The organism is Brevibacillus sp. SKDU10 (genome assembly GCF_001645205.1).
Lineage (GTDB): Bacteria > Bacillota > Bacilli > Brevibacillales > Brevibacillaceae > Brevibacillus_B > Brevibacillus_B halotolerans.
In genome coordinates this window covers 1-55847 of sequence record NZ_LSSO01000212.1, presented here as the reverse complement: position 1 = coordinate 55847, position 55847 = coordinate 1, and the positions used below count along the sequence as shown (strand labels likewise).

Below are 55847 nucleotides of genomic sequence, written 5' to 3'. Positions count from 1 at the left end.
GTTCGCCATAAAAACAACCATAGCAAATACGATAATAAATAAAAATTTACTTCTCGGATCCAGGCGGTGTACAAAGGAAGCACCGGGTATATATTGGCCGATAGCAAAATTTTGTAGCATGCTCATTGAACATCCTCCTTGCCTTGCTTGAGTAAATCAAGCAGATAGGAGGATAAATCCTCTTCTTTGTATAAAGAGAGCGGCAATCGCTTATTGTGTGGAAGCTTTTCATTTAATCGATGAAGAAAAGAGACTGTTTCAGGTACATCTAAAGCTAATTCTTGCAAAGCAGCTTGCTCTTTAAAAATGTCTGCAGGTGTACCCTCCATCGCAATCCTTCCTTTAGCCAATACCAGAAGATAATCAGCATACCGAGCAGCTTCCTCCATACTGTGGGTAACCAGTAAAGTAGTGAGCTTTTGCTCTCGATGAATCTGATAAATCCCTTCTAAGATGGCTTTCCTCCCAGCAGGATCGAGTCCTGCGGTCGGTTCATCTAGAACAAGTACTTTTGGTTGCATTGCCAATACCCCTGCAATTGCAACACGGCGCATCTGTCCCCCACTTAAATGGAAAGGAGAGCGATCTTTAACCTCATCGAAGGAAAGTCCCACAATTTCAAGCGCTTCTTTTGCCCTTTGATAAGCCATTTGTTCGGGTAATTCATAATTTAGTGGACCGTACATTACATCTTTAAGTACAGTTTCTTCAAAAAGTTGATGTTCCGGATATTGGAACACGAGCCCCACCTGGCGGCGTAAATTACGCGTTTTTTTCGTTGTCGGTGTAACAACCATCTCGCCGACCCGCACAGTACCCTCTGTCGGCTTAATTAAACCGTTCAGATGCTGTATCAAAGTCGATTTTCCGGAGCCGGTTTGACCAATAATACCTACAAACGAACCCGATGGGATAGTAAAGGAGATGTGCGAAAGTGCCTCTTTTTCAAACGGAGTCCCTTTTCCATACAAATAGGTCACATTTTCAAAAGATATTTGCATAATTCGTCAACCAACTCCTCTTGATCCAGTACAGTCTGAAGTTTTATACCTTGTTGCCTTAAAGTGTGACGAAGCCTTCCTGCAAAGGGAACATCCAGACCAATAGCCTTCAGACCCTCTACGTCAGCATACACTTCAACAGGAGTACCATCCGCATAAATCTTCCCCTGATCCATCACAATAATACGATCAGACTCTAATGTCTCTTCTGGAAAATGCGTAATGTTAACGATTGTGAGCCCTTCTTCTCGGTTCAACCGGTGAACCAATTGAATAACTTCTTTCCTTCCTTGTGGGTCAAGCATAGCAGTGGCTTCATCCAAAATAATAATGGACGGGCGCATTGCCAGAATTCCAGCAATCGCAACACGCTGCTTCTGCCCACCAGACAGCCGTTGAGGCTGGCTTTTCAGGTAGGCTGTCATCTTAACCGATTCTAAGGATTCGTCAATACGCTTACGCATCTCAGTTGCTTCAATACCGAGGTTCTCAAGCCCAAAGGCTACGTCATCCTCGACGATCGTACCGACGATTTGATTATCTGGATTCTGAAACACCATACCTACCTGCTGTCTGATGTCCCATAATCGTTCCTCATCGTCAGTAGAAAATCCTGTGACCGTCAGTACCCCTGCAGTCGGTACCAACAAAGCGTTCATAAGCTTTGCTAACGTCGATTTGCCAGAGCCGTTATGTCCAATGATTGAAACAAAAGAACCTTCCTGAATAGAAAAGTCTATACCTTTTACCACGGGGGATGCTTCTGCTAGCTCCGAGTGATATTGAAAGGTAAGCCCACTAGCTTGAATCATGTTAGATTGTTCTTTCAAAGTCCTCACATCCCTCGTCACAGGCCAAATTACAAGATGTTTTTGGAACTATATCTGGATAAAAGAAAAAAGGGTTGAATCAGAACCCGGCAAAACCAGACCCTGTCCTCACCCTTTCTCTAGCAACCAGTTACTATTCAACTAATTCGATATAAGCCATTGGTGCAGCATCGCCACGGCGAGGACCAACTTTAAGGATACGAGTGTATCCACCATTACGCTCAGCGAAACGTGGTGCGATATCATCGAAAAGTTTTTGAACAGCTGTTTTGCCTTCCTCAGTAGCAACTTCGTTACGAACGAAAGCAGCTACTTGACGACGTGCATGAAGATCACCGCGTTTTGCAAGAGTGACCATTTTATCAGCGATAGAACGTAGTTCTTTCGCTTTCATTTCAGTCGTTTCGATGCGCTCGTTGATGATAAGATCTGTTACCAAATCGCGGAACAGAGCTTTACGAGCCGCAGAACGACGTCCAAGTTTACGGTATGCCATGTTCTAACCTCCTTCTTTCTGGTATGTTGTGACTTAATATGCATCAGCATTTCACACCAGATTTGACCCTCTCCCAAGACAAGGAGTGGATAGTAACATCTGTATAGATAACTATGCTAAAAGCTCTTAGTCGTCGTTACGTAGTCCTAGACCAAGCTCTTGAAGTTTTTCTTGAACTTCTTCTAAAGATTTACGTCCCAAGTTACGAACTTTCATCATATCTTCTTCAGACTTCTGAGTTAACTCTTGAACCGTGTTGATACCAGCGCGTTTCAAGCAGTTGTAAGAACGAACAGAAAGATCAAGCTCTTCGATAGTCATCTCTAAGACTTTTTCTTTCTTATCTTCTTCTTTTTCGACCATGATTTCAGCATCTTTCGCTTCGTCAGTCAAACCAACAAACAAGTTAAGATGCTCCGTCATGATTTTGGCTCCAAGGCTAACAGCTTCCTCAGGGCGGATGCTTCCATTTGTCCAAACTTCCAATGTTAATTTATCATAGTTAGTCATTTGCCCTACGCGGGTATTCTCAACCTGATAGTTAACACGTTTGATTGGAGTGTAAATGGAGTCAATTGGAATAACACCAATTGGTTGATCCTCAGATTTATTGCCATCTGCTTGAACATACCCACGACCGCGCCCTGCTGTCATGCGAATATGCAGACGACCGCCATTTGCTAACGTTGCGATATGCAGATCAGGGTTTAAAATCTCCACATCACTATCAGCACGAATATCTCCTGCTTTCACAACGCCTTCGCCTTCAGCATCAATCTCAAGAATTTTTTCTTCATCAGAATGGATCTTAAGCGCAAGACCCTTGATGTTGAGGATGATTTCAGTTACGTCCTCCACTACTCCCTCGACAGTCGAGAATTCGTGTAGTACACCGTCAATTTGAACAGAAGTAACCGCCGCGCCTGGCAAAGAAGACAGTAGAATCCGTCTAAGTGAATTGCCAAGGGTTGTACCGTAACCACGCTCAAGGGGCTCAACGACGAATTTGCCGTACAAGTTGTCGTCGTCTAACTCCACAACCTCAATTCTAGGTTTTTCTATTTCTATCATTCTTAACAAACCCTCCTTCAAAACGTCGAAATTCAAGGGTGGGCCTAGGGACCCACTCAGGAATTTCTTTCGGCGGTTTACCGTTTGCATGCATGTCAAGCCAAAAAAGCAGAATCTACCATTCTATTATGGACAAGTTCTGAGCTTTATAAACCCGACTACACGCGGCGACGTTTTGGTGGACGGCAGCCGTTGTGTGGGATTGGGGTAACATCTTTAATCATGTTAACTTCCAAACCAGCAGCTTGCAATGAACGGATAGCAGCCTCACGACCAGCACCAGGACCTTTAACTAGTACTTCCAAAGAACGCATTCCATGATCCATTGCAGTTTTTGCTGCAGTTTCAGCAGCCATTTGCGCTGCGAATGGAGTGCTCTTACGGGAACCTCTGAAGCCGAGGGCACCAGCACTGGACCAAGAGATTGCGTTGCCATGAGGGTCTGTGATCGTAACGATAGTGTTGTTGAATGTAGAACGGATATGTGCTACGCCAACTTCAACATTTTTACGATCGCGACGACGTGTACGAGTCGCAACTTGTTTTCTTTTAGCCATGTTAATTTACCCTCCTTTACTTCTTCTTGTTCGCTACTGTACGACGAGGACCTTTACGTGTACGAGCATTTGTTTTAGAACGTTGACCACGAACTGGTAAACCACGACGATGGCGGATACCACGGAAGCAACCAATTTCCATCAAGCGTTTAATGTTAAGAGAGATTTCACGACGAAGGTCCCCCTCAACTTTGATGTTCTTGTCGATGAATTCACGAAGTTTGTTAACTTCATCTTCAGTCAAATCACGAACACGAGCATTAGCATCTACGCCAGCTTCCGCAAGAATGCGTTGGGAAGTAGAGCGACCGATACCGAAGATATAGGTAAGTGCGATTTCCACTCGTTTTTCACGAGGCAAGTCGACGCCTGCAATACGTGCCATTCTTCTAAAGCACCTCCTTGATTTTATCCTTGTTTTTGCTTATGTTTTGGATTTTCACAAATAACCATAACGTTACCTTTGCGACGGATAACTTTGCACTTTTCGCAAATCGGTTTTACCGACGGTCTTACTTTCATGGTTCTTGCCTCCCTTTTCTAGGGGTTAAAATTATTTGTAACGGTACGTAATACGCCCGCGAGTTAAGTCGTAAGGCGATAGTTCGACAGTTACCTTGTCTCCAGGAAGAATACGAATGAAGTGCATTCGAATTTTTCCTGATACATGTGCCAATACTTTATGTCCATTTTCCAGCTCAACACGGAACATTGCATTTGGCAATGGTTCGATGACGGTACCTTCTACTTCAATTACGTCGTCTTTGGCCATTGGCTAGTCTCCTTTCAACTGTTTATACAGTCAGACCATGAGTTTGGCATCATCATAATGCCTCGAGAAACTTCTCGGCTACTTGAACAAACTTATCGTCAACACGTTGAACGACAATCTTCCAGTTCACCTTCGTTTAGGGTCTAGTCAAGATCTCATAGCCATCTTCCGTAATCGCGATGGTGTGTTCATAGTGCGCACACTTTTTCCCATCCACTGTTACGACCGTCCAATTGTCCTCCAATGTGCGGACATAACGTTCGCCAGCATTCACCATCGGCTCGATTGCTAAAACCATTCCTGGCTTTAATCTTGGCCCTCTGTTAGGAGAACCATAATTAGGAATTTGTGGATCTTCATGCAAACTTTGACCGATTCCATGTCCCACGTACTCGCGGACGATTGAATAACCAGCAGCTTCCGCATGTAGTTGAATCTCATGAGAGATATCAGAAAGGCGTCCATCAGGAATTGCTTTCGCTAGACCTTTATATAAGGACTCTTCCGTGACTTGCATCAGACGCTGATCATCCACAGAGATGTTACCAACAGCATAGGTCCAGGCTGAGTCACCATGATAACCTTGGAACTTAGCACCAATATCTATGCTGATGATATCCCCTTCTTGCAATGTCCGTTTTCCTGGAATTCCATGTACGAGTTCCTCATTGACTGAGGCACAGATACTGCCTGTAAACCCACCGTAGCCCTTAAACGACGGAATCGCATTATGACTGCGAATAAAAGTTTCGGCCAGCTCATCAAGTTCCTTTGTAGTAACACCCGGCTTTATGAAGTTTGCCAGTTGTTGATGAGTTAAAGCGACAATTCGGCCAGCTTCCCTCATTATCTCAAGTTCAGCTTTAGACTTTATATTAATCATTATCGCTTACCCTCGCAATAACGTGGCAATATTTTCAAACACCTTGTCGATATCCTGTTCCCCATTGATTGTACGCAAGATACCCTCTTTGGAGTAGTAATCAACTAAAAGATTAGCTTGAGAAATATTAACATCTAAACGTTGTGTTACTACTTCTGCTTTGTCATCATCTCGTTGGAATAGCTTGCTGCCATCTTTATCACAGATTCCATCCACTTGAGGTGGGTTAAACACTGTGTGGTAGCTCGCAGCGCAAGTTGGGCAGATCCAGCGACCAGTAAGACGTTCAATTAACAACTCGCGGCGAACCTCGATGTTAATCACGTGGTCAAGTTCACGTCCCAGTTCTTTTAGCATGGAGCTTAATGCTTCAGCTTGTGGAACTGTGCGCGGAAAACCATCGAGAAGAAATCCTTTTGCACAATCATCTTTACTTAAACGTTCCCGCACAATGCCGATCGTAATCTCATCTGGTACCAAGTTACCTTTATCCATGTAGGACTTTGCTTCCAAGCCTAATGGAGTCTGGTTCTTAATAGCAGCCCGGAACATATCTCCGGTAGAGATGTGCGGGAAGTTAAAGGTTTCTACGATACGCTCTGCCTGTGTGCCTTTACCGGCTCCAGGAAGACCCATCAAAATTATATTCATGTCAATCCCCCGTCCACTTACGAAAGACCCTATAAGGAAATCCTTAAAGAATGCTTTCTGCACCAGATCCTCTCCCATTAGGAGGTTCAGAGGTGATTATTATACTCGTTATTTAATGAAGCCTTTGTAATGACGCTGTATAAGCTGGCTCTCGATTTGTTTCATGGTGTCGAGAACAACCCCAATCATAATCAAGATGGAAGTACCACCGATATAAATCGAGTTAGGTAATCCAAACATCTTACTAAATGCGAAAGGCAATAGTGAGATGATAGTCAGGAATATAGCACCGGCGAACGTTAGGCGAGTTAATGTACGAGTAATATATACCTCGGTGTTAGTACCAGGGCGAATTCCAGGAATGTAACCGCCATTCTTTCTCATATTTTCTGCCATTTGAGCAGGATTCATCTGAACAAATGTATAGAAGAACGTAAAGCCAATGATTAACACCGCATAAAGCGTCATGCCAAGCGGAGCGCTAACTTGGAAGTTGTTATAAATCCAGTTAGCAATTCCTTCACCAGTCGGTTTAACCCAGAAACTAGCGATTGTTGACGGAAACACTACTAGCGACACAGCGAAGATTACCGGAATAACCCCTGCTGAGTTGACTTTTAGTGGAATATGAGAAGACTGTCCACCATACATCTTACGTCCTACAACACGTTTCGCATACTGAACAGGAATCTTACGCAAGCCTTGTTGCATGAAGATAATCCCTACAACCAGCAATAGAACCGCAAGTAGAATCAATAAGATTTTAATAACTCCAAAGAAAACTTGCGAGTTGGGATTGTTAAACTGCATCTCATAGATTGTATGAATCCCACCAGGTATATTGGCGACGATACCCGCCATGATGATAATGGAAATACCATTACCAATGCCCTTTTCGGTAATTTGCTCACCTAACCACAGCAAAAAAGCAGTTCCTGCTGTTAGAGTCAAAGCAATTAACAAAAAGCTGCTCCAAGATGTATCAGTAACTAATCCGTTCATCATTCGGTTAAAACCATAGGTCATACCAAGTGATTGGATAAATCCAAGAACAATCGTACCGTAGCGTGTTACCTGCGCAATTTTGCGACGTCCCACTTCTCCTTCCTTCGACCATTGCGTAAACTTCGGAACCACATCCATGGAAAGAAGCTGCATAATGATCGAAGCAGTGATGTATGGCATAATTCCCATCGCGAAGATAGAGAATTTTTTCAATGCACCACCAGAGAATGTATCCAGAAGACCTACAAAATTGTTGGTATTACCTTGAAGTAAATCAACATTGATGTTAGGCACAGGAACGTGGGTTCCAATTCGGAAGACGACAAGCATCAAAAGAGTGAAAAACACCTTTCGACGCAGGTCGCCTATCTTAAAGATGTTAGAAAAAGATCCTAACATTAGATCACCTCAGTGGTTCCACCGACTTGAGCAATCTTTTCAGCAGCAGCACCAGAGAATTTGTGAGCTTTTACTGTTAGCTTCACTGTTAATTCACCGTTAGCCAAAACTTTCACGCCATCACGAAGAGCACTGATAACTCCTGTTTCTTTAAGCAACTCAGGTGTAACCACTGTACCTTCAGCAAAGCGGTTCAATGCATCTAGAGATACGATTGCAAACTCTTTGCGGTTGATGTTGTGGAAGCCACGTTTAGGTAAACGACGGAATAGTGGGTTTTGACCACCCTCAAATCCTGGGCGTACGCCACCACCAGAACGAGCATTTTGACCTTTGTGACCTTTACCAGCTGTTTTACCAGTTCCGCTACCGATACCACGTCCTAGACGTTTACGCTCATGACGGGAACCTTCTGCTGGTTTAAGTTCATGCAATTTCATAGGTTGCACCTCCTCACTATCAATCTGTAGCTTATTCTCCGATTTCCTTTACATCTACAAGATGTTTAACTTTGAAAATCATACCACGCATTGCTACGTTATCTTCTTTTTCTACTGTTTGACGGATTTTGCGAAGGCCAAGGGCTTTCACCGTTTCCTTCTGGTCAGCCGGACGACCGATGAGGCTACGTTTTAGCGTGATTTGTAATGATTTCGCCATGTCCCTTTCCCTCCTTCTATCCTAAAAGTTCTGCGACAGTTTTTCCGCGAAGTTTAGCTACGTCCTCAGCAGTTTTCAGACGGCTAAGACCTTCAAGAGTAGCGCTAACCATGTTGATTGGGTTGTTAGAACCCAAAGATTTACTCAACACGTCACCTACACCTGCAAGTTCAAGTACCGCACGAACTGGGCCACCCGCGATAACTCCTGTACCTTCAGAAGCTGGCTTGATCAATACGCGGCCAGAACCGAAATGGCACAAAACTTCGTGAGGGATGGTAGTTCCTTTTAAAGGTACGCGAATCATGTTTTTCTTCGCGTCATCAATTGCTTTACGAATAGCGTCCGGTACTTCTTGGGCTTTACCCATACCAGAGCCAACATGGCCGTTCTTATCGCCTACTACTACTAGTGCGCTAAAGCTGAAGCGACGACCACCCTTAACCACTTTCGCTACGCGGTTAACAGCGACGACTCTTTCTTCTAGCTCTAATTTGCTAGCGTCGATACGCATTCTTTTCCCTCCTTGTATCTTATTGTCTCCTAGAATTGCAGACCAGCTTCACGTGCTGCATCAGCTAGTGCTTTAACACGTCCATGGTACAAGTAACCACCACGGTCAAAGACGATTTCAGTGAGACCTTTTTCTTGAGCGCGTGCTGCGATCAAGTTACCAACAGCAGTTGCTGCTTCAATATTAGAACCGTTATTTAAGTTAAGCTCTTTATCAAGTGAAGATGCAGCTGCAAGAGTTGTACCTGCTACATCATCGATTAACTGAGCATAGATATGCTTAGAAGAACGGAAAACGTTCAAACGTGGACGAGCAGCAGAACCCATTACACGCTTACGAATACGCAGTTGACGTTTTTTCCGTGCTTTGTTTTTATCGTTTTTCGTAAACATTAAGCGGCCTCCTTTCTGATGAAACTATGCGGCTTATTTACCTTTTTTACCTTCTTTACGACGAACAACTTCATTGCTGTAACGAATACCTTTACCTTTGTAAGGCTCAGGTTTACGTAGAGAACGGATTTCAGCAGCCACTTGGCCTACACGCTCTTTATCGATACCTTTAACAACAAGTGTTGTTTGGTTAGTTAATTCTAATTCGATTCCTTTTTCAGGAGTTACCTCAACTGGGTGAGAGAAACCTAAAGAAAGAGTTACACCGTTAGCAGACTTAGCTCCACGATAACCTACACCTACTAGTTCAAGTGTACGAGTGAAACCTTCAGATACACCTACAACCATGTTCGAAACCAAGGCACGAGTAGTACCATGGAGAGAACGATGAAGTTTATTGTCAGACGGACGCTCAACGTTTACTTCAGATTCAGAAATGTTGATTTTGATGTCCGGATGAAAGTTACGAACGAGAGTACCCTTAGGGCCTTTTACTGTCAACTCTGTACCGTTCAGAGTTAAAGTAACGCCTGCAGGAACCGTAATCGGTTTTTTACCGACACGTGACATGACTTGCACCTCCTGTGCGTAAATCTAAGATTACCAAATATAAGCTAGTACTTCTCCACCAACATGTGCTTGACGAGCTTGTTTGTCAGTCAAAACACCTTTGGAAGTAGAGATCAAAGCGACACCTAGTCCGCCTAATACACGAGGAATTTCATTGTTGTTAGCATAAACACGGTGTCCTGGCTTACTGATACGTTTTAGGCCAGTGATTACACGTTCGTTGTTAACCCCGTATTTAAGGAACAAACGAATGATTCCTTGCTTGTTGTCTTCAATAAATTCCGCATCACGGATAAAGCCCTCTTCTTTCAAAATACGAGCAATTTCCTTCTTTAGGTTAGATGCAGGAATTTCAACTTTCTCGTGACGAACCATGTTCGCATTGCGGACACGAGTTAGCATATCAGCAACTGGATCAGTCATTACCATGAGAGAAAAACCTCCTTCCCGTCTATATTACCAGCTGGCTTTCTTTACACCTGGAATTTGGCCTTTGTAAGCCAATTCACGGAAGCAAATACGGCACAGTTTAAATTTGCGAAGCACAGAGTGCGGACGACCGCAACGTTCGCAACGAGTATACGCACGAACTTTGAACTTTGGATCACGCTGTTGCTTCACGATCATAGATTTCTTTGCCACAATTGTCCCTCCTTACGATAGGGTTTATTTACGGAATGGCATACCCATCTGAGTTAGAAGTTCACGAGCTTCTTCGTCAGTTTTCGCAGATGTTACCACTACGATGTCCATACCGCGAACCTTATCAATTTTATCGTATTCGATCTCTGGAAAAATCAATTGCTCTTTAAGACCAAGAGTATAATTTCCACGACCGTCAAAAGCTTTGGATGAAATACCACGGAAGTCACGAACACGTGGTAGAGATACGTTCATCAATTTATCGAGGAATTGGTACATACGCTCACCACGAAGTGTTACCTTCGCACCGATTGGCATACCTTCACGCAATTTGAAACCAGCGATAGACTTCTTCGCACGAGTAACAATTGGTTTTTGACCAGCGATTAATTGCAAATCTTCAATGGCTGTATCGATAGCTTTTGCGTTAGCAACTGCTTCACCAACACCAATGTTGATTACGATTTTCTCTACTTTAGGAACTTGCATGACAGTTTTGTAGTTAAACTTAGTCATCAAGCTAGGAACGATTTCCTGCAAGTACTTATCTTTCAATCTTGCTGCCATTTAAGACAACCTCCTTTCCGACCTGACTACTTATCGATTACTTCGCCAGATTTTTTCGCAACCCGAACTTTTTTACCGTTCTCTAATACTTTGTAACCTACGCGGGTAGGTTTTCCTGTTTTAGGGTCAATTAGAGAGACATTAGAAACGTGAATGGCAGCTTCTTGTGTTACGATTCCGCCTTGAGGATTCGCTTGAGAAGGACGAGCATGCTTCTTCACAAGATTAATACCTTCTACCAACACACGGTCTTTTTTAGGTAAAGCAGCCAATACTTGACCTTTTTTACCTTTGTCTTTGCCCGCAGTAACGATAACCATATCGCCTTTTTTTACGTGCATCGCTGGGTGCACCTCCTATCGAACAAAATACAAATTTGTTACGTTAATTTAGATAACCTCAGGAGCCAGAGAGATGATCTTCATGAAGTCTTTTTCACGAAGCTCACGAGCAACCGGTCCAAAGATACGAGTACCACGTGGAGAGTTATCATCTTTGATAACTACAGCTGCATTCTGGTCGAAGCGGATGTAAGAACCATCATTACGACGTACGCCACTAACGGTACGAACGATAACAGCCTTAACTACTTGACCTTTCTTGACAACTCCTCCGGGTGTAGCAGCTTTGACAGAGCAAACGATAATGTCGCCTACGTTAGCAGTCTTGCGGCCAGATCCACCAAGAACCTTAATGCACATTAATTCTTTAGCACCAGAGTTGTCAGCAACTGCTAGTCTGGATTGAGTTTGGATCATTCTGAGTCACTCCCTTCGGATGTGATGTTTTATCCGAGTCTATCATATAGTAAGCTATCTTATACAATGACAGCTTCTTGTACTACTTTTACAAGACGGAATCTCTTGTCCTTAGAAAGCGGACGAGTTTCCATAATTTCTACGATATCACCGATTTTAGCTGTATTGTTTTCATCGTGTGCTTTGAACTTTTTAGAGTACTTCACACGCTTACCATACAACGTATGTTTTTTGTAGGTTTCAACCAGAACAACAACAGTTTTATCCATTTTGTCTGATACTACACGACCTACCAGCGTTCTACGCAAATTGCGTTGTGCGGTCATCGTTGGAACCTCCTTCCTTATATTAGCCGATTCCTAATTCACGTTGGCGTAGGATAGTTTTCGCGCATGCGATATCCTTACGCACTTGCTTAATACGAGCCGTGTTTTCCAATTGGCCAGTAGCTAATTGAAAACGAAGGTTGAACAATTCTTCTTTCAAAGAAGAAACGTTTTGTTCGATCTCGGCAGTGGTTAGATTGCGGTATTCATTAGCCTTCATGTGCGTCACCACCCACTTCTTCGCGCTTAACAAACTTACACTTAACAGGTAGTTTGTGCATAGCAAGACGCATAGCTTCACGCGCTACTTCTTCAGATACACCAGCAAGTTCAAACATAACTTTACCTGGTTTAACTACAGCAACCCATTTTTCAACGGAACCTTTACCAGAACCCATGCGGACTTCTAAAGGTTTTTGTGTAATCGGTCTGTCTGGGAAAACTTTAATCCAAACTTTACCGCCACGACGGATATAACGTGTCATCGCAATACGTGCTGCCTCGATTTGACGATTCGTTACCCAAGCTGGTTCAAGAGCTTGGAGGCCATATTCACCGAAAGCAACAGTTGTACCGCCTTTAGCGTTACCGGACAACTTCGGACGATGTTGTTTACGATGCTTCACGCGTTTAGGCATCAACATGTTTACTTGCCTCCTTCCACTCGTGCAACGTTCTTCTTAGTTGGAAGAACTTCACCACGGTAGATCCATACTTTTACACCGATGCGGCCATAAGTAGTGTGAGCTTCAGCTGTACCATAGTCGATGTCAGCACGCAATGTATGAAGAGGTACAGTACCTTCGCTGTAACCTTCAGAACGAGCGATATCAGCTCCACCTAGACGACCACTAACAAGTGTTTTGATACCTTTCGCACCTGCACGCAAAGAACGAGTGATTGTTTGCTTTTGTGCACGACGGAAAGAAATACGGTTTTCTAATTGACGAGCAATGTTTTCAGCTACTAAAGTAGCGTCAAGATCAGGTTTCTTGATCTCGTTGATATTGATGTGTACACGCTTGCTAGTAAGTTGGGAAAGAGCTTTACGAAGTGTTTCAACTTCAGAGCCACCTTTACCGATAACCATACCAGGCTTAGCAGTGTGAATTGTTACGTTTACGCGGTTTGCAGCGCGTTCGATTTCAACTGTAGATACAGCAGCGTCTTTAAGACGACCTTTGATGTATTTACGAATGTGAAGGTCTTCATGCAACAAAGTTGCGAAGTCCTTATCAGCATACCATCTGGATTCCCAGTCACGAATTACGCCAACTCGCAGACCGACCGGACTTACCTTTTGTCCCACTCAATTTCCCTCCTTATTTTTCGTTTAGTACCACTGTAATGTGGCTAGTGCGCTTATGAATACGGCTAGCACGACCCATTGCACGTGGGCGGAATCGTTTCAAGGTAGGACCTTGATCTACGAAAATTTGACTCACAACAAGATTCTCAACGTCCATGTTGTGGTTATGCTCAGCATTAGCAATCGCAGAGTTTAAAAGCTTCTCTACTACTGGAGAACCTGCTTTAGGAGTGTGTTTCAAAATACCTAGAGCTTCTCCAATTTTCTTGCCTCTGATTAGATCGATAACTAGACGCACTTTACGAGGCGCGATTCGAATATTACGAGCAACTGCTTTAGATTCCATGATTGTACCTCCCCTCTATGAAGAGAATAATTAGCGCTTCTTGGATTTTTTGTCGTTGTCGACGTGACCCCTGAAGGTACGAGTAGGTGCGAATTCACCTAATTTGTGTCCGACCATATCTTCAGTCACGTATACAGGAACATGTTTACGACCATCGTATACAGCGAATGTATGACCGATAAAATCAGGGAAGATAGTAGAACGGCGAGACCAAGTTTTGACAACTTTCTTCTCGTTTTTCTCGTTCAAAGCATCAACCTTTTTCATCAAGTGGTCGTCCACGAAAGGACCTTTCTTCAAGCTACGACCCATAGTTCAGAAACCTCCCTTCGCCAAAGGCGTTCGGTTTATTGTATTATCCGATCTTACTTCTTACGGCGACGGATAATGTATTTATCGTTCTTGTTTTTCTTCTTACGAGTCTTAAGACCCAATGCAGGTTTACCCCAAGGAGTAACTGGTGCTTTACGACCGATAGGAGCGCGACCTTCACCACCACCGTGTGGGTGATCGTTAGGGTTCATTACGCTACCGCGAACAGTAGGACGTACGCCCAACCAACGTTTACGACCAGCTTTACCGATGTTGATCAACTCATGATCCAAGTTACCAACTTGACCGATAGTAGCACGGCATACGTTGTGGATACGACGAGTTTCACCAGAACCTAGACGCACGATTACGAATTCGCCATCGCGACCTAGCAATTGAGCAGAAGTACCAGCTGCACGAACCAACTGAGCACCTTTACCTGGTTTCAACTCAATGTTGTGGATTGTTGTACCAACAGGAATGTTTACAAGTGGTAAGCAGTTACCTGTTTTGATGTCTGCATCTGCGCCAGATACAATCTCATCTCCAACTTTCAAACCATGTGGAGCGATGATGTAACGCTTTTCACCATCAACGTAGTTAATTAACGCGATGTTTGCAGAACGGTTTGGATCGTATTCGATAGTAGCTACGCGACCTACGATACCATCTTTGTTACGTTTGAAATCGATAACACGATATTTACGCTTATGGCCGCCACCTTGATGACGAACAGTAATCTTACCTTGGTTATTACGTCCAGCTTTTTTGTTAAGCGGTTGTAGAAGAGATTTCTCCGGAGTGGAGGTTGTGATCTCTTCGAAGGTAGAAACCGTCATATGGCGACGACTCGGAGAAGTCGGTTTAAACTTCTTGATACCCATTCCTTATTCCCTCCTTATAGAAAGTCGTCGAGCTTAAATACCTTCGTAGAATTCTAGCTCTTTGCTATCAGCAGTCAATTTAACGATTGCTTTTTTCCACTCAGAAGTGTATCCAGCATATTTACCATAGCGTTTAGGTTTTGCAGCAACGCGAATTGTGTTAACTGCTTCAACTTTTACGCCGAAAACTTTCTCAATAGCTTGTTTGATTTCCGTTTTGTTGGCTTTCATAGGTACTTCGAAAACGTACTTCTTGTCAGCCATCATATCGGTGGTGCGCTCAGTAATGATAGGGCGCTTGATAACATCGTGAAGGCTCTTCATTATGCGAGCACCTCCTCTACTTTAGCAATCGCTTCTTTAGTTACGATTACTTTATCATGAGCAACTAGGTCAAGAACGTTAACGCCAACAGCATCAATGCACTTAGCACCTGGGATGTTGCGAGAAGAAAGAGCAACGTTTTGATCATAATCTGCTGTTACGATAAGAACTTTACGATCAACTTTCAAGTTAGAAAGAATACCAGCAAATTCCTTAGTTTTAGGAGCAGACATAGTCAATGCATCTAGTACCAACAATTCATTGTTTTGTACTTTTGTAGATAGAGCGGATTTAAGAGCCAAACGACGAACTTTACGGTTTAGCTTATATCCATATTTGCGAGGTGTAGGTCCGAATACTACGCCGCCGCCTTTCCATTGAGGAGAGCGAATAGATCCTTGGCGTGCACGACCAGTACCTTTTTGACGCCATGGTTTGCGTCCGCCACCACGTACTTCAGAACGATTTTTAACATCGTGAGTACCTTGGCGTTGAGAAGCTTGTTGCATAACGATTGCATCAAACAGTACAGCGTTGTTTGGTTCGATACCGAATACAGCTTCAGCCAATTCGATGTCGCCTACTTGCGCACCTGTTTGGTTATAAAGAGCTACTTTTGGCATGTCAGTTCCTCCTTTCCTTATTTCTTGACAGCCGTACGCACGACTACGTAGCTGTTTTTAGGTCCAGGTATGGAACCTTTAACAAGAATCAAGTTACGGTCTGTATCAACTTTAACAACCTCAAGATTTTGGATTGTTACTTTTTCGCCACCCATTTGACCAGGCAATTTCATACCTTTGAATACACGGTTAGCTGCGATAGAACCCATGGAACCTGGTCCACGATGGTAACGAGAACCGTGAGCCATTGGACCACGAGCGTGGTTGTGGCGTTTGATAGAACCTGCAAAACCTTTACCTTTTGTCTCGCCGGACACGTCTACAAACTCTCCTGCGGCAAAAATATCGGCTTTAAGTTCTTGACCTACCTCATAATCAGCGAGGTTAATTCCGTTGATTTCACGGATGAAGCGCTTAGGTGCAGTGTTAGCTTTAGCTGCATGCCCTTTTTCAGGTTTGTTCGTACGATTTTCTTTCTTATCGTCGTAACCGATCTGAATTGCCTCATATCCATCAGTCGCTTGATCCTTCTTTTGAAGAACCACGCAAGGACCTGCTTGGATTACAGTTACAGCAGTCGCTGTACCATTTTCAGCGAAAACTTGAGTCATTCCAAGTTTTTTTCCTAAGATTCCTTTGGTCATTTGTGCCACCTCCTACATTAACATTTTCATAAAATGACCTTTGTTGTATCAAGTCCCTACTGACGAGCAGGGGAGCTATATGGTGAATCCTTTAACTTCCGTACTCATCAAGACAACGCTAGCTAGCGTGTCGCGCTCTAGGTAGAGATTAAAGCTTAATCTCAATATCAACACCAGATGGTAGATCCAAACGCATTAGTGCATCAACCGTTTGTGGTGTTGGATTCAAGATATCAATTAGACGCTTATGCGTACGCATTTCGAATTGCTCACGAGAATCTTTATACTTATGAACCGCACGAAGAATTGTGTACACAGCTTTCTCAGTAGGAAGCGGAATCGGACCAGATACATTTGCACCGGAACGTTTCGCAGTTTCTACGATTTTTTCTGCTGATTGATCTAGAATCTTATGATCATATGCTTTCAATCGGATACGAATCTTTTGTTTTGCCATTGTAGTCCCTCCTTTTTCGCCCATATTATAACGGACATTTCTCCGCGAAAATATCCTGCACCCCAGCAATGGCAAAGGAGCCGGGTGTGTCAGCAACCTCCCGCATCATCGCAAGTCCATGACCAACATTCACTATTTTACTAAAGAAATATAGGCATTGCAAGTTTTTTTTGTAATTCCTATGAATTTCTAATCAAACAAGTATAATAGAGTTATGCGAGCTACGACTTTTGCTATTATACAATAGAAAGGAGCCTTCATGTGATTGAAAAGTCTGGAAGCCTTTATGACCAAATTGGAGGAGCTCCCACCCTTAGGAAACTAGTAAATCACTTCTATGATTTGGTTGCCAAGCATGAAGACTTAATTCCTATTTTTCCATCTGATCTTACAGAAGTAAAAGCAAAGCAATATTTGTTTCTTACTCAATTTCTTGGTGGACCTTCTCTCTATTCTGAAAAACATGGACACCCCATGCTTCGCGCGCGTCACTTGCCTTTTGAAATTACTCCAAAACGAGCAGGAGCTTGGCTTCATTGTATGGAACAGGCTCTAGATCATACTGAGATTGAGGAACCGATGAAATCTCAGATTTTTGAACGACTTACTTTGACAGCACACCATATGATTAATCATTGGAATCAACAAGAAGGAACGCCATCCTAGGCGTCCCTTCTTCTATATAATATAGGTTTTTCACTCTTGGAACTTCATTTAAACTCCTCTACCTTTGATAGATAGTGGAATTTTCACAGGGCGCGGCTTTGTAGAACCTAGATAAACTCCCGCAACTGTGCATAGCAGAGCAATTATAGCCAAATAAGTAAACGGCTCATCAATAAGCAAAGCAGCAAAAAGCAAACTCGCTATTGGCATGCCATTGAGAAAAATAGATGTTTGACTAGCCCCTATCTTTTGAATACCATAATTCCAGCCTAATGATCCGAGACCACTGGATATGCCACCCGAGCAAAAAATTACAAACCAGGTGAACCAACTGGTATTCATCTCCTGATAAATATATGTAGGATACATCCCCACGCTCAAAATCCCTAACATGATAGCACCTATCCACTGAGAATACGCCGTCAGCTCCCATACCGGCAAACCAGTTGACTTAGCCCCTCTTACCAATAAACCACCTGCTACATACATCAGCATAGATCCAAAGATAATGATCTCGCCCAATCCAAAGGAGATTTGTCCATTCCCTTTTGATGTAACTGCAATAATTACACCAGTAAAACCAAGTAAAATACCTAAGCCCTTGCGGAAACTTAGCTTTTCTCCAAAAAACATAGCGGCTGATAAGCTAGTGGCTAAAGGATTTAATGCCAAAATCAATGAGGTGCTTCCAGCCGTACTATGTTGAAGCCCCCAAGCTAAAAGAATCTGATGCAAAGCAATTGACGTAGAGCCGATTGCTACTATAAACAGCCATTGCTTTACTGATATCTTACATTTTTCTTTCTTAATAAATAGGATTGGCGTTAATACAATTGCCGCAATCAACATACGAATTGCCGCAATGACCACTGGAGGAAAAAAAGACAGATATTTTATCATTACTACATTAAGTCCCCAGAAGCATACTACAGATGTTAATATGACATAGATGTATGAATCTTTCTTTCCCACTTCTGTTCCACTCCTCAATCAAATATGAAAGGTATTGTAACAGGTTGATAATGATTTGACTATAGGGTGGCTGAAAAGTAACGTTTACAAAGGCATACAAAAAACCCGAGGAATATATCCTCGGGTTTTTATATCAAGTAAAAATTACTCAACGATAGTAGATACTACGCCAGCGCCTACTGTACGGCCACCTTCGCGGATCGCGAAACGAGTACCTTGTTCCATTGCAACTGGAGCGATAAGTTCAACAGTGAACTCAGTGTTATCGCCAGGCATGATCATTTCAACGCCTTCTGGCAATTGAACGATACCTGTTACGTCAGTTGTACGGAAGTAGAACTGTGGACGGTAGTTAGCGAAGAATGGAGTATGACGTCCACCTTCTTCTTTAGATAGAACGTAAACTTCACATTTGAATTTAGTGTAAGGTTTAACGGAACCTGGTTTAGCTAGACATTGTCCACGCTCGATGTCTTTACGCTCAACACCACGTAGAAGAGCACCAATGTTATCCCCAGCTTCAGCTTGATCAAGAAGCTTACGGAACATCTCAACACCTGTTACAGTGGAGTTGCGAGTTTCTTCTTGAAGACCGATGATTTCGATAGCGTCACCAACTTTGATAACACCGCGCTCAACGCGACCAGTAGCAACTGTACCACGACCAGTGATTGTGAATACGTCCTCTACAGGCATCAAGAATGGTTTGTCAGTAGCACGTTCTGGAGTTGGGATGTAAGAATCAACAGCTTCCATCAACTCAAGGATTTTCTTAGCCCATTCGCCATTTGGATTATCCAAAGCTTCTTTAGCAGAACCTTTGATTACTGGAGTGTCGTCACCTGGGAACTCGTATTGAGACAATAGGTCACGGATTTCCATTTCAACTAGTTCTAGCAACTCTTCATCGTCAACCATGTCGCATTTGTTCATGAATACTACGATGTAAGGTACACCTACTTGTTTAGAAAGAAGGATGTGCTCACGAGTTTGCGGCATTGGACCGTCAGCAGCAGATACTACTAGGATCGCTCCGTCCATTTGTGCAGCACCAGTGATCATGTTTTTAACATAGTCAGCATGGCCTGGGCAGTCAACGTGTGCATAGTGACGAGTTTCAGTTTCGTACTCAACGTGTGCAGTGTTGATTGTGATACCACGCTCGCGCTCTTCAGGAGCAGCGTCGATGCTACCGTAGTCCATAGCAGTTGCTCCACCAGTTACTGAAAGAACAGTAGTGATAGCAGCAGTTAGAGTTGTTTTACCATGGTCAACGTGACCGATAGTACCAATGTTAACGTGGGGTTTATTCCGCTCAAATTTAGCTTTTGCCATGAGAATTTGTGCCTCCTTAAAGATTAAAGGTTTTTTATAATAAGTATAGAGAGAAAGGTTTACATGCAGTTGGTTGTAACCAAACAATATTGTAAACCTTTCTTCTTTGAAGATAAAGAGAGAAATCTACACTGGAAGTAAATTCCCAAAAAATAGATACTGATTATTCACCTTTAGACTTCTTGATGATTTCATCAGAAATATTTCTTGGTACTTCTTCGTAGTGGTCGATTTGCATAGAGTACTGACCGCGACCTTGTGTACGGGAACGTAGTACTGTAGAGTAACCAAACATCTCAGAAAGTGGAACCATTGCACGGATAACTTGTGCGTTTGCACGAGCATCCATACCTTCAATGCGTCCACGACGAGAGTTAAGGTCACCCATTACGTCACCCATGTAGTCCTCAGGTACAGTAACTTCTACTTTCATAACTGGCTCAAGAAGAACAGCTCCACACTTCTTAGCTGCTTCTTTAAGTGCCAAGGAACCTGCAACTTTAAACGCCATCTCAGAGGAGTCTACATCATGGTAGCTACCGTCTACAAGAACAGCTTTAATGTCTACAAGTGGGAATCCTGCAAGAACACCATTTTTCATAGATTCTTCGATACCCGCTTGAGCTGCTGGGATGTATTCACGAGGAACCGCACCACCAACAATTTTGTTCTCAAACATGAAGCCTTGACCTGGCTCAAGTGGAGAGAACTCAACCACAACGTGACCGTATTGACCACGACCACCGGATTGGCGTACGAATTTACCATCAACCTTAGCAGATCCGCGGAATGTTTCACGGTAAGCTACTTGTGGAGCACCCACGTTAGCTTCTACCTTGAATTCGCGTCTCATACGGTCAACGATGATATCTAGGTGAAGCTCACCCATACCACCGATGATGGTTTGTCCAGTCTCTTCATCAGTGTGCGTACGGAACGTTGGATCCTCTTCAGAAAGTTTAGAAAGGGCGATACCCATCTTATCTTGGTCTGCTTTGGATTTTGGTTCAATAGCAACGTGGATAACTGGCTCAGGGAATACCATAGACTCAAGGATAACTGGCGACTTCTCATCGCACAAGGTATCCCCAGTTGTAGTATCCTTCAAACCTACAGCCGCTGCGATGTCACCGGAGTAAACCATAGGGATTTCTTCACGGTGGTTAGCGTGCATTTGTAGGATACGTCCGATACGCTCGCGTTTACCCTTAGTAGAGTTCAGCAAGTAAGAACCGGAAGCTAGTGTACCAGAGTATACACGGAAGAATGTAAGTTTACCAACGTAAGGGTCAGTCATGATCTTAAATGCAAGAGCAGAGAACGGACCATTGTCATCGGATTCACGAACTACTTCTTCTTCACTATCAGGAAGAGTACCTTTGATAGCTGGTACGTCAATTGGAGCTGGCAAGTAGTCAACTACTGCATCCAACATCAATTGAACACCTTTGTTCTTATAGGAAGAACCACAAAGAACAGGAACTAGATTAACTGCGATAGTACCTTTACGCAGAGCAACTTTGATTTCTTCAATCGTTAACTCTTCGCCTTCAAGGTATTTCATCATTAATTCTTCGTCTTGTTCTGCAGCTGCTTCAACAAGATGCATGCGAAGTTCTTCGCATCTTTCTTTCAATTCAGCAGGAATCTCTGTAGTTTCAGAAGTTTTGCCCAAGTCATCTACATAGATGTGAGCTTTCATTTCAACAAGGTCAACGATACCTGTGAAATTATCTTCAGCACCAATTGGGTATTGGATAGCTACAGGGTTAGCGCCTAGACGCTCTTTAATTTGTTCCAAACACATATCATAGTTTGCACCCATGATATCCATTTTGTTTACGTAACAAATACGTGGTACACCATAACGGTCTGCTTGGCGCCATACAGTCTCAGACTGAGGTTCTACGCCGCCCTTCGCGTCAAAAACCGCAACAGTACCATCAAGTACACGCAGAGAACGTTCAACCTCAACTGTGAAGTCTACGTGACCAGGTGTATCGATGATGTTGATGCGGTGACCATTCCATTGAGCAGTCGTAGCAGCAGAAGTGATTGTGATACCGCGCTCTTGTTCTTGTTCCATCCAGTCCATCGTTGCGGCACCTTCGTGTGTCTCACCGATTTTGTGAACGCGACCGGTATAAAAAAGAATACGCTCGGTTGTTGTCGTTTTACCGGCATCGATGTGTGCCATGATACCGATATTACGCGTATTCGCTAGAGAGAATTCGCGAGCCATTTAGGAATTGCTCCTTCCATACTCATATGTGAGAATATGCGGGTATCAAAAGGATACCCGCCTTTGCATTCTACCAGCGATAGTGTGCAAACGCTTTGTTTGCTTCAGCCATTTTGTGAGTGTCCTCACGTTTCTTAACAGCTGCACCAGTACTGTTTGCTGCATCCATAATTTCGCTAGCCAAACGCTGCTCCATAGTTTTTTCACCACGAAGACGAGCGTAGTTAACTAACCAACGAAGACCAAGAGTCGTACGACGCTCAGGTTTAACCTCGATAGGTACTTGGTAGTTAGCACCACCTACACGGCGAGCTTTTACCTCAAGTACAGGCATGATGTTTTTAAGAGCTTCTTCGAACACTTCCATAGGGTTGCGTCCTGTACGTTCTTGAATGATGTCAAACGAGTTATATAGGATATTTTGCGCAACTCCACGCTTACCGTCCAACATCAAACGGTTGATTAAACGAGTAACCAACTTGCTGTTATGAATTGGATCTGGCAATACGTCGCGTCGAGCAACTGGACCTTTACGCGGCATCAAGTTTCCCTCCTTTTCCTAGAGTTAATATAATGTAATCACGCAACGTGATTATTTTTTTGCAGCCTTCGGACGTTTTGTACCATATTTGGAGCGAGATTGCATACGGTTGTTAACACCCGCAGTATCAAGCGCACCACGTACGATATGATAACGTACCCCTGGTAAGTCTTTTACACGACCACCACGAACTAGTACAACACTATGTTCTTGAAGGTTGTGACCGATACCTCCGATGTAAGCTGTAACCTCGATTCCGTTAGTTAAACGTACACGAGCATACTTACGAAGCGCGGAGTTCGGTTTTTTAGGTGTCATTGTACCTACACGAGTACATACACCACGTTTTTGAGGCGAGCTTTGGTTCGTTTGAGATTTCTTAAAGCTGTTGTACCCTTTTTGTAGAGCTGGGGACTTAGACTTTACTACTTTATCTTTACGACCTTTGCGCACTAATTGGTTAATTGTAGGCATGATCTTTTTCCTCCTTCCTCATTCTTTATTGTAAGACCACAGATCCAGGTGAATCACATATGGGCAAAATAAGATGCCTTTGCCAGAAAAACGCACTGTTCTTCAACAAAAACATGACTTAACCACTCTTTTTTATTGCACAAGCGGCTGCCCCAACCTGTATTCCGCACGCTTTACCTAAGCGCTTCATGGAATCAACAAAGTTGACGGGAACACCCTTTTCTTTACATAGAAGTGCGATCTTTTGTATTAAACGTCTATCTGCATCCTTAGCCAGAAACACTTCCTCAATAAGTCCGTGTTCGATCGCTTTGGTGGTCTGATTAATACCGATCGTTAACTCCTTTGCCCACTCTACTTTTTCATAAGACATGATGATCATATCCTCCAAAGTAATTGAGTATCAGGCACACTCAAGTATCATACCAGCTATTTTTATAGAAGTCAACCTATTATTCTATAAAAAATTACTTTCTATTAAATTGATAAGGAGGCGGTTTCCCCAGAGAGGAAACGCCTCTTTATCAATATAGCAAACTAAGATTCTACTGATACTGTTTCTAGTACATCTGTGTTACCTTCTGCTTGTTCACGATTTAAGAGTCTTGAGTTGCGATAACGGTTCATACCGGTACCAGCCGGGATCAGCTTACCAATAATTACGTTCTCCTTCAATCCAAGTAGCTTATCTACTTTACCCTTAATCGCTGCATCTGTAAGAACACGTGTTGTTTCTTGGAAGGATGCTGCAGACAAGAAGGAATCTGTCTCCAAGGATGCTTTTGTGATACCAAGCAACACTGGACGTCCAACTGCTGGGCTCTTACCAGACATAAGCACTTTCGCATTGGCTTGCTCAAATTCATGAACTTCTACGAAAGAACCTGGCAACAGATCAGTTTCTCCACTATCAATGACACGCAATTTACGAAGCATTTGACGAATCATTACCTCAACGTGCTTGTCGTTGATTTCTACCCCTTGCATACGGTAAACTTTCTGAACCTCTTGCAGGATGTAGTTGGATACACCGCGCTGACCGCGTACTTTCAGCATTTCTTTCGGGTCTACAGAACCCTCTGTTAACTCATCACCGGCATTTAGTTTTTGGCCAACAGATACCTTGATACGTGCACCGTATGGCGCTGCGTATTCTTTGTTTTCTGCTTCACCGCGAACCTCGATGATGCGTTTATCTTTATCTTCACGGATGCTAACCACTTCTGAGTCGATTTCGGTGATAACCGCTTGACCTTTCGGGTTACGAGCTTCAAACAACTCTTGGATACGCGGCAAACCTTGCGTGATATCGTCCCCTGCTACCCCACCGGTATGGAACGTACGCATTGTTAACTGTGTACCTGGTTCACCGATAGATTGTGCAGCAATAATACCTACTGCTTCACCGATTTCTACCTCTGCTCCTGTTGCTAGGTTACGGCCATAGCAACGTTTGCAGACCCCGTGACTTGTGCGGCAAGCAAGTACGTTACGAATGTATACATCTTGAATGCCAAGCTTAACGATTAATTCAGCCATCTCCTCGGTAATTTCCTCATTGCGATGAACAAGGATCTCGCCTGTTTCAGGATGACGAACAGTTTCAAAGCAGGTACGACCTTCCAATCGGTCAGACAGCTTTTCGATTTCTTCTTTACCATCTTTAATAGCACTTACGCGAATACCTTTATCTGTTCCGCAATCTTCTTCGCGAACGATAACGTCTTGCGCTACGTCTACCAGACGACGAGTTAAGTAACCTGAGTCAGCAGTACGCAGGGCTGTATCGGCCAAACCTTTACGCGCACCATGCGTAGAGATGAAGTATTCCAATACCGTCAAACCTTCACGGAAGTTGGATTTGATCGGTAACTCGATGATTCGACCTGACGGGTTTGCCATCAGACCACGCATACCAGCTAGCTGAGTAATCTGGGACACGTTACCACGGGCTCCGGAGTTAGCCATCATGTAAATCGCATTGAATTGATCCATGGATTTCATGAGAACGTCAGTAACTTCATCTTTAGCTTTTGACCAGATGGAGATAACACGGTCATAACGCTCATCTTCGGTAATTAAACCACGACGGAATTGCGTCATTACCGCATTTACTTTCTCATCAGCACTGCTAAGAATGGATTGTTTTTCAGATGGAACTACGATATCGGCAACGGCAATCGTAATACCAGCTTTTGTTGAGTATTTAAATGCCAATTCTTTTATTTTATCAAGAATTTCAGAGGTCATGGTTGTTCCAAAGCGACGGAAGCATTCAGCAATGATTGTTCCCAAGAAGCCTTTTTTAACAGCACCCGGATCCTTCAAGCTCTTAATAAAAGCAGTAGTATCCTGACCTTTTTCAAACATAAAGTACTCATCAGAAACTTGGTTCTGAAGGTTGTCTCTTGTAGGAGCATTAATGTATGGCAGCTCTGGAGGGAAAATTTCATTAAAGATTACTTTACCTACCGTAGTTGCTAGCAATGCATCCTGCTGTTTTTCCGTAAATGAAGTTTTGCTCAAGCTCTTAGCCGGAATAAGGATGCGTGTTTGCAGCGTGATATATGCATTCTCATAAGCTGCAATCGCATCAGCAGGGTCACGGAAGATAGAACCTTCACCCACATCTCCTCTGCGCTCCAGCGTCAGATAGTAAGAACCAAGCACCATATCCTGAGAAGGTGTAACAACTGGTTTACCATCTTTCGGGTTCAAGATGTTTTGAGCAGCAAGCATTAGGATACGAGCTTCAGCTTGTGCTTCCGCAGACAATGGTACGTGAACCGCCATTTGGTCACCGTCAAAGTCAGCGTTATAAGCTGTACATACGAGCGGATGCAGACGAATCGCACGTCCCTCAACCAATACCGGCTCAAATGCTTGAATACCCAAACGGTGCAAGGTAGGAGCGCGGTTTAGTAATACAGGATGTTCCTTGATTACCTCTTCCAATACGTCCCATACCTCAGGCTGTATACGTTCAACTTTACGTTTTGCACTCTTAATGTTATGAGCTAGGCCTTTTGCTACAAGCTCCTTCATTACGAAAGGCTTGAACAGTTCCAACGCCATTTCCTTAGGCAGACCGCATTGGTACATGCGAAGGTTCGGTCCTACTACGATAACGGAACGACCAGAGTAGTCAACACGTTTACCCAAAAGATTTTGACGGAAACGACCTTGCTTACCTTTAAGCATATGACTCAAAGATTTCAATGGACGGTTACCAGGACCAGTAACAGGACGTCCGCGACGACCGTTATCAATCAACGCATCCACTGCTTCTTGTAGCATACGTTTTTCGTTTTGTACGATAATGTCTGGCGCGCCAAGTTCAAGGAGGCGTTTTAGACGGTTGTTGCGGTTGATCACACGACGATACAAGTCATTTAGGTCAGATGTCGCAAAACGCCCACCATCCAACTGTACCATCGGGCGCAATTCTGGAGGAATTACAGGCAATACGTCAAGTACCATCCAATCAGGACGATTACCAGAGTTACGGAATGCTTCCAGCACCTCTAGACGTTTAATCGCACGAGTACGGCGTTGACCCTGTACAGTTTTTAAATCTTCCTTCAGAGTGCTTACTTCTTTTTCAAGATCAATTTCAGCTAGCAAACGGCGAATTGCTTCAGCACCCATCGCTGCTTGGAAGGATTGACCATATTTCTCGCGGTAGTTACGGTATTCTTTTTCAGACAAAAGTTGTTTTTTGTCCAAAGGAGTATCCCCGGCATCTACTACTACATAAGAAGCGAAGTAGATAACTTCCTCAAGGGAACGTGGAGACATATCCAGCACCAGACCCATGCGGCTTGGGATACCTTTGAAATACCAGATGTGGGAAACAGGAGCAGCAAGCTCAATGTGTCCCATACGTTCACGACGCACTTTTGCACGAGTTACCTCAACGCCGCATCGATCACAGACTACACCTTTATAACGAACGCGCTTGTATTTACCGCAATGACATTCCCAATCCTTGGTTGGTCCGAAAATACGCTCACAGAACAAACCATCTTTCTCAGGCTTCAGGGTACGGTAGTTAATTGTTTCAGGTTTTTTAACTTCCCCGAAAGACCACGAACGGATCTTATCGGGAGAAGCTAAACCAATCTTCATATATTCAAAATTATTGACGTCAATCACAGGGCGTTACCTCCCTCTTGTACCGGAATCTTACTCATCTTGTGCGCCTATGCTTTCAGGTAAGAGATTTAACTTTTCTCCAGTTCCTTCATCCTCATCATCGGTTTCGCGCATTTCAATTTCCTGCTCGTCTCCAGAGAGGATTTTTACGTCCATACCTAAGCTTTGAAGTTCTTTAATCAATACTTTGAATGATTCTGGAACGCCCGGTTCTGGTACGTTTTCACCTTTAACGATCGCTTCGTACGTTTTAACACGACCAACAACATCGTCAGATTTAACGGTGAGGATCTCTTGCAGAGTATATGCGGCACCGTATGCTTCAAGCGCCCATACCTCCATCTCCCCGAAGCGCTGACCACCAAATTGGGCTTTACCACCCAATGGTTGTTGCGTAACAAGAGAGTATGGTCCAGTTGAACGAGCATGAATCTTATCGTCAACCAAGTGAGCCAGTTTCAGCATGTACACGCAACCTACTGTTACACGGCGATCGAATGATTCACCTGTACGGCCATCGTATAGAAGGGTTTTACCGTCACGGTCTAATCCAGCTTCTTCAAGTGTATCAAGAACATCGTCTTGACGTGCACCATCGAAAACAGGAGTCGCTACGTGAATACCCAACAATTTAGCAGCCATACCTAAATGTGTTTCAAGTACCTGACCGATGTTCATACGCGATGGTACGCCCAGTGGATTCAAGACGATCTCAACTGGTGAACCATCCGGTAGGAACGGCATATCTTCTTCCGGCATGATACGGGCAATAACCCCTTTGTTACCATGTCGACCGGCCATTTTATCCCCAACGGAAATCTTACGTTTCTGAGCAATGTATACACGCACTAGTTGATTAACACCTGGAGGCAATTCATCGCCATTGTCGCGAGTAAATACTTTTACATCAACAACAATACCGGAGCCACCGTGTGGTACACGCAGTGATGTATCACGAACTTCGCGTGCCTTTTCACCGAAGATCGCGTGCAATAGGCGCTCTTCCGCTGTTAGCTCTGTTACACCTTTAGGCGTTACTTTACCAACAAGGATATCGCCATCGCGGATCTCGGCACCAACGCGAATGATACCACGTTCATCAAGATTCTTCAGCGCCTCTTCCCCTACGTTCGGAATATCGCGTGTAATCTCTTCTGGTCCTAGCTTCGTATCACGCGCTTCGGATTCATATTCTTCAATATGAATGGACGTGTAGACGTCATCTTTAACCAGTTTTTCACTTAGCAAGATCGCATCCTCGTAGTTATAACCTTCCCAAGTCATAAACGCTACGATAACGTTGCGACCAAGCGCCAATTCGCCCTTCTCAGTGGACGGACCATCACCGATGATATCGCCTTTTTCGATAATATCGCCAGGTTTTACAATCGGACGTTGGTTAATGCAAGTCCCTTGGTTAGAACGGATAAATTTGTGCATTTTATATTTATCTAGGTCTCCGAGAACTTGTTTGCCGTCAACCTCTATATAACGTCGAACAGTTACTTCGCGAGCTGTTACACGCTCTACTTTTCCAGGCCATTTTGCAACAACCGCAACACCGGAGTCTTGCGCTGCTTTATGTTCCATACCAGTTCCTACAAATGGAGCTTGAGGAATTAGCAAAGGAACGGCCTGACGTTGCATGTTTGATCCCATTAGGGCACGGTTGGCGTCATCGTTCTCAAGGAACGGAATCAACGCTGTCGCAACTGACACAACCTGCTTAGGAGAGATGTCCATAAAGTCTACCTTATCGCGAGGAACGTTAAGGATTTCACCTTTGCGGCGGCAAATAACCATCTCGTTAGCAAATCTGCCATCTTCAGCTAGTGGCTGATTCGACTGAGCTACGTTATATACATCCTCTTCATCAGCAGTCAGGTATTCAATCTCAGACAATACAACGCCTGTTTCAGGATTAATTTTACGGCGAGGTGTTTCAATAAAGCCGTAATCATTAATACGAGCAAACGTAGACAAGGAGTTGATCAAACCGATGTTTGGTCCCTCTGGAGTCTCGATCGGACACATACGTCCATAGTGAGAGTGATGCACGTCCCGCACTTCGAAACCAGCGCGTTCACGCGTCAAACCACCAGGTCCTAATGCGGACAAACGGCGTTTATGTGTTAACTCAGCAAGCGGATTCGTTTGATCCATGAACTGCGAAAGCTGGGAGCTACCAAAGAACTCTTTGATTGCCGCGATCACAGGACGGATGTTAATCAAAGCCTGCGGTGTAATTTGATTTTGATCTTGAATGGACATGCGTTCACGAACCACGCGTTCCATACGAGAAAGACCGATACGGAATTGATTCTGTAACAATTCACCTACAGAACGCAGACGACGGTTACCCAAATGGTCGATATCGTCTGTAGTACCTACACGATGCAGTAGGTTAATAAAATAGTTAATTGCCGAAACGATGTCTGCTGGAGTAATATGCTTTACAGACATATCAATATTCGCATTACCGATAACCTTAACTACTTTACCTTCTTCATCAAAGATATCTATAGATTGAAGAGTAATCGTTTCATTTTCTAGAACTCCACCATGTGTACGTACGTCCACATAGTTTACGCCACCCTCCAACATCGGAAGAATCTTTTCCATAACACGACGGTCAATAATTTGACCCGCTTCTGCAATGATTTCACCTGTTGTTTTATCAATCAGCGTCTCAGCAAGACGTTGGTTGAATAGGCGGTTTTTAATATGGAGCTTTTTGTTCATTTTATAGCGACCTACTGATGCTAAATCATAGCGCTTTGGATCAAAGAAGCGAGAGATCAATAAGCTCTTCGCGTTCTCAACTGTAGGTGGTTCACCTGGACGCAAACGCTCATAGATTTCGATCAAAGCTTTCTCAGTAGAATCGGTGTTATCTTTTTCAAGCGTGTTGTTAACGAATTTCTCGTCATGACCAAGCAGGTCTAGAATATCTTTATCAGTTCCAAAACCTAAAGCACGAAGTAATACTGTAACTGGAATTTTACGAGTACGATCGATACGCACATAAATAATATCTTTCGCATCGGTTTCAAGTTCAAGCCATGCTCCACGGTTCGGAATAACAGTAGCGCTAAAAGTCTGTTTACCGTTCTTATCAATTTTAGTGTTATAGTAAACACTAGGGGAACGAACGAGCTGACTGACAATAACGCGCTCCGCTCCATTTATAATGAAGGTACCCGTTTCTGTCATCAGTGGGAAATCTCCCATAAAGACTTCTTGCTCCTTCACTTCGCCCGTCTCTTTGTTTAGAAGACGTACTTTAACACGCAATGGAGCAGCATACGTTACATCACGTTCCTTCGACTCGTCTACGCCGTATTTAGGCTCACCAAGACTATAATCAATAAACTCCAGCACTAAATTACCAGTAAAGTCTTGGATTGGCGAAATGTCTTGGAACATTTCTCTTAAACCAGTATCCAAAAACCATTGGTAGGATTTTTGCTGAATTTCGATTAGGTTAGGTAGTCCCAGTACTTCGTTGATTCGAGAATACGTGCGACGCTGGCGGTGCTTACCGCTCTGGACCAGTTTACCTGCCAACTCATTCACCCCTCACTATTTGTTGCAACATCCTTTATTAGATGTTGACCGCAACATGTCTTCCCTCTTAATATTTAGGAAAACGGAAAGCATCTAGCAATATAACACCAGACGCTGAAGACACAAAAATAAAAATGGGTTAACCATTTAACCTCATTTTTGATAAAAAACTCTATTCTAAAAGAATTCCCAACCTTTTACAGCTTTAACCCTCTACGCTAAAAAATCAGCATAAAAAGGTGTTGACAAATCAGGAATCGCTCAGTTTAGACATTTAACCCATATTGACATTTTATAATGTTAACATAAGGAAAATGCCTCGTCAAGGAGATTTGGTCATTTTATTGCTCGAATTATAAAATAACCCTTGCTTTTTTCGACAGTTTCTACCTCTCGAAAATATTCTTCTAATTTTTTAATAGCAGATGGTGCGCCTTGCTTTTTTTGAATAACAACCCACATCTCACCATCAGGCGCCAAAAGCTTATAGCCTTCCGTGAAAATGTGATGCACCGTCTCTTTTCCAGCTCGGATGGGAGGATTGGTTAAGATAACATCAAACTCTCTACCCTCTACTTGTTCGTAAAGGTCACTGACCATAATCTCCACATTGGAAATACCATTTCGCTCTGCATTCCGTTTCGCAAGCGCTACTGCTCGTTCATTTATATCAATCATGGTAACGAGACCCTTGTTAGCTATCGATGCAGCCGCAAACCCTATCGGACCGTAGCCACAGCCTACATCAAGAACGCGTGCACGTTCCGAAAACTGCATGGTTTCTATTAAGAGCACGCTCCCAAAATCAATTCGTTCCCGAGAAAAAACACCACTATCGGTAGTAAAGTGATAGGTTTTTCCACGCAGCTCAAAATCAAATTCAGCTTCCTCATGTGCCGATTGTGGTCGGTTTGTGTAATAATGATCACTCATCCTCTTGCCTCCTTTCCCAAGCAATTCATTAAAATGAAATAAGCCTAGATAGCAGAAATCCCCCAACCTTTATAGGTAAGGGGGATTTCTCTATAGACAGTAGAAGAATTACTTAACTTCTACAGTTGCACCTGCTTCTTCAAGCTTAGCTTTCATGCCTTCAGCTTCGTCTTTAGAAACGCCTTCTTTAAGAGCTTTAGGAGCGTTATCTACCAAGTCTTTAGCTTCTTTCAAGCCAAGACCAGTGATTTCGCGAACAACTTTGATTACGTTGATTTTGGAAGCTCCACCGCTAACTAGGTTAACAGTGAACTCAGTTTGCTCAGCAGCTGCTTCAGCGCCACCAGCCATAACAGCTACAGGAGCTGCAGCAGTTACACCAAACTCTTCTTCGATTGCTTTTACTAGATCGTTCAATTCAAGAACGGACATACCTTTGATAGCTTCTAAAATTTGCTCATGATTCATTTTATTGTCCTCCAATCTTTCTTATAACGAATTAGGCACCTTGGCCTTCTTTTTGTTCGGAAACAGCTTTAACCGCAAGCGCGAAGTTGCGAACTGGTGCTTGTAGTACGCTGAGAAGCATAGACAACAAACCTTCGCGAGATGGTAGTGCAGCAAGTGCTTTGATTTCAGCAGCGCCTACTACTTTACCTTCAATAACTCCACCTTTGATTTCAAGTGCTTCATTTTTCTTTGCGAAGTCAGCGATGATCTTCGCAGGAGCAATTACGTCATCTTTGGAGAAAGCAATTACGTTTGGTCCCAAAAGGTATTGGTCCAAATCGCTCAAGTTTTCTTGAGCTGTAGCTAAACGAGCCAAAGTATTTTTGTATACTTTAAATTCAACGCCAGCTTCACGCAATTGTTTACGAAGTTCAGTTACCTGAGCAACTGTAAGACCACGATAGTCAGCTACTACAGTTGTTTGACTTTCGCGTAACTTAGTAGCGATTTCGCTGATAACTTGTGCTTTCTCTTCACGGATAACAGTTGGACGAATTTCTGCCATTTGTTACACCTCCCGTGCAATCAATCCTAATGTAAATTGAAAATGCCCTCGCAGACGTTCGCGAGGGCACATATCAACAGAGCTAATCTATTAACAGTACACACCTCGGAAGGGAATTAAGCAACTTGCCATTCGGTTCATTGCACCTTCTGTCTGCGGCATGACAATATTCTCTTTAACAACAGGTTATATATTATCAACTTCTCTAGTAGAAGTCAACTGTAATTATTTTACATCAACACGTACACCAGGACCCATAGTGGAGCTGATAGATACGCTCTTCATGTAAATACCTTTAGCTGCTGCTGGTTTTGCACGGTTAAGCGCATCTGTCAGAGCTGCAAGGTTTTCAGTTAGTTTTTGAACATCAAAGGATACTTTACCGATAGGAGCGTGGATGATACCACCTTTTTCTACACGGTATTCGATCTTACCAGCTTTGATTTCATTAACTGCTTTTGTAACATCGAATGTTACAGTTCCAGTTTTAGGGTTTGGCATTAGACCTTTAGGACCTAATACGCGACCCAATTTACCTACTTCACCCATCATGTCTGGAGTAGCAACGATAACGTCGAACTCAAACCATCCACCTTGGATTTTAGCAAGCATGTCTGCATCGCCTACGTAATCTGCTCCAGCTGCTTCAGCTTCTTTCGCTTTTTCACCTCTAGCAAATACAAGAACACGTTGTACTTTACCAGTACCGTGTGGCAATACAACAGCACCACGAATTTGTTGATCAGCACGTTTTGGATCTACACCCAAACGGAACGCTGCTTCAACTGTTTCATCAAATTTAGCAGAAGCTACATTTTTCACTAGCTCGATCGCTTCAGCTACAGGATAAACTTTAGTCTTATCGATCTGCTTTGTAGCTTCTAGATATTTTTTACCATGCTTAGGCATTTGCAAATCTCCCTTCAATGTGGTCGTAGCGGTTTAATCCTCCCACAGGATGAGGTCCAAAGCTTGTAACTCACCCTTAACAAGCAATCAAAGACAAATTAGTCTTCGATTACGATACCCATGGAACGGGCAGTACCTTCAACCATACGCATAGCTGCTTCAACAGAAGCTGCGTTTAGATCCGGTTGTTTCAAAATCGCGATATCACGAACTTTATCACGTTTCAAAGTAGCAACTTTTGTTTTGTTAGGCACGCCAGAACCAGACTCGATTCCTGCTGCTTTTTTCAATAAAATTGCTGCCGGTGGAGTTTTTGTAATGAATGTGAAAGAACGATCTTCAAATACAGTAATTTCTACTGGAATGATCATTCCTGCTTCACTCTCTGTACGAGCGTTAAATTCTTTACAGAAGCCCATGATATTAACCCCAGCTTGACCGAGTGCCGGACCTACTGGAGGTGCAGGGTTTGCCTTACCTGCTGGAATTTGTAGTTTAATTACGCGGATTACCTTCTTAGCCACGTAATACACCTCCTTCTTCGTGTGTGGTAATGCGGGGTACTCGCCCCTCCCACTCTACCAAAAAACCACATAAGTTAATCAGTAGTGAGATTGAGAACCGCATTCGTCTGCAGATTCTAGAATCATCAAGAACTGTATCATATGAAACGATACTTTTCAAGATGAGTTCTTAATCCATTTTTTCAACTTGTGTATAATCTAATTCAACTGGTGTCTCGCGACCGAAAATATCCAATAGCACGCGAATTTTTTGTTTGTCGGCCAGAATTTCAATGATTTCTCCATCGCGACCTGTGAAAGGACCATCCTTTACAGTAACCATGTCGCGAAGCTCAAAATCGATCCTAACTTTCGGCGCTTCAAATCCCATTGTTTTGAGAATTGTATCCGCTTCTTCAGGAAGCAACGCTGTTGGTTTGGAACCAGCTCCAGTGGATCCGACAAAACCCGTGACCCCTGGGGTATTCCGCACGACATACCATGAATCGTCCGTCATAACCATTTCAACAAGCACGTATCCAGGAAATACCTTTTTGGTAACTGTGCGTTTTTTACCGTCTTTATTCTCTACTTCTTCCTCAGTAGGAACAAGCACCCGAAAGATTTTGTCTTCCATGCCCATAGACTCAACACGTTTTTCCAGATTCGCTTTAACCTTGTTTTCATACCCAGAGTAAGTATGAACGACATACCACGCTTTTTCCATATCCACGAGGACGTTAGACGTCCGTCCCTCCTAAGACCCGAATATTACCTACTTCTTAATAATAAGACCGATTAGCTCTGAAATTCCAAAGTCCACCACAAACATAAATACCGCTAAGAACGTAATCGCAAGCACAACGACTGTTGTATAGCTAACCAGCTCTTTGCGATTCGGCCAGCGGACTTTTTTCAATTCAGAGACAACATCTTTTAAAAACGAACCTGTTCTGGAAAAGATATTCATATTGCTACCTCCAGACTTCTCGTTCATCATTATTTAGTTTCACGATGAACTGTGTGCTTTTTATCACGGGAGCAATACTTCTTCTTTTCGATGCGCTCAGGGTTCGTACGCTTGTTCTTCGTGCTGATATAGTTACGATCACCGCAATCGGTGCACGCTAATGTAATGTTTACTCGCATCATTGCCACCTCCATCTTTTCTGTTACCTAAAGACTATAACTACAACCCAAATAAACTCGGGAAAAACCGCTACTTTTTTCCGTATGTTCATAGAAGTAACCATAGAATCAACTCTATGGCTACCAAACAAATTTATCACATCAGCTAGCTTAATGTCAACGAAATGCCTTGACAATTTTATACACTATCGTTCTAACTAATTTTTCCTTGAATATAATTCGACAAAAAACAGGATTTTTTTGTTTATAGCCGAATACATGCTATAGACAATTTTGTAAAACTCCAAATTACAGTTGCACTTCTCTACCTTCTAAATATCGTTCCAATTTTCGTTTCACTCGTTGCAATGCATTGTCGATAGACTTTACATGGCGATCCAACTCGACTGCAATCTGTTGATAGGAACGTCCATCCAGATAAAGCATCAGTACCTGACGTTCCAAATCGCTAAGAATTTCACTCATTTTCCCTTCAATGTCGTCAAATTCTTCTCGATTAATAAACAGCTCTTCAGGATCAGTTACCTTTGTTCCACAAATCACGTCAAGCAATGTTCGATCCGAATCCTCATCATAGATGGGCTTGTCCAACGATACGTAAGAGTTAAGAGGAATGTGCTTCTGCCTAGTTGCCGTCTTTATCGCTGTAATGATTTGACGGGTAATGCATAACTCGGCAAATGCCTTAAACGAAGTGAGCTTGTCCCCTCTAAAATCCCGTATAGATTTGTATAGGCCAATCATGCCCTCCTGTACAATATCTTCACGGTCCGCCCCGATCAAAAAATAAGAACGAGCTTTGGCCCGTACGAAATTTTTGTACTTATTGATCAGGTATTCTAGGGCCTCAGCATCGTTCTCTCGTACTAACTCTACTACTTCTTCGTCGGACATCAGATCATATTGAGTATGTTTCAACTCCTTGAGGTCAACACTCACTATTATCCCTCCGACACCTGGTTACATAAGATAGTGTTATTATACATGAATCGATAAAATAGCGTCAACCAAATGCGTTTTACTCTCTTCTCCATTTTTCGAAGATTTTCGCTATTTCATCATTTAACGGAATCCGTGAAAAATGCTGGTCTTCATTTGTTTCTTTTACTGTTTGATTAATTTCCTTTTGGGCATTTTCTACTTCTAATAACAGCTCTCGCGCCGATTTCCGCAGAGCTCCCTGTCCAAAAATAACCCGCTGCGAGGTATAGTCGGATGTAGCTACATATATTTGTCGATTTTTCTCGAAAAACTCATGAACAAGTCGTTCAATTTTTTCGTCAGCCGTCTCTTTTTTCTTCGTAAAATAAACCTCAATCTTAAAATCTTCCTGTTTTTTTCCGATTCCCGGTATTTTATAGGCATCAAAAACGACAATGACTTTGGTTCCTGAGTAGCTTTGGTATTCAGCTAATTGAGAAATGAGGAGGTCGCGCGCCTCATCCATCTGATCCTGATCCTTTAAGACGCGCAACTGTGGCCAAGCCCCAATAATGTTATAGCCATCTACAATGAGCAGTTGCTTGCTCTTTCTTTTAGCCATTTCATTTTCCTCTAGGTAAGAGTGGGTTTCGTCCTCGATATACCTCATACATTAGAATAGCCGCCGCAACCGAAGCATTCAGCGAAGTAACTTGTCCAACCATCGGCAAACGATAAAGGAAGTCGCAATTCTCGCGTACAAGACGACTCATTCCCTTCCCCTCACTACCAATTACCAAAGCAAACGGCATGGTATAATCCCCTTCTCGGAAATCCTGTTTTCCTGCCGCATCTGTACCCCCAATCCAGAAGCCCTTTTCTTTTAGTTCCTCCATGGCACGTACAATATTGGTCACACGGGCAACCGGTACATATTCAATCGCTCCAGCAGATGCTTTCGCAACGGTTGCTGTCAAAGAAACAGATCGGCGTTTTGGTATAATAACGCCATGCGCTCCAACTGCATCAGCAGTCCGCAGAATCGAGCCTAAATTATGCGGATCTTCCAGCTCATCTAAAATAATGACAAAAGGTACTTCATTTCTCTCTTCTGCCTTAGCCAAAATATCATCTATCTCCACATAGTCGTACGCCGCTACTGAAGCAATAACTCCTTGATGGTTATCTGAGCTAACCAATTGATCCAACTTCTTTCGGTTAGCCGTGGTAATCACCACTCCAAGCTCCTTTGCTAGCGTGAAGATAGGCCCCATCTGGTTTTTATTAGCACCTTCAGCCATCCATATCTTATTAATAGTACGTCCCGAGCGCAAAGCTTCGATAACGGGGTTTTTACCCAAAATCCACTCTTCATTCATTTCATTTATTCTCCTTCCACGATCGCAAACGCTTGTTGAATAATCTCCTGCAATCGCTTGTCTTCACCATTCAAATATAAATAACCGACCAAGGCTTCAAATGCTGTAGCATGCCGATAATCAACAATGTTAGCATTCTTGGCACTTGATCCCGACTTAGCATTTCTTCCCCGCTTGACTTGCACCATCTCCTCCTCCGTCAAAGAAGGAAGGAGATGGTGCAGGATAGTCGCCTGCGCTTTTGCAGCCACATAGCGATTTGCCGTTTTATGCAGCAGATTTGGTTTTGCAATCCCTTGCGTTATCAAATGACAGCGCACGTAATGAGCGTACGTAGCATCCCCTAAATAGGCGAGCACTAGCGGATTAATAAGTTTAGGATCACGGGCTAGTGTATCTCTTTCTATCATCATGTTATTGCTCCTTATTTTCGACGCCAGCGAATACCCTGTGGTGTATCTTCAAGGATAATTCCCATCTCTTGTAGTTGATCGCGGATTTCATCAGAACGAGCAAAGTTTCGAGCCTTTCGAGCTTCTGTGCGTTCTGCTATTAAAAGCTCAATCTCTTCATCTAGCAAAGTAGCCTCTTCCTGCACAATTAACCCTAATACAGAGCTCAGCTCTTCTAGCAACTGGCGGTAAGCTTTGATTTCCGTAGCCCCTACGTTATCATGACGCGTATATAGATTAGCTTCCTTGGCAATGTCAAACAATACTGTAATTCCATTAGCAGTATTTAAATCATCATCCATCTCTTCCTCAAAACGCTTACGCAAGCTCTCAATTAACTGCGCTTGCTCCTGTGCTAAGCCATTTGGCTCTTCCCCGCGCGCCGTATTGAGACGATGCCCCAGATTTACATATGCATTTTTAATCCGTTCTAATCCATTCGCTGCTTGCTCCAGCATTTCATCACTGAAATTAATCGGACTGCGATAATGGCCGCTTAGCATGAAAAAGCGAATGAGTTGACCAGTGTATTTTGCAATCAGGTCGCGTGCTAACAAAAAATTGCCCAAGGACTTAGACATCTTTTCGTTGTCGATGTTAAGCATTGCGTTATGCATCCAGTATCGAGCGAACGGTTTGCCTGTAAAGCACTCTGACTGTGCAATTTCATTTTCATGGTGAGGGAAAGTAAGATCTGTTCCACCTGCATGAATATCAATGGACTCTCCTAAGAAGCGAAGGGCCATCGCAGAGCACTCAATATGCCAGCCAGGACGGCCCGCTCCCCAAGGGCTCTCCCAAGAAATTTCTTGAGGCTTAGCCGCTTTCCACAAGGCAAAGTCAAGCGGATTCTCTTTCTTTTCATTTACTTCAATGCGTGCCCCTGCTTGCAAATCATCTAGGGGCTGATGAGATAGTTTGCCATACTCTTTGAAGCGATTAGTGCGGAAATAGACATCGCCCTCACTCTCGTAGGCAAACCCTTTTTCAATTAACCCTTCAATAAAGGAAATAATTTCTGGAATCGTATTCATAACTCGCGGTTGAATATCAGGTGGCAGGACATTTACTCCCTGTAGATCCTGATTATATGCTAGCGTATAGCGGTCAGCCAATTCGGCCACTGTTGTCTGCTCTTCATTTGCTTTGCGAATGAGTTTGTCATCTACATCAGTGATATTTTGTACAAATGTAACCTCATAGCCTTTGTATGCCAAATAGCGGCGCAATGTATCAAACACGATAGCAGGACGCGCATTCCCTATATGAATATAATTATAAACGGTTGGGCCGCAAACATACATTTTCACTTTGCCTTCCTCTAACGGGACAAAGGCCTCTTTTTCGCGTGACATCGTGTTATATAAGCGTATGCTCATTATTTGATTTCTCCTTTTTAACTTGATCAAGCTCCACTTTTAATTGAGCAATTTCCTTTTGCATATCCCGAATCATTTCTAATATCGGGTCTGGTAAATTAACATGGTCCAAATCACATTCTACCTTTTGACCATTTTGCACCTTAATACGGCCCGGAATCCCAACTACTGTTGAGTGGGAAGGCACAGGCTGGAGGACGACAGAGCCCGCTCCAATTTTAGAGTAATCTCCAATTTTAAATGAACCGAGCACTTTTGCTCCAGAGGCGATAATAACATTGTTTCCTACCGTCGGATGACGCTTTCCTTTTTCTTTTCCTGTACCTCCAAGGGTAACCCCTTGATATATGGTTACATCATCGCCAATCTCACAAGTTTCCCCAATTACAACACCAGCTCCATGGTCAATAAACATTCTCCGACCAATCGTTGCTCCTGGATGTATCTCGATTCCTGTAAAAAAGCGCGTGATTTGAGAAACGAAACGAGCTGAGGTTTTCCATCCTCTTTTCCATAATCTATTCGCCACTCGGTGTCCCCAAATGGCATGAAGCCCTGCATAAGTTAGCACCACTTCCCACGTACTCCGTGCAGCAGGGTCACGCTCAAACACGATCTGTATGTCTTCCTTCATCCTAGCAAACATGGGACTCCCCCTATTCTTTTGCCTGACCACCGGTTTCTTAACGTTTCATCGTAAACGAAGCAGGCTTTACGTTTTGACAAGGCTTCAGCAGGGCAGGATGTTGCTTTTTCTCAGATGAATGCAAAAAACACCGCCTCTTACGCCTATATAGACGCAGAGACGGTGTTTTTACCGTGGTTCCACTCTGCTTAGATGAATCAAACTCTACCCCAAAGACGACTAGAGTTCATCTCGCTCAATACCCTTTATCGGCGGGTCCCCCGACCAATCTACTTTCAATAGACATTGTGTTCAATTGGTTGCTCCCAGGTGCATTTCCAAGAAGAGTCTACAAACGGCTTCCACCTATCCCGTTCTCTCTGTTGAATCCTCTTTCTTGTACTTCTCCTGTTCAACGCGTGCAAAATCTATGTTGTTTTTATTATAGACTAGAAATCACTTGATGTAGACGTGCCAATACTTTTTCGCGGCCAATTAAGTAAATGGATTGGCCAAGATCACGTCCGTGCGCCTGACCTGTAATGGAAACACGTACTGGCATAAATAGTGCTTTCCCCTTATATCCAGTTGCTTTTTGGACTGCCTTTAAAGAAGCATTGATTGTTTCTACACTATATTCATCTGCAGATTCAATGTGCTCCTTAAAGCTCACAAGTACCTCTTTTACTTGAGGTTCTTTTAATACAGCCTTGGCATCCTCTTCATAAACTACTTCATCTAAGAAAAAGAGAGCGGAAAGAGGTACAATCTGCGCACAATAAGACATTTGCTCTTGATATAGTGCTACGATTTGTTTTGCCCATTCTCTACGTTCAGTAGTCAATTCTTCTTCTAAGAAGCCAGCTTCTTGAAGATGAGGAATGCACATGTCCACGATCTCATCCACTGGTTTAGCTTTGAGATAATGATTATTCATCCAATTCATTTTAGTGCTGTCAAATACAGCCGGGGATTTGCTAACTCGATCGAAGCTAAATCGCTCGCTCAACTCTTCTAATGAGAAGATCTCTTGTTCCCCACCTGGAGACCATCCTAATAACACAAGGAAATTCACAATAGCTTCCGGCAAGTAGCCCATATCGCGATATTGTTCAATGAACTGAATAATGCTTTCATCGCGTTTACTCATCTTTTTACCCTCTTGATTTAAAATAAGGGCTAAGTGAGCAAATTGAGGTGCGTCCCAACCGAATGCTTCATAGATCATCAATTGACGAGGTGTGTTGGACAGATGCTCTTCTCCTCGAACAACATGACTGATTTTCATGAGATGGTCATCGATTACAACCGCAAAGTTATAGGTTGGGATACCATCTGGACGACAGATAACGAAATCTCCGCCCATTTCATTTGAATCAAAGGTTACTTCACCACGAACAAGATCGTTTACTGTATAAGAACGATTTTCTGGCATAATGAAATGAACAGAAGGAACTCGTCCTTCTTTTTCATAGGCAGCTTTTTGTTCTGGTGTTGTATGGCGGTGCTTTTCTAAAATACGAGGGGTTTCATTACGTGCAAGCTGCTCTTCGCGTTCTGCATCGAGCTCTTCCTTTGTTGCATAGCAGTAATACGCTTTTCCCTCTTTTAATAATTGTTCAATATATCCTTTATAAATATCCAAGCGGTCCATGCAACGATATGGGCCATATGGGCCACCGATATCATCGCCCTCATCCCAATCGACACCGAGCCACTTCAAGTTTTCCATTTGTTTCTCTGCAGCATTTTCCACATTGCGGACTTGATCTGTATCCTCGATGCGCACAATAAATTTTCCGCCTAAACGACGTGCATACAAATAATTAAATAGCGCTGTACGAGCACCGCCAATATGCAAATGACCGGTTGGACTCGGAGCATAGCGCAAACGAACTTCCTTTGTCATGATGACACCATCCTTATCCCATCTCTTCCAAACTTATGATACTACTAGACTTACGCATTGACAAGCAAACATACAGCCTGTGCAGCGATACCCTCCCCGCGTCCAGTAAAGCCTAATTTTTCCGTTGTGGTTGCTTTAATATTCACCTGAGCAGCATCTGCATCAAGCGCTTTAGCAATTACTTCACGCATCTGCGGAATATATGGTGCCATTTTAGGCGCTTGTGCGATGATCGTAGCATCAACATTTCCTAATTGATATCCTCGCTCTTTTACCAAATTCCATACATGGATGAGTAGCTGTAAACTATCGGCATCCTTAAAAGCTGGATCAGTATCAGGGAAATGCCGTCCAATGTCTCCCTCTCCAATCGCGCCGAGAAGTGCATCAGAAATCGTATGTAATAGTACATCCGCATCTGAGTGTCCTAATAAACCTTTTTCATATGGAATGGTTACACCGCCAATGATGCAGGGCCTGCCTTCAACTAGTTGATGTACGTCGAAACCTTGTCCGATCCTCATTTTCTCCTCTTCCTCTCTTCCGAACGCCTCTTCATAATCTCTTCCCCAAACCAGAGATCATCAGGAGTTGTCACCTTGATGTTTTCATAGCTACCATCAACAATTGTAACTGGGTATCCAAGCATTTCTACGAGCATCGCATCATCTGTTCCTACTTTTCCCTGTTCAAGTGCAAACTGGTGCGCTTCTTTTACGAGTGAAAGTGGAAAAGCTTGTGGGGTTTGAACCGCCCACAAGCTCTCGCGTGCCGGGGTTGCTTGCACGACTCCATCTGGACCTACGATTTTAATCGTATCCTTTACAGGAACCGCTACAACAACTGCCTGATGATCTTTTAATTTGGTTATGATTCCAGAAATTTGCTCAGCCGTGATAAAAGGTCTTGCTGCATCATGGATTAATACATGCGTACAGCTCTCCGATAGAGCTTCAAGTCCATTTCGCACACTATCTTGACGCTCTGCACCACCTATAGCCAAGATCACTGAATATGGCATGCTCTTTCGCCATCGATCCATATCCTCGTAATCTTGTTCATTTATCACCAGAACTACCTCGGAAATTCCTGGATGTTGAATGAAAGCTTCAACCGTATGCTGAAAAATCGGCTTATGCTGTAAATGCAACCATATCTTATTCTTACCAGCCTTCATTCGTTTCCCTTTTCCAGCGGCAACGATCACCACGCTTGTTTCCACACGTACCCTCTCCATTATGTTATCAATGCGCTACAATGCCTTCTCCAGCATCTTTGGCTTCGCGAAGATCATGCGGCCTGCCGATGTCTGTAGCACGCTGGTTACCAGCACATCAATCTCCAACCCAATATAATCACGGCCGCCTTCTACTACGATCATAGTACCGTCATCAAGATAAGCTACACCTTGACCGTACTCTTTTCCGTCTTTAATTACCTGCACATGTAATTCTTCACCCGGCAGGACCACAGGTTTAACCGCATTGGCCAAATCATTGATATTAAGAACTGGAACACCTTGCAATTCACAGACCTTGTTTAAGTTGAAGTCATTGGTAACCACTTTACCATTAAGCACCTTTGCTAGCTTAATTAATTTACTATCCACTTCCGCAATCTCTTCAAAATCTCCTTCATAAATTTGAACATTAACCTTTAATTCTTTTTGAATTTTGTTTAGAATGTCCAAACCTCTGCGACCACGGTTTCTTTTTAGTGCATCAGACGAATCAGCAATATGTTGTAATTCTTCAAGTACAAACCCTGGGATAACAAGCGCTCCCTCGATAAAGCCGGTGCGACAGATATCAGCAATGCGACCGTCGATAATGACGCTAGTATCCAGAACTTTATGCTCAACGTTGGCACCAATGCCTCCGCTTTCCTTTTTGCTTTTCTCTTTGCGACCTATAGAAAATACCGACATAATTTCGTCTCTTTTACGAAATCCCACCTGAAAGCCTAAGTAACCAAGCAAACCGGAAACAAGAAGTGGTAAGAAATCACCGAGAACTGGGACAGGTATACTATTGATCGGTAGGAATAATAAAAAGGCAACGATAAGTCCGATAATCAAACCTAAGGCTCCAAACATGACATCAGTAATAGGGAGTGTCAATAGCTTTTCTTCACCCCAGCGGATTGCATTCACCAAGTAATCCACCAACGTATTTGCCAATAGGTAAAACAAAATCACTCCTAGCACAGCCCCAATGTATGCTGGACGTGGAACTTCTCCAAAATTGAGCAAATCATTCAAAAATGAGAAAAATGCGGGCCCAAACTGATACCCCAGTCCTCCACCAATGATAACAAAGAAAAACTTACAGATTCGTTTTAACATAGGCTCACCTCCTCTTATTAATATAGACAGAAGATCTAACAAAAAAACCTAGTCTCCTGCAAATGATTTGAATGGTTTGTCTCATATCTCTTTCCCCTCACTATAACAAAATATTTTTTATAGTGTCAAATAGCCGGAAATTTTAACACAGCTTAAACATATACGTCAATCAAAAAAATATAAATTTGAAAAAGCCAGCAAAAATTCTAAGGTTTGACAGATGGATTATGGAGTTTCTATAATAAACCATAATCAAGTGAATAGAATTTTCTGACTCCCCCTCATCAGAGAACAGAGGTGAATACTATTGTCTAGTGAAATCAAGGATTTTCAAGAACAAGTTTCCAACCTACTGATTAGACATCGGAGTATTTTAGATGTCATGTCTAAGCTGCAGGAGTCCAGCGCTCGAACAAACCGGGCCTTGACGAAAGCAGTAACTGATTGTGGATGCGTGGAGATTACTGCCTTAAAGCAAGCCTTTGATCCAGCAAGTTCCTTACACGATAACCAGCCTCATCTAGACACGCATTTTTCGGGACAGCTTTGTGAGCACTGCCGGGATATCCTTACCGCTGAAATTGGAAAAAACTTATTTTACTTGGCTGCTCTTTGCAACGTCACTGATATTTCCTTATCCAAAGTACTCGAAGTTGAAACAGATCGACTCAATACGTTAGGAGTTTTTAATCTCTCCTAGCATCCAATTGTTCTGTTCTCTCTATACTACGGATGAACCGGCAAGAAAGTTGCAACCCCCCGTTTGAGTTAAACGGGGGGTTGTTTGTTTGATCCTATCAAGTTATAGATAATGCTTTTTCTCTTCTTGCGACTCTCTTTTTCTTACCTTGCGAATAAAATATTCAACGTTTTTTTTTATCCCATACAAAGCATATAGTGCGAGCGGCACAAATACCAGTTTGGAAATTTGATTCGGGAACATAATCGCAATAACAATCACACCAACGATGATTATGGGAGCAATCCAATATGCTGACTTCGGAATCCCTACTTTTTTGAAGTTTGGGTATTTTACGCGAGATACCATAAGGTAAGCAAGCATCAGCATTCCAAGTGCCAAGATGGTTGTTGGAAATACTTCATGAAACAATGCCAGTGTAGCTAGTACACCACCAGCAGCCGTAATAGGCAAGCCGATAAAGTAGCCAGGAACACCCGCTTGTACATTAAAACGCGCTAAACGACAAGCTCCACAAATAGGGAAAAGAGCCGTGATGATAATACCTACTACACTGATTTCCTGCAATGCAACTACATACATGATAAAGGCCGGTGCGACCCCAAAAGATATAACGTCCGATAATGAGTCCAATTCTTTTCCAAATTCACTTTGTGCATTTAACATACGTGCTACACGCCCATCCAAACCGTCCAACAGCATACCGACGATTACTGTAATGGCTGCGAAATCAACATAATCGTTAAATGCCAAGATCATTGCTACTATACCTAAAAATAGGTTGCCTAGAGTGAGCATGTTCGGCAATGCTTTCACAATCATAGTCTACCTCCGTTAATTATCATCCCACGATATTCTATCCCTACGGCTAATCGTAATTGGTAAGAGTAGAAAAAGGGGGTAATTTATACCTGTTGACTTTTTTAAAAAAACCGTAGCATAATTCCTTCATACTAATAGAACTAAATGTGCCTGTCAATGAACACTTGTTCCTGGATTCTTTTCAATCCGTCCTTAATGGCACGCGCTCTAATCTCACCAATTCCTTCTACATCGTCCAATTCCTCGATAGTAGCCATCATAATGAAGTGCAGATTACCAAAGTGGCAAATGAGATTGCAAATAACAGTGGAAGGAAGTCTAGATATTTTACTAAGCAATCGATATCCACGTGTCATTACTATCTCGTCCGACAGCTTATTCATATTTATATACCCCAATAGTCGAAGAAAGACACTTGGATCCATTAATTCCTCTGGACTTAGCTTACTCATTTCATTTAAGACGTGCTTAGTATCCACCTTATCATCTTTTGCATAGTCTAAAATGAGTAGCTCTGCCTCTTGCTCCACATTGAACACAAGCTCTTCTAGCTGTAGGTTAATTAATCGACCCTCCGTACCTAATTCCAGGATATATTTTTTCATCTCTAACTTTATACGGATGACCATCTCAATCCGTTGCATAACCGATACAATTTCATGAACAGTGACTAATTGTTCAAATTCTAACGCACTTAGATTCGTAAGCCCCTGCTCTAATACCATCTTATATCTTTCCAAAGTTTGCAGTGCTTGATTCGTTTTCGCCAAAATAACGCTAATATCTTTAATAACATAGCGCTGAGTTCCTTGGTATAACGTAATGACATTGCGCCTTTGCGAAATGGCAATAACCAAATGGTTCGTTAATCGTGCTGTACGATCGGCTGTACGATGCCTTGTTCCCGTTTCATTCGAAACAACAGCCCCGCTGGGCAATAGCTGTGTGTTGGCATATAAAATCCGCTTAGCGTCCTCGCTGACAATAATAGCTCCATCCATTTTGGCCAATTCATATAAATGGGCTGGAGTAAATTCACAGTCAATATAAAAACCACCGTCAATGATGTTTTTCATCTGTGGACTACATCCCACAACAATTAAAGCGCCTGTTTTGGCATGTAGAACGTTTTCCAGCCCCTCACGAAAAGGCGTACCTGGAGCGACAAAACGCAAAGCATCCAACATCAAATATAGCTACCCCCTTATTGCATATTGCAAAGCTTCCTCCACATTTTTCACACCAATTACCTCAATCCCAGCAGGCTTTTCTAGTCCTCGCATGCTTCTCTCTGGAATAATGACCCGCTTAAAGCCCAGCTTTTCCGCTTCGCGTATACGTTGCTCAATTCGAGAAACACCGCGGACTTCGCCTGTTAAACCTATTTCTCCAATCACTACATCATATGGGTTCGTTGAATGATCTCGAAAACTACTAGCAATGCTTACCGCAATCGCTAAATCAATAGCAGGCTCATCTAATCGAACCCCACCCGCTACGTTTACATAGGCATCTTGATTTTGCAGCATTAAGCCTACTCGTTTCTCCAAAACGGCCATAATCATAGCAATTCGCTGATGATCTACCCCTGTTGCCATTCGACGAGGAGTAGCAAAGCTGGTTGGGGAAACTAATGCCTGTAGTTCAACAAGCACGGGTCGAGTTCCTTCCATACTTGCTACTACTGTTGATCCAGCAACTCCAATTGGCCGTTCCGCTAAGAATAACTCAGATGGGTTTTCTACTTCAGCTAGCCCTTTTTCTTTCATTTCAAAAATACCCATTTCATTTGTGGAACCAAATCGATTTTTAACCGCTCGTAAAATACGGAAGGTATTATGTCGATCTCCTTCAAAGTAAAGAACAGCATCAACCATATGCTCAAGCATACGCGGTCCAGCAATTGCTCCTTCTTTTGTAACATGTCCGACAATAAAGATAGCGATACCTTTACTTTTTGCTATTCGCATCAGATGGCTGGTACACTCTCGGACCTGAGCTACACTCCCTGCTGCGGATGTGACAGCAGGATGAAAAATGGTTTGGATTGAGTCAATAATGACCACATCAGGGTCGACAAACGTTATTTGCTCCTCCACCTGCTCCAAATCAGTCTCCGTCACTACTAGCAGATTTGATGTTTGTACACCAAGGCGATCAGCTCGCATTTTAATTTGTTTAACAGACTCCTCACCGGAGATATACAACACTTTATTATTCTGATGTGCAAGAGCAAAAGAAGTTTGGAGAAGTAAGGTAGACTTTCCGATCCCCGGATCTCCCCCAACAAGCACCAACGATCCCAAAACTAAACCGCCACCTAAGACACGGTTTAATTCACCTAAGGTGGTATCTAATCTTGGTTCCTCCTCACTTATGACCTCTGTGATGGGCTGTGCCTTTTGTTTAGTGGACATACCACGATCTCTACCACCAGCTTGTTTACGCTCTAATTCTTCAACCATCGTATTCCAATTATTACAGCCTGGACATTTTCCCAGCCATTTAGGACTTTCGTACCCGCATTCCTGACACACAAACTTTGTTTTTACTTTTGACATATAACATACTCCCGTATCTATAAATTCATTCTACTTGTTGTTCGTGCAACTACTGTTAAATCCTGCTAATGGACAGCATTTTTATATCACCTTACATTTATGCTAGATGTATAAAAAATATCCCCGAATCATCTTCGGGGATACATACTGCTTTCTCCTGAAATTATACCATGTTTTGCTTCAGGATTCGTTTATTTTGTTACTTTTACTTGTTCCAAGCGTTTTATCGTTAATTTGCCGTCTTCCGCATCAATCTGAACGGTATCTCCTTTTGTGATCGTTCCCTTGAGCAATTCCTCAGATAAGCGATCTTCAATATTTCGTTGAATCGCTCGACGTAGAGGTCGTGCACCATAGGCGGGATCAAAGCCCTCTTTAGCGAGAATTTTCTTAGCCTCTTCGCTTAGTTTGAAATCAATCTCCTGTTCGACTAGGCGTTTGCGCAAGTCCTCGGTCATCAAGGTAACGATTTTTTCAATATGCTCCTGTTCTAGAGAGTGGAACACAATAATTTCGTCGATACGGTTCAGGAACTCTGGACGGAAGCTACGTTTCAATTCATCCATGACTTTATCTTTCATATCTTGATATTTCTTTTCAGAATCATTTGTAGTAAAGCCAAGGGAGCTATTTTTCTTAATCATGCTTGCACCCACATTGGATGTCATGATGACTACCGTATTGCGGAAATCAACTGTCCGTCCTTTAGAGTCTGTTAATCTTCCATCATCAAGCACTTGTAATAAAATATTAAAGACATCTGGATGTGCCTTTTCAATTTCGTCTAGCAAAATAACTGAGTATGGTTTACGGCGAACCTTTTCTGTCAATTGACCGCCTTCATCATAACCCACATATCCTGGAGGCGCACCGACTAGACGGGCAGTGGTGTGCTTCTCCATGTACTCAGACATGTCTACACGGATCATGGCATCTTCATCACCGAATAATGTTTCAGCCACAGCACGAGCTAATTCTGTTTTACCTACCCCTGTAGGGCCTAAGAAGATAAACGAACCAATTGGACGCTTTGGATCTTTTAAGCCAGCACGAGCGCGACGTACTGCACGGGCAACTGATTTAACAGCCTCGTCCTGTCCAATAACTCGGTCGTGTAGAATATCTTCCATTTTTAATAGACGTTGTGTTTCTTCTTCCTTCAATTTTAAAACAGGAATACCAGTCCAGTTAGCTACCACATGAGCGATATCCTCCTGAGTAACCTCCATGTTTAGTTTTCCTTGTCTCTCTTTCCAATCCTTCTTAGTGGAATCGAGCTCCTCGCGCAGTTTTTGTTCCTTATCTCTTAAAGCTGCAGCTTCTTCAAATTCCTGAGATTGTACGGCTGCGTCCTTTTCTTTGCGAACCTCTTCTAATCGTGCTTCTAGCTCTTTTAGGTTAGGTGGTACGGTAAAGGATTGCAAGCGAACCTTGGAAGCTGCCTCGTCAATTAAATCAATAGCTTTATCTGGCAAAAAGCGATCCGTTATATAACGATCTGACAATTTTACCGCTTGCTTAATAGCTTCATCTGTAATTTTTACACGATGATGGGCTTCATAACGATCACGTAAACCGCTTAAGATTTTAATCGCATCTTCAGGAGTCGGTTCATCTACTTGAATGGGTTGGAAGCGGCGTTCGAGCGCGGCATCCTTCTCAATGTATTTACGATACTCATCCAGCGTGGTGGCACCGACACATTGTAGCTCGCCGCGAGCAAGTGCTGGTTTAAGAATGTTGGATGCATCAATCGCTCCCTCAGCCCCACCTGCTCCAATTAATGTATGCAACTCGTCAATGAACAAAATAATATTTCCTGCTTGTCGAATTTCATCCATAATTTTTTTCAGACGATCCTCGAATTCACCACGATATTTGGTGCCGGCTACCACTGTACCCATATCTAAAGTCATGACACGTTTATCACGCAAAGTTTCTGGGATCTCATTATTAACAATTTTTTGGGCGAGACCCTCAGCTATCGCTGTCTTACCAACACCCGGTTCACCAATTAATACTGGGTTATTCTTTGTCCGTCTGCTCAATACCTGAATCACACGTTCAATTTCCTTCTGACGACCGATCACCGGATCAAGTGAACCTTCTTTAGCAATAGCCGTCAAGTCCCGTGCTAATCCATCTAAAGTAGGAGTGTTTGCCGATGAGTTGCTTCCAGAAGGCTGATGAGATGACATCATTTCTGAGCTACCCAATAATTGCAATACCTGTTGACGTGCTTTATTTAGGCTAATGCCTAGGTTGTTCATGATTCGCGCAGCAATTCCCTCTCCCTCGCGAATTAGACCTAACAAAATATGTTCGGTTCCCACGTACGTATGACCTAGCTTGCGAGCCTCGTCCATGGACAGCTCAATTACTTTCTTAGCTCGTGGGGTGTAGTTTGGTGTATAATTTGTCGTGTTTGCCGGTTGTTCAGGAGCACGACCGATTAAAGATTCCACTTCATTTTGAATTTTATCAAGTCCGAGACCGAGTGCTTGAAGTGCTTTTGCCGCAATTCCTTCTCCCTCTCGGATCAGACCTAAAAGAACATGTTCGGTTCCAATATCTTTGTGACCTAAACGAACTGCCTCTTCCAATGCTAAAGCTAATACTTTTTGTGCACGCTCTGTAAATCGTCCAAACATCATAGTATAAGCACCTCCATTACTCTTCTCTTATGAATTGCCTTTTAGTCGTTCTCGAATGACATAAGCTCTACGCTCATCTCGTTGTTCTGCTGTTAATTTCTGTCCCGCATCATATTGTAAAAAACCGGGTTGTGTGCTAACTAACAGTTCATTTACAACAAATGGGCTGCATGCTTGTAAATAACCCAAATCTATTCCCAAGCGTACATCAGATAAGCGCTGAGCCGCTTCTTTTGATTCTACCGTTCTGGCATGAGTCAAAATCCCATAAGAACGAAAAATCTTATCCTCAATAGATATGCGATTATGCTCTTGCAAATACTGACGCGCTTCTCGCTCTTGTTCAATAATTTGGCTTGCAACGCTGTATAGATTTGAGATAATATCTGCTTCCGACATACCAAGTGTCACTTGATTGGAAAGCTGAAAGAGGTTGCCAACAGCTTCGCTTCCTTCCCCATACAAACCGCGAACAACCAAGCCTACTTGAGTAATTGCCTGCAAAATTCGATTAATCTGCTGGGTCATCACAAGTGCCGGTAAATGCAACATGACAGAAGCACGTATACCAGTACCTACGTTTGTAGGACAACTAGTTAAATAGCCTCGTTTTTCATCAAAAGCATAATTGACTTGTTTTTCGAAGATATCATCCATCTTGCTTCCTTTTTCCCAGGCTTCCCGCAATTGAAAACCTGGCAAGAAAACCTGAATACGTAGATGGTCTTCTTCATTGACCAATACACTGATGGATTCGTCCTCACTTAAAATGACGGCACCTTTTCTGGATTCCTCAGCCAAATTAGGGCTGATGAGATGTTTTTCTACCAGCACTCTCTTTTCAAGAGGCTTCATGTCCTCCATGGACAACAGTTCGAAGGAGCCTTTCTTCTTCATAGAAGCCGAATCGATTACTTCTTTTACTTTACGTACGACCTCTTCTGCTTGTGAGTCAGTAGCTAAGAGTGGAAAAGGATGCTGACGTAGGTTCCTAGCGATTCGCAACCGCGTACTAATAACAATATCAGAATCAGGACCCTCACCTTTCATCCAATTGCTCCATGGGTGCTGGGTAAAACGCTGTAGGGACATACTTGATGTTCACCTCCACCATTTATTCACTTGGATTGTTCAATCTTTTGTTCCAGTGCACGAATACGGTCTCTAATTTCCGCTGCCTTTTCAAACTCCTCTGTAGCAATATGCTGTTGAAGAGCAGTTTTTAGTTGCTGTAAATCCTTTTTTATCTTTAATTGGCTACCTGTACGTTCAGGTACTTTCCCCATATGCTGGGTATTTCCATGAATTCTTCTAAAAAGCGGGTCAAGTTTAGCTCCAAAATGGTTATAACAATCACTACAACCAAAACGACCACTCTTGCTAAATTGTGTATAGGTTAATCCGCATGTTTCGCAACGCGTAAGCGGAGAAACTGTATTTTGGTTAATCTGTTGACTGCTGACACCTTTGTTCATTGGGTCAAAATTTAATAGACCAGCCAATAAATTATTTAGACCAAAATTACCAAAGCCTGAGAAATATTCGCCTTTTTCCTTGGCACATTGCTCGCAAATGTGAGTCTCAGACTTTTCACCATTTACGATTTTGGTAAGATGTAAGGTTGCGGGACGTTTGCCGCACTCTTCACAATTCATAATAAGAACCTCCTTACAAGTCAATCGGTACAACCAGACTTTTAGGGTTAATTCTATTTTTTGCAAAGGTGTAACTTCTATGTTATGAGAATTGATGTAATCATATGCTTTAAGATACTGGCTCTTAGCTGATCTCGTAAAGGTGTATGAACCATCAGCACCTGTCTTGAGGTGGCTACCTTCATTAAGGTGGCTTCTCGTAAACTAATCCATCTTTCTTCCACTAATCGATCAATGAGAGAGTAACCGTATGATTGAGTTATACTATCTCCAATCATTTCTTCCGTCAAAAGCTCCTGTAATGTATCCTTACACAAAATTTGCGCCTTTCGAATCCGGATAAAGCCTCCACCGCCACGTTTACTTTCAACAATATATCCTTTTTCAATAGAGAAACGAGTGTTAATGACGTAATTAATTTGGGACGGTACACATTGAAACTTTTCGGCAATATCACTCCGCTGAATTTCAATAGCTCCATTCGGACTCTCCTGAAGTATGCTCTTTAAATGCTTCTCAATGATGTCCGATATATTTCGCAAAGTGTCGCCTCCTTGCCTAAGAATATGAGTGAAACTAAGGGCATTAAAATTAATTTTTTAGTTAGTCAATTTGACTTTGACTATCTTTGACTTTTATTATAATTACTTTTTTATTTACTTTCAACCCTTATTTCCCTTACTCCTTTATTTTGGTCAAAAAAGGTCTATTTCAACCTGCATCAATTAAAAAAACCACCTTCAAAAAGGTGGTTCACTTTTACCTGTTCATTTAGATTGATAAAATGGTACTTGTTGAAGTAACTCCGCATAGCCTTGAATGACTGCATCTGCGTTTTTCAACTCACCAGAATCAGCAAAGCCAAAATCACAGCCTATTGTCCATAAATGATTTTTTTTACCTGCCTCAACATCTGACTTACGATCTCCTACCATGACTGCCTGCTTAATATCGTATGTTTTTAGAAGAAGGGCTACTAGATCTACTTTTGACTCAGTTTGGAAACGTCCGGCTGAGTATAGATCAGTAAAAAGATGCGTGATGTTAAAGTGCTCACATATTGCCTCGACATAACCGTCCATGGCATTAGATGCTACAAAAAGCGCAATTCCCTTCTCGTGCAGTGCTGTTAGTTGTTCTACCACTCCCGGATACAGGGAAACAACACCTTCATCCAATAATTTCTCTTCATGCTTAGCTAATAACTCCGTAGCCAGTTCCCTTGTCTTTTCATCTGCTTCCGGTAGCATTTCATCCCATATCTCGTCTAGAACCATACCCAAGGTACTAGTAATAGCACGATCATCAGGAAGTTCACCATTCCATAGATGACGATCTCGTAAATCTTGAAAGGTGCGTCTAAAACCTGGAATAGCCATAGACTCTGTCTGCAATAAAGTACCATCCATGTCAAAAATAACGGCATGCTGTATGCTCACTCTACCACCTCAATATCGTGTTGTTACATGATTGTGACCGATTTTCACAGAACTCACTCATCTACTGCATATCTTGCTTAATAAATGCAGCGATGTCATAAGCGGCAAACGGACGTGCAATCATTTCTGCTTGTTGTCGCATTGCTTTAGACTTTTGTTCATCTAAAAGCACTTGCTCAATTGAGTATATCAAATCTCGACTCTCTGTAGCGTGGACAGCACAGCCATTGTTTAACAAAAAGTGACTATTTCGTTCCTCTTGACCTGGCAATGGATTAAAAATAACCATAGGAACACGTTTGCTTAATACCTCAGCAGTTGTTAGACCACCTGATTTTGTCACAATCGCATCGGCTACTTCTAAATACTCATGAAAATTATCTACATATTGTAATGCCACTACATCATGAGAATACGAACGGTTTGTAACACTTCTATATAATTTTTCATTTAGACCTGTTAAGACGAAAATTTTCAAAGGAATATGTAAGGCATCGAGACCTTGCAATACTTTATCCATGGGGCCTAATCCCAATCCACCACCGGACAATATTAATACTTTTTGGTCCGGCTTGATTTCAAATTTAGCACGAAGCCCCTGTTTATTAACCTCTTCTCTAAATTTGCGCATAATCGGGATGCCCATTGGTTTAAATTTTTGACGATTTTCATGATAAAGATCAACTAAGTAAAAAAGCTGTTCACTAGCAATAAAATAATGGTCAATATGATGATTTACCCAGGATGGATGAATTGTATAATCCGTTATAATTGTATAAATTGGTTCCGTCCACTGATTACGTCCCTTTAATACAGATAGCATACAGCTAGCAAATGGATGCGTAGCAATAAAAGCATCCGGTTCTACACTGTTAATCAATCGTTTTAAATTATTTGCCAGTAGCTTATTAACAAAAACGTTCATATCAAAAAGTCTGGTTTTCTCTGTATTATGATAAATTTTACCCCATACACTTGGAGAGAGCTTTAATATATTCGTATAGCTTTCCAATAAGATTTTATGGAAGGTTGGACTTATATATTCAAGGGTGTCAATTACCATAGAAGCATAACCAAGTTCGCTTAACTCTTCCTGAATCGCACGAGCAGCCTGGTTATGACCGTTGCCAATGGAGGCGGAAAAGATGAGTATCTTTTTCATTTCGACTCTCCTTTGCTGTCTATTCCAACATCAGTTCACTTGCCCCCAATTCTTTTTACATACCAGTATGCCTTACATGTTCTGTAAGGCTTCAATGAGTGTCCTATGATTGGGGTACGAAGATGAGGAAGGCCTAATTCATGTAGGAAAAGTGTATTTAGCCGGATTTGATTCCTATCCTTAGCATATCATACCATTGGTTATAACCTAAGTCATATCTTCATGTGCATATATGTTCTAATGTTCTCTTATGTAATACGATTTAACACGGCAATAAGATACACTATGATTCTATCTAAATAATCTTTTCATAAAACGAAAAATCTCTCAACAATAATCTGTTGAGAGAATCTATTCATGATCTTCATTCTCTGAAAACTAGATAATGAAA

The 55847-nt window shown here is 42.7% G+C and carries 70 protein-coding genes and 2 other annotated features (1 of these 72 running past the window's edge); of the genes, 2 read left to right on the top strand and 68 right to left on the bottom strand.

The features are described 5' to 3' along the window. From AYJ08_RS22280 to rpsJ, 33 genes are all read right to left on the bottom strand, one after another. Positions 1-126, bottom strand: the 5' portion of a protein-coding gene (locus AYJ08_RS22280) for an energy-coupling factor transporter transmembrane component T family protein (protein ID WP_082891055.1). Its footprint begins 678 nt before the window's first position; 126 of the gene's 804 nt are visible here — the first part of the coding sequence; the start codon lies at positions 124-126; its stop codon lies beyond the left edge, outside the window. Beyond that, the gene (locus AYJ08_RS22275; RefSeq protein ID WP_064019502.1) at positions 123-1001 is read right to left on the bottom strand and encodes an energy-coupling factor transporter ATPase; all 879 of its coding nucleotides are present in this window, start codon (positions 999-1001) and stop codon (positions 123-125) included. The genes AYJ08_RS22280 and AYJ08_RS22275 overlap by 4 nt, the downstream gene beginning before the upstream one ends. Beyond that, positions 977-1813, bottom strand: coding sequence for an energy-coupling factor transporter ATPase (locus AYJ08_RS22270; protein WP_031413222.1), 837 nt, complete (start codon positions 1811-1813; stop codon positions 977-979). Before AYJ08_RS22270 ends, AYJ08_RS22275 begins: the two co-directional genes overlap by 25 nt. A 151-nt stretch (positions 1814-1964) precedes the next feature. Next, complete coding sequence (rplQ, locus tag AYJ08_RS22265; protein ID WP_003333760.1) at positions 1965-2327, bottom strand: 50S ribosomal protein L17; 363 nt, start codon at positions 2325-2327, stop codon at positions 1965-1967. Positions 2328-2453: 126 nt separating this feature from the next. Further along, entirely contained in the window at positions 2454-3398 is a 945-nt protein-coding gene (locus tag AYJ08_RS22260) for a DNA-directed RNA polymerase subunit alpha (protein WP_003333761.1), read from the bottom strand. A 158-nt stretch (positions 3399-3556) separates the two neighbouring features. Then, positions 3557-3955, bottom strand: coding sequence for a 30S ribosomal protein S11 (gene rpsK / locus AYJ08_RS22255; RefSeq protein WP_018673881.1), 399 nt, complete (start codon positions 3953-3955; stop codon positions 3557-3559). A 16-nt stretch (positions 3956-3971) separates the two neighbouring features. Beyond that, on the bottom strand, positions 3972-4340 hold the full coding sequence (gene rpsM / locus AYJ08_RS22250; protein WP_018673882.1) for a 30S ribosomal protein S13: 369 nt from the start codon (positions 4338-4340) through the stop codon (positions 3972-3974). A 23-nt stretch (positions 4341-4363) separates the two neighbouring features. Further along, the gene (gene rpmJ / locus AYJ08_RS22245) at positions 4364-4477 is read right to left on the bottom strand and encodes a 50S ribosomal protein L36 (RefSeq protein ID WP_003333770.1); all 114 of its coding nucleotides are present in this window, start codon (positions 4475-4477) and stop codon (positions 4364-4366) included. 31 nt (positions 4478-4508) lie between these two features. Continuing rightward, the gene (gene infA, locus AYJ08_RS22240; RefSeq protein ID WP_003333772.1) at positions 4509-4727 is read right to left on the bottom strand and encodes a translation initiation factor IF-1; all 219 of its coding nucleotides are present in this window, start codon (positions 4725-4727) and stop codon (positions 4509-4511) included. A 136-nt stretch (positions 4728-4863) separates the two neighbouring features. Continuing rightward, complete coding sequence (map, locus tag AYJ08_RS22235) at positions 4864-5610, bottom strand: type I methionyl aminopeptidase (protein ID WP_031413219.1); 747 nt, start codon at positions 5608-5610, stop codon at positions 4864-4866. 6 nt (positions 5611-5616) lie between these two features. Beyond that, entirely contained in the window at positions 5617-6261 is a 645-nt protein-coding gene (locus tag AYJ08_RS22230; protein ID WP_064019510.1) for an adenylate kinase, read from the bottom strand. Between the two features lie 108 nt (positions 6262-6369). Further along, on the bottom strand, positions 6370-7665 hold the full coding sequence (gene secY, locus AYJ08_RS22225; protein ID WP_064019501.1) for a preprotein translocase subunit SecY: 1296 nt from the start codon (positions 7663-7665) through the stop codon (positions 6370-6372). Next, on the bottom strand, positions 7665-8105 hold the full coding sequence (gene rplO, locus AYJ08_RS22220; protein WP_003333776.1) for a 50S ribosomal protein L15: 441 nt from the start codon (positions 8103-8105) through the stop codon (positions 7665-7667). Before rplO ends, secY begins: the two co-directional genes overlap by 1 nt. Positions 8106-8136: 31 nt before the next feature. Beyond that, positions 8137-8325 (bottom strand): 50S ribosomal protein L30, encoded by a 189-nt coding sequence (rpmD, locus tag AYJ08_RS22215; protein ID WP_018673886.1) that lies wholly within the window; start codon positions 8323-8325, stop codon positions 8137-8139. Positions 8326-8341: 16 nt separating this feature from the next. Beyond that, positions 8342-8839 (bottom strand): 30S ribosomal protein S5, encoded by a 498-nt coding sequence (gene rpsE / locus AYJ08_RS22210; protein ID WP_003333777.1) that lies wholly within the window; start codon positions 8837-8839, stop codon positions 8342-8344. 29 nt (positions 8840-8868) lie between these two features. Then, the gene (gene rplR / locus AYJ08_RS22205) at positions 8869-9231 is read right to left on the bottom strand and encodes a 50S ribosomal protein L18 (RefSeq protein WP_031413212.1); all 363 of its coding nucleotides are present in this window, start codon (positions 9229-9231) and stop codon (positions 8869-8871) included. 33 nt (positions 9232-9264) lie between these two features. After that, positions 9265-9801, bottom strand: coding sequence for a 50S ribosomal protein L6 (gene rplF / locus AYJ08_RS22200; RefSeq protein WP_003333779.1), 537 nt, complete (start codon positions 9799-9801; stop codon positions 9265-9267). A gap of 30 nt (positions 9802-9831) precedes the next feature. Then, a complete protein-coding gene (gene rpsH, locus AYJ08_RS22195) occupies positions 9832-10230 on the bottom strand; it encodes a 30S ribosomal protein S8 (RefSeq protein WP_003333780.1) in 399 nt (132 codons plus the stop codon). A gap of 27 nt (positions 10231-10257) precedes the next feature. Next, on the bottom strand, positions 10258-10443 hold the full coding sequence (locus AYJ08_RS22190) for a type Z 30S ribosomal protein S14 (RefSeq protein ID WP_003333781.1): 186 nt from the start codon (positions 10441-10443) through the stop codon (positions 10258-10260). Positions 10444-10467: 24 nt separating this feature from the next. After that, positions 10468-11010 carry a 50S ribosomal protein L5 gene (gene rplE / locus AYJ08_RS22185; protein ID WP_003333782.1) on the bottom strand — a complete coding sequence of 181 codons (543 nt, stop codon included), beginning with the start codon at positions 11008-11010 and terminating at the stop codon, positions 10468-10470. Between the two features lie 26 nt (positions 11011-11036). Next, on the bottom strand, positions 11037-11351 hold the full coding sequence (gene rplX, locus AYJ08_RS22180) for a 50S ribosomal protein L24 (protein ID WP_003333783.1): 315 nt from the start codon (positions 11349-11351) through the stop codon (positions 11037-11039). Positions 11352-11399: 48 nt separating this feature from the next. After that, entirely contained in the window at positions 11400-11768 is a 369-nt protein-coding gene (gene rplN, locus AYJ08_RS22175; RefSeq protein WP_003333784.1) for a 50S ribosomal protein L14, read from the bottom strand. Between the two features lie 59 nt (positions 11769-11827). Continuing rightward, positions 11828-12094 carry a 30S ribosomal protein S17 gene (gene rpsQ / locus AYJ08_RS22170; protein WP_003333785.1) on the bottom strand — a complete coding sequence of 89 codons (267 nt, stop codon included), beginning with the start codon at positions 12092-12094 and terminating at the stop codon, positions 11828-11830. A 22-nt stretch (positions 12095-12116) separates the two neighbouring features. Continuing rightward, a complete protein-coding gene (gene rpmC, locus AYJ08_RS22165) occupies positions 12117-12314 on the bottom strand; it encodes a 50S ribosomal protein L29 (protein ID WP_003333786.1) in 198 nt (65 codons plus the stop codon). Continuing rightward, positions 12304-12738: a 50S ribosomal protein L16 gene (gene rplP, locus AYJ08_RS22160; RefSeq protein WP_018673893.1), complete on the bottom strand. Its 435-nt coding sequence runs from the start codon at positions 12736-12738 to the stop codon at positions 12304-12306. Before rplP ends, rpmC begins: the two co-directional genes overlap by 11 nt. Before the next feature lie 2 nt (positions 12739-12740). Next, entirely contained in the window at positions 12741-13403 is a 663-nt protein-coding gene (gene rpsC, locus AYJ08_RS22155) for a 30S ribosomal protein S3 (protein ID WP_003333788.1), read from the bottom strand. Between the two features lie 13 nt (positions 13404-13416). Continuing rightward, on the bottom strand, positions 13417-13749 hold the full coding sequence (gene rplV / locus AYJ08_RS22150) for a 50S ribosomal protein L22 (RefSeq protein WP_003345155.1): 333 nt from the start codon (positions 13747-13749) through the stop codon (positions 13417-13419). Positions 13750-13779: 30 nt separating this feature from the next. Further along, a complete protein-coding gene (gene rpsS / locus AYJ08_RS22145; protein ID WP_003333791.1) occupies positions 13780-14061 on the bottom strand; it encodes a 30S ribosomal protein S19 in 282 nt (93 codons plus the stop codon). A gap of 53 nt (positions 14062-14114) precedes the next feature. Continuing rightward, positions 14115-14945, bottom strand: a complete 831-nt coding sequence (rplB, locus tag AYJ08_RS22140; RefSeq protein WP_003333792.1) for a 50S ribosomal protein L2 — start codon at positions 14943-14945, stop codon at positions 14115-14117. 33 nt (positions 14946-14978) lie between these two features. Then, on the bottom strand, positions 14979-15269 hold the full coding sequence (gene rplW, locus AYJ08_RS22135; RefSeq protein ID WP_003333793.1) for a 50S ribosomal protein L23: 291 nt from the start codon (positions 15267-15269) through the stop codon (positions 14979-14981). Beyond that, the gene (gene rplD, locus AYJ08_RS22130; RefSeq protein WP_064019500.1) at positions 15269-15892 is read right to left on the bottom strand and encodes a 50S ribosomal protein L4; all 624 of its coding nucleotides are present in this window, start codon (positions 15890-15892) and stop codon (positions 15269-15271) included. Before rplD ends, rplW begins: the two co-directional genes overlap by 1 nt. A 17-nt stretch (positions 15893-15909) precedes the next feature. Then, positions 15910-16536: a 50S ribosomal protein L3 gene (rplC, locus tag AYJ08_RS22125; protein WP_064019499.1), complete on the bottom strand. Its 627-nt coding sequence runs from the start codon at positions 16534-16536 to the stop codon at positions 15910-15912. A 148-nt stretch (positions 16537-16684) separates the two neighbouring features. Further along, entirely contained in the window at positions 16685-16993 is a 309-nt protein-coding gene (gene rpsJ, locus AYJ08_RS22120; protein ID WP_003333796.1) for a 30S ribosomal protein S10, read from the bottom strand. 261 nt (positions 16994-17254) lie between these two features. Between rpsJ and AYJ08_RS22115 the strand changes: the two genes are divergently transcribed. Next, positions 17255-17659 (top strand): globin domain-containing protein, encoded by a 405-nt coding sequence (locus tag AYJ08_RS22115; protein WP_064019498.1) that lies wholly within the window; start codon positions 17255-17257, stop codon positions 17657-17659. Positions 17660-17707: 48 nt separating this feature from the next. Here the strand turns inward: AYJ08_RS22115 and AYJ08_RS22110 are convergent, their stop codons facing one another. The 26 genes from AYJ08_RS22110 to AYJ08_RS21985 form a co-directional block, all read right to left on the bottom strand. After that, positions 17708-18631 (bottom strand): DMT family transporter, encoded by a 924-nt coding sequence (locus AYJ08_RS22110; protein ID WP_064019497.1) that lies wholly within the window; start codon positions 18629-18631, stop codon positions 17708-17710. Positions 18632-18775: 144 nt separating this feature from the next. Next, on the bottom strand, positions 18776-19966 hold the full coding sequence (tuf, locus tag AYJ08_RS22105; protein ID WP_003345145.1) for an elongation factor Tu: 1191 nt from the start codon (positions 19964-19966) through the stop codon (positions 18776-18778). A gap of 163 nt (positions 19967-20129) precedes the next feature. Next, entirely contained in the window at positions 20130-22208 is a 2079-nt protein-coding gene (gene fusA / locus AYJ08_RS22100) for an elongation factor G (protein WP_031413200.1), read from the bottom strand. 70 nt (positions 22209-22278) lie between these two features. Continuing rightward, entirely contained in the window at positions 22279-22749 is a 471-nt protein-coding gene (gene rpsG / locus AYJ08_RS22095) for a 30S ribosomal protein S7 (RefSeq protein WP_003333802.1), read from the bottom strand. A gap of 51 nt (positions 22750-22800) precedes the next feature. Beyond that, positions 22801-23223, bottom strand: a complete 423-nt coding sequence (gene rpsL, locus AYJ08_RS22090) for a 30S ribosomal protein S12 (protein WP_003333803.1) — start codon at positions 23221-23223, stop codon at positions 22801-22803. A 118-nt stretch (positions 23224-23341) separates the two neighbouring features. After that, positions 23342-23596: a 50S ribosomal protein L7ae-like protein gene (locus AYJ08_RS22085; RefSeq protein ID WP_003333804.1), complete on the bottom strand. Its 255-nt coding sequence runs from the start codon at positions 23594-23596 to the stop codon at positions 23342-23344. A gap of 164 nt (positions 23597-23760) precedes the next feature. Next, positions 23761-27378 carry a DNA-directed RNA polymerase subunit beta' gene (rpoC, locus tag AYJ08_RS22080; RefSeq protein ID WP_064019496.1) on the bottom strand — a complete coding sequence of 1206 codons (3618 nt, stop codon included), beginning with the start codon at positions 27376-27378 and terminating at the stop codon, positions 23761-23763. 30 nt (positions 27379-27408) lie between these two features. Further along, the gene (gene rpoB, locus AYJ08_RS22075; protein ID WP_064019495.1) at positions 27409-30945 is read right to left on the bottom strand and encodes a DNA-directed RNA polymerase subunit beta; all 3537 of its coding nucleotides are present in this window, start codon (positions 30943-30945) and stop codon (positions 27409-27411) included. A gap of 336 nt (positions 30946-31281) precedes the next feature. Then, positions 31282-31878 carry a class I SAM-dependent methyltransferase gene (locus AYJ08_RS22070; protein ID WP_064019494.1) on the bottom strand — a complete coding sequence of 199 codons (597 nt, stop codon included), beginning with the start codon at positions 31876-31878 and terminating at the stop codon, positions 31282-31284. A gap of 108 nt (positions 31879-31986) precedes the next feature. Further along, positions 31987-32346, bottom strand: a complete 360-nt coding sequence (rplL, locus tag AYJ08_RS22065; protein WP_003333809.1) for a 50S ribosomal protein L7/L12 — start codon at positions 32344-32346, stop codon at positions 31987-31989. Between the two features lie 31 nt (positions 32347-32377). Next, positions 32378-32893, bottom strand: coding sequence for a 50S ribosomal protein L10 (gene rplJ, locus AYJ08_RS22060; RefSeq protein ID WP_003345139.1), 516 nt, complete (start codon positions 32891-32893; stop codon positions 32378-32380). A 28-nt stretch (positions 32894-32921) separates the two neighbouring features. Further along, positions 32922-33070 (bottom strand) — a sequence feature (ribosomal protein L10 leader region). Positions 33071-33118: 48 nt separating this feature from the next. Then, the gene (gene rplA / locus AYJ08_RS22055; protein WP_031413195.1) at positions 33119-33802 is read right to left on the bottom strand and encodes a 50S ribosomal protein L1; all 684 of its coding nucleotides are present in this window, start codon (positions 33800-33802) and stop codon (positions 33119-33121) included. A 98-nt stretch (positions 33803-33900) separates the two neighbouring features. Further along, positions 33901-34326, bottom strand: a complete 426-nt coding sequence (gene rplK, locus AYJ08_RS22050; protein ID WP_018673911.1) for a 50S ribosomal protein L11 — start codon at positions 34324-34326, stop codon at positions 33901-33903. A 169-nt stretch (positions 34327-34495) separates the two neighbouring features. After that, the gene (gene nusG, locus AYJ08_RS22045; RefSeq protein ID WP_003345138.1) at positions 34496-35032 is read right to left on the bottom strand and encodes a transcription termination/antitermination protein NusG; all 537 of its coding nucleotides are present in this window, start codon (positions 35030-35032) and stop codon (positions 34496-34498) included. Between the two features lie 48 nt (positions 35033-35080). Next, positions 35081-35275, bottom strand: a complete 195-nt coding sequence (secE, locus tag AYJ08_RS22040) for a preprotein translocase subunit SecE (protein ID WP_003333814.1) — start codon at positions 35273-35275, stop codon at positions 35081-35083. A gap of 29 nt (positions 35276-35304) precedes the next feature. Next, complete coding sequence (gene rpmG / locus AYJ08_RS22035; RefSeq protein ID WP_255193757.1) at positions 35305-35457, bottom strand: 50S ribosomal protein L33; 153 nt, start codon at positions 35455-35457, stop codon at positions 35305-35307. 285 nt (positions 35458-35742) lie between these two features. Then, positions 35743-36393 (bottom strand): RNA polymerase sporulation sigma factor SigH, encoded by a 651-nt coding sequence (gene sigH / locus AYJ08_RS22030; protein WP_003333816.1) that lies wholly within the window; start codon positions 36391-36393, stop codon positions 35743-35745. A 79-nt stretch (positions 36394-36472) separates the two neighbouring features. Continuing rightward, on the bottom strand, positions 36473-36997 hold the full coding sequence (locus AYJ08_RS22025; protein WP_064019493.1) for an NYN domain-containing protein: 525 nt from the start codon (positions 36995-36997) through the stop codon (positions 36473-36475). Position 36998: 1 nt separating this feature from the next. Continuing rightward, complete coding sequence (gene rlmB, locus AYJ08_RS22020; protein WP_031413190.1) at positions 36999-37754, bottom strand: 23S rRNA (guanosine(2251)-2'-O)-methyltransferase RlmB; 756 nt, start codon at positions 37752-37754, stop codon at positions 36999-37001. A 5-nt stretch (positions 37755-37759) separates the two neighbouring features. After that, positions 37760-38167, bottom strand: a complete 408-nt coding sequence (locus AYJ08_RS22015) for a Mini-ribonuclease 3 (RefSeq protein ID WP_064019492.1) — start codon at positions 38165-38167, stop codon at positions 37760-37762. Between the two features lie 11 nt (positions 38168-38178). After that, positions 38179-39585, bottom strand: coding sequence for a cysteine--tRNA ligase (gene cysS, locus AYJ08_RS22010; protein WP_064019491.1), 1407 nt, complete (start codon positions 39583-39585; stop codon positions 38179-38181). Next, the gene (gene cysE / locus AYJ08_RS22005; RefSeq protein WP_031413186.1) at positions 39566-40231 is read right to left on the bottom strand and encodes a serine O-acetyltransferase; all 666 of its coding nucleotides are present in this window, start codon (positions 40229-40231) and stop codon (positions 39566-39568) included. The genes cysS and cysE overlap by 20 nt, the downstream gene beginning before the upstream one ends. Positions 40232-40383: 152 nt before the next feature. Beyond that, positions 40384-40635: a binding site (T-box leader), on the bottom strand. A 17-nt stretch (positions 40636-40652) separates the two neighbouring features. Continuing rightward, positions 40653-42119: a glutamate--tRNA ligase gene (gene gltX, locus AYJ08_RS22000; protein ID WP_064019490.1), complete on the bottom strand. Its 1467-nt coding sequence runs from the start codon at positions 42117-42119 to the stop codon at positions 40653-40655. 50 nt (positions 42120-42169) lie between these two features. After that, positions 42170-42643 carry a 2-C-methyl-D-erythritol 2,4-cyclodiphosphate synthase gene (gene ispF, locus AYJ08_RS21995; protein WP_064019489.1) on the bottom strand — a complete coding sequence of 158 codons (474 nt, stop codon included), beginning with the start codon at positions 42641-42643 and terminating at the stop codon, positions 42170-42172. Then, the gene (ispD, locus tag AYJ08_RS21990) at positions 42640-43341 is read right to left on the bottom strand and encodes a 2-C-methyl-D-erythritol 4-phosphate cytidylyltransferase (RefSeq protein ID WP_064019488.1); all 702 of its coding nucleotides are present in this window, start codon (positions 43339-43341) and stop codon (positions 42640-42642) included. The genes ispF and ispD overlap by 4 nt, the downstream gene beginning before the upstream one ends. A gap of 30 nt (positions 43342-43371) precedes the next feature. Then, the gene (locus AYJ08_RS21985; RefSeq protein ID WP_064019487.1) at positions 43372-44463 is read right to left on the bottom strand and encodes a PIN/TRAM domain-containing protein; all 1092 of its coding nucleotides are present in this window, start codon (positions 44461-44463) and stop codon (positions 43372-43374) included. Positions 44464-44770: 307 nt separating this feature from the next. On the opposite strand from AYJ08_RS21985, the gene AYJ08_RS21980 reads away from it, so the two are divergent. Next, complete coding sequence (locus AYJ08_RS21980; RefSeq protein ID WP_031413181.1) at positions 44771-45163, top strand: nucleoside triphosphate pyrophosphohydrolase family protein; 393 nt, start codon at positions 44771-44773, stop codon at positions 45161-45163. Positions 45164-45265: 102 nt separating this feature from the next. Here the strand turns inward: AYJ08_RS21980 and pssA are convergent, their stop codons facing one another. From pssA to AYJ08_RS21935, 9 genes are all read right to left on the bottom strand, one after another. Continuing rightward, positions 45266-45985, bottom strand: coding sequence for a CDP-diacylglycerol--serine O-phosphatidyltransferase (gene pssA / locus AYJ08_RS21975; protein WP_003345131.1), 720 nt, complete (start codon positions 45983-45985; stop codon positions 45266-45268). A 140-nt stretch (positions 45986-46125) separates the two neighbouring features. Then, entirely contained in the window at positions 46126-47172 is a 1047-nt protein-coding gene (gene disA / locus AYJ08_RS21970; protein ID WP_064019486.1) for a DNA integrity scanning diadenylate cyclase DisA, read from the bottom strand. A gap of 9 nt (positions 47173-47181) precedes the next feature. After that, positions 47182-48546: a DNA repair protein RadA gene (radA, locus tag AYJ08_RS21965; protein ID WP_064019485.1), complete on the bottom strand. Its 1365-nt coding sequence runs from the start codon at positions 48544-48546 to the stop codon at positions 47182-47184. Positions 48547-48737: 191 nt separating this feature from the next. Then, positions 48738-51200 (bottom strand): ATP-dependent Clp protease ATP-binding subunit, encoded by a 2463-nt coding sequence (locus AYJ08_RS21960; RefSeq protein WP_064019484.1) that lies wholly within the window; start codon positions 51198-51200, stop codon positions 48738-48740. Between the two features lie 27 nt (positions 51201-51227). After that, positions 51228-52292 carry a protein-arginine kinase McsB gene (gene mcsB, locus AYJ08_RS21955; protein ID WP_064019483.1) on the bottom strand — a complete coding sequence of 355 codons (1065 nt, stop codon included), beginning with the start codon at positions 52290-52292 and terminating at the stop codon, positions 51228-51230. 26 nt (positions 52293-52318) lie between these two features. Beyond that, entirely contained in the window at positions 52319-52855 is a 537-nt protein-coding gene (gene mcsA, locus AYJ08_RS21950) for a protein-arginine kinase activator protein McsA (RefSeq protein ID WP_064019482.1), read from the bottom strand. Between the two features lie 77 nt (positions 52856-52932). Next, positions 52933-53397, bottom strand: coding sequence for a CtsR family transcriptional regulator (locus AYJ08_RS21945; RefSeq protein ID WP_064019481.1), 465 nt, complete (start codon positions 53395-53397; stop codon positions 52933-52935). A 225-nt stretch (positions 53398-53622) separates the two neighbouring features. Then, the gene (locus AYJ08_RS21940; protein ID WP_064019480.1) at positions 53623-54294 is read right to left on the bottom strand and encodes an HAD family hydrolase; all 672 of its coding nucleotides are present in this window, start codon (positions 54292-54294) and stop codon (positions 53623-53625) included. Between the two features lie 61 nt (positions 54295-54355). Then, a complete protein-coding gene (locus AYJ08_RS21935; RefSeq protein WP_064019479.1) occupies positions 54356-55456 on the bottom strand; it encodes an MGDG synthase family glycosyltransferase in 1101 nt (366 codons plus the stop codon). Positions 55457-55847: the final 391 nt, after the last annotated feature.

What these genes read in the sequence shown, in the direction of transcription:
- rpsG (WP_003333802.1), bottom strand. Translation starts at nt 22,749, where the DNA reads ATGCCGCGTAAAGGTCCAGTTGCTCGACGCGACGTATTGCCAGATCCA.
- rplJ (WP_003345139.1), bottom strand. Translation starts at nt 32,893, where the DNA reads ATGGCAGAAATTCGTCCAACTGTTATCCGTGAAGAGAAAGCACAAGTT.
- rplR (WP_031413212.1), bottom strand. Translation starts at nt 9,231, where the DNA reads ATGTTTACGAAAAACGATAAAAACAAAGCACGGAAAAAACGTCAACTG.
- AYJ08_RS22230 (WP_064019510.1), bottom strand. Translation starts at nt 6,261, where the DNA reads ATGAATATAATTTTGATGGGTCTTCCTGGAGCCGGTAAAGGCACACAG.
- map (WP_031413219.1), bottom strand. Translation starts at nt 5,610, where the DNA reads ATGATTAATATAAAGTCTAAAGCTGAACTTGAGATAATGAGGGAAGCT.
- rplE (WP_003333782.1), bottom strand. Translation starts at nt 11,010, where the DNA reads ATGGCAGCAAGATTGAAAGATAAGTACTTGCAGGAAATCGTTCCTAGC.
- AYJ08_RS22085 (WP_003333804.1), bottom strand. Translation starts at nt 23,596, where the DNA reads ATGTCTTATGAAAAAGTAGAGTGGGCAAAGGAGTTAACGATCGGTATT.
- tuf (WP_003345145.1), bottom strand. Translation starts at nt 19,966, where the DNA reads ATGGCAAAAGCTAAATTTGAGCGGAATAAACCCCACGTTAACATTGGT.
- mcsB (WP_064019483.1), bottom strand. Translation starts at nt 52,292, where the DNA reads ATGTCCCTACAGCGTTTTACCCAGCACCCATGGAGCAATTGGATGAAA.
- infA (WP_003333772.1), bottom strand. Translation starts at nt 4,727, where the DNA reads ATGGCCAAAGACGACGTAATTGAAGTAGAAGGTACCGTCATCGAACCA.
- rplC (WP_064019499.1), bottom strand. Translation starts at nt 16,536, where the DNA reads ATGACCAAAGGAATCTTAGGAAAAAAACTTGGAATGACTCAAGTTTTC.
- AYJ08_RS22015 (WP_064019492.1), bottom strand. Translation starts at nt 38,167, where the DNA reads ATGATGATAGAAAGAGATACACTAGCCCGTGATCCTAAACTTATTAAT.
- AYJ08_RS21960 (WP_064019484.1), bottom strand. Translation starts at nt 51,200, where the DNA reads ATGATGTTTGGACGATTTACAGAGCGTGCACAAAAAGTATTAGCTTTA.
- gltX (WP_064019490.1), bottom strand. Translation starts at nt 42,119, where the DNA reads ATGACAAAGGAAGTTCGTTTGCGCTATGCTCCGAGTCCAACCGGTCAT.
- mcsA (WP_064019482.1), bottom strand. Translation starts at nt 52,855, where the DNA reads ATGAATTGTGAAGAGTGCGGCAAACGTCCCGCAACCTTACATCTTACC.
- AYJ08_RS22270 (WP_031413222.1), bottom strand. Translation starts at nt 1,813, where the DNA reads ATGATTCAAGCTAGTGGGCTTACCTTTCAATATCACTCGGAGCTAGCA.
- radA (WP_064019485.1), bottom strand. Translation starts at nt 48,546, where the DNA reads ATGTCAAAAGTAAAAACAAAGTTTGTGTGTCAGGAATGCGGGTACGAA.
- rplQ (WP_003333760.1), bottom strand. Translation starts at nt 2,327, where the DNA reads ATGGCATACCGTAAACTTGGACGTCGTTCTGCGGCTCGTAAAGCTCTG.
- AYJ08_RS22025 (WP_064019493.1), bottom strand. Translation starts at nt 36,997, where the DNA reads ATGGCTAAAAGAAAGAGCAAGCAACTGCTCATTGTAGATGGCTATAAC.
- rplD (WP_064019500.1), bottom strand. Translation starts at nt 15,892, where the DNA reads ATGCCAAAAGTAGCTCTTTATAACCAAACAGGTGCGCAAGTAGGCGAC.
- rpsK (WP_018673881.1), bottom strand. Translation starts at nt 3,955, where the DNA reads ATGGCTAAAAGAAAACAAGTTGCGACTCGTACACGTCGTCGCGATCGT.
- rpsE (WP_003333777.1), bottom strand. Translation starts at nt 8,839, where the DNA reads ATGCGTATCGACGCTAGCAAATTAGAGCTAGAAGAAAGAGTCGTCGCT.
- cysE (WP_031413186.1), bottom strand. Translation starts at nt 40,231, where the DNA reads ATGTTTGCTAGGATGAAGGAAGACATACAGATCGTGTTTGAGCGTGAC.
- rplA (WP_031413195.1), bottom strand. Translation starts at nt 33,802, where the DNA reads ATGCCTAAGCATGGTAAAAAATATCTAGAAGCTACAAAGCAGATCGAT.
- AYJ08_RS22070 (WP_064019494.1), bottom strand. Translation starts at nt 31,878, where the DNA reads ATGAGTGATCATTATTACACAAACCGACCACAATCGGCACATGAGGAA.
- rpsM (WP_018673882.1), bottom strand. Translation starts at nt 4,340, where the DNA reads ATGGCACGTATTGCAGGCGTCGACTTGCCTCGTGAAAAACGAGTGGAA.
- rpmD (WP_018673886.1), bottom strand. Translation starts at nt 8,325, where the DNA reads ATGGCGAAATCATTACAAATCACGCTAAAACGTAGCCTCATCGGTCGT.
- cysS (WP_064019491.1), bottom strand. Translation starts at nt 39,585, where the DNA reads ATGAGCATACGCTTATATAACACGATGTCACGCGAAAAAGAGGCCTTT.
- rplO (WP_003333776.1), bottom strand. Translation starts at nt 8,105, where the DNA reads ATGAAATTGCATGAACTTAAACCAGCAGAAGGTTCCCGTCATGAGCGT.
- rlmB (WP_031413190.1), bottom strand. Translation starts at nt 37,754, where the DNA reads ATGAATGAAGAGTGGATTTTGGGTAAAAACCCCGTTATCGAAGCTTTG.
- secY (WP_064019501.1), bottom strand. Translation starts at nt 7,665, where the DNA reads ATGTTAGGATCTTTTTCTAACATCTTTAAGATAGGCGACCTGCGTCGA.
- rpmC (WP_003333786.1), bottom strand. Translation starts at nt 12,314, where the DNA reads ATGAAGGCTAATGAATACCGCAATCTAACCACTGCCGAGATCGAACAA.
- AYJ08_RS21935 (WP_064019479.1), bottom strand. Translation starts at nt 55,456, where the DNA reads ATGAAAAAGATACTCATCTTTTCCGCCTCCATTGGCAACGGTCATAAC.
- rpsH (WP_003333780.1), bottom strand. Translation starts at nt 10,230, where the DNA reads ATGGTAATGACTGATCCAGTTGCTGATATGCTAACTCGTGTCCGCAAT.
- secE (WP_003333814.1), bottom strand. Translation starts at nt 35,275, where the DNA reads ATGAATATCTTTTCCAGAACAGGTTCGTTTTTAAAAGATGTTGTCTCT.
- fusA (WP_031413200.1), bottom strand. Translation starts at nt 22,208, where the DNA reads ATGGCTCGCGAATTCTCTCTAGCGAATACGCGTAATATCGGTATCATG.
- rplF (WP_003333779.1), bottom strand. Translation starts at nt 9,801, where the DNA reads ATGTCACGTGTCGGTAAAAAACCGATTACGGTTCCTGCAGGCGTTACT.
- rplV (WP_003345155.1), bottom strand. Translation starts at nt 13,749, where the DNA reads ATGGAATCTAAAGCAGTTGCTCGTAATATTCGAATCGCGCCTCGTAAA.
- rpsQ (WP_003333785.1), bottom strand. Translation starts at nt 12,094, where the DNA reads ATGACCGCACAACGCAATTTGCGTAGAACGCTGGTAGGTCGTGTAGTA.
- rplL (WP_003333809.1), bottom strand. Translation starts at nt 32,346, where the DNA reads ATGAATCATGAGCAAATTTTAGAAGCTATCAAAGGTATGTCCGTTCTT.
- AYJ08_RS22260 (WP_003333761.1), bottom strand. Translation starts at nt 3,398, where the DNA reads ATGATAGAAATAGAAAAACCTAGAATTGAGGTTGTGGAGTTAGACGAC.
- rplP (WP_018673893.1), bottom strand. Translation starts at nt 12,738, where the DNA reads ATGTTGATGCCTAAACGCGTGAAGCATCGTAAACAACATCGTCCGAAG.
- disA (WP_064019486.1), bottom strand. Translation starts at nt 47,172, where the DNA reads ATGTTGGATGCTTTGCGTTTTGTCGCTCCAGGTACGCCTTTTCGTGAG.
- rpsS (WP_003333791.1), bottom strand. Translation starts at nt 14,061, where the DNA reads ATGGGTCGTAGCTTGAAGAAAGGTCCTTTCGTGGACGACCACTTGATG.
- rpmJ (WP_003333770.1), bottom strand. Translation starts at nt 4,477, where the DNA reads ATGAAAGTAAGACCGTCGGTAAAACCGATTTGCGAAAAGTGCAAAGTT.
- rplN (WP_003333784.1), bottom strand. Translation starts at nt 11,768, where the DNA reads ATGATCCAAACTCAATCCAGACTAGCAGTTGCTGACAACTCTGGTGCT.
- rplB (WP_003333792.1), bottom strand. Translation starts at nt 14,945, where the DNA reads ATGGGTATCAAGAAGTTTAAACCGACTTCTCCGAGTCGTCGCCATATG.
- nusG (WP_003345138.1), bottom strand. Translation starts at nt 35,032, where the DNA reads ATGGAAAAAGCGTGGTATGTCGTTCATACTTACTCTGGGTATGAAAAC.
- rpsL (WP_003333803.1), bottom strand. Translation starts at nt 23,223, where the DNA reads ATGCCTACAATTAACCAATTAGTGCGCAAAGGTCGTAAAGATAAAGTA.
- ispF (WP_064019489.1), bottom strand. Translation starts at nt 42,643, where the DNA reads ATGAGGATCGGACAAGGTTTCGACGTACATCAACTAGTTGAAGGCAGG.
- AYJ08_RS22275 (WP_064019502.1), bottom strand. Translation starts at nt 1,001, where the DNA reads ATGCAAATATCTTTTGAAAATGTGACCTATTTGTATGGAAAAGGGACT.
- rpmG (WP_255193757.1), bottom strand. Translation starts at nt 35,457, where the DNA reads ATGATGCGAGTAAACATTACATTAGCGTGCACCGATTGCGGTGATCGT.
- AYJ08_RS21985 (WP_064019487.1), bottom strand. Translation starts at nt 44,463, where the DNA reads ATGTTAAAACGAATCTGTAAGTTTTTCTTTGTTATCATTGGTGGAGGA.
- rpsJ (WP_003333796.1), bottom strand. Translation starts at nt 16,993, where the DNA reads ATGGCAAAACAAAAGATTCGTATCCGATTGAAAGCATATGATCATAAG.
- pssA (WP_003345131.1), bottom strand. Translation starts at nt 45,985, where the DNA reads ATGATTGTGAAAGCATTGCCGAACATGCTCACTCTAGGCAACCTATTT.
- rplX (WP_003333783.1), bottom strand. Translation starts at nt 11,351, where the DNA reads ATGCACGTAAAAAAAGGCGATATGGTTATCGTTACTGCGGGCAAAGAC.
- rplW (WP_003333793.1), bottom strand. Translation starts at nt 15,269, where the DNA reads ATGAAGAGCCTTCACGATGTTATCAAGCGCCCTATCATTACTGAGCGC.